The sequence below is a fragment of the Micromonospora sp. CNZ280 genome, assembly GCF_011759515.1.
Map to the genome: position 1 here is coordinate 172,750 of NZ_JAAOYP010000003.1, position 55,600 is coordinate 228,349.

Below are 55,600 nucleotides of genomic sequence, written 5' to 3' on the forward strand. Positions count from 1 at the left end.
ATGTCCATGATCGCCTCCGCCGAGGGTGGCGAGGCCTGCGTCTGCGACCTCACCCCCGCCTTCGACCTCACCGGGCCGACCATCTCCCACCACCTGCGGACGCTGCGCGAGGCGGGCCTGGTGGACGCGGAGCGACGGGGCACCTGGGTCTACTACCGGGCCCGGCCGCACGTCCTGCGCCAACTCGCGGCCCTGCTCACCGTCGAGGCGGTTCCCGCGCCCTAGATCCGGGTGGTGACCTCCCGGGGCGCTGGAAAGACCGTCTGTTACCGGGCGGACCGCGAGGGGGTCCTCACCACGCTGACCGATCTGCGCCCGTACCTGTTGACCTGTTGCTAGCCGCTCGTCGCTAGGCAGGCGGAACGATAGCGTCCGTGCTGGCAGGGCGGGCATCCTCGCAGCTGGATGTGGAGTCAGACGCTGTGGCTCCGTCGGCGCGGGCCTGCCTCCACCGGCTCGCCTGCTCCTCGTCGATGCTGTAGTAGATCTCCTTCGGATCGCCGTCGGGACGCCCGACCACCCTGGTGAACGGCAGGCCGAGAGTCGCAAAGTCGTAGTGGGCCTTGAGCAACCTGGTCAGGCCGGCGAGCGCTCCGATGATCTTGCCGCGGGTGGTGCCGGCAGCTTGTGCCAGCTCGTCGCTGCCGAACAGCGTGCCGGGATGCTGCGCCAGCGTGTCCAGCACGGCGAGGACGGTGCGGTGGGTGGCGCTACGTCCCTTGCTGAGGCGGCGCAGGTCTTCGACGGGCCAGTGGGTGCCCTGATGCTCCGGCTTTGGGGCGGCCCGCAACCGCGGTACGCGGCGGGGCCGCGCCTGGCCGTCGAGCTCGGCGAGCAACCGCGCCACGTGGGGAACGTAGGCGACCGGCACGGCCACGAGCACGACATCCTCACCAGTGCCGAAGGTAGGCAAGGCCCGCTCGGGCATCTCGCCCGGGCTGCGGTTCTCCGTGGAGCTCATGGCATGGTCGAGGGGGCGGGCACCGTGGCGCTCGGAGGGATGAACCGGTATCCCAGGCCGCGGACCGTGACGATGATCGGCGGCTGATCGGGGTGCAGGGTCAGGCGCTTGCGCAACCGCTTGATGTGCACGGTGAGGGTGTTGGAGTTCTCCCCGGAGATGCCTTGCCAGACCGCGGAGAGCAGTTGCTCGCGGGTGACCGTCCGCTCGGCGTGGCTCATGAAGAAGTAGAGCAGCCGGAACTCCTTCATGGGCAGAGTGACTGGTCTGCCGTGCAGGTACACCTCCAGGGTGGCGGGGTTGACCTTGAGCGCGCCCATGTCGATGGGTGGGTCGAGGGTGCCGGCGGTTTCCGGGCGGATCGCCCGGAGGATGGGGACGATTTCCTCTGCCCGGTATGGACGGCGCACGCAGGCGGTGGCTCCTGCCTTGAGCACGGCGGCGGCGAGTGGGCCGTCGTCGTCGCCGACCCCGACAACGGTCGGGATGCCCGCTCGGCCGGCGAGCAGACGCACGAGCTCGATGCTGCTCATGGTGGCCAGGCCCGCCGCGACCAGGGCCGCGTCCGGGTGCAGGGCTCCCGCGCCGAGTAGTGCCTCGGCGGCGTGCGGGAAGTGGTGCCCGCGGACCCGGTGACCTGCGAGCTGGTCGACGAGTTCACCGCCGACGCTGTCGTCGTCCACCACCAGCAGCACGAAACGCCCGTCGGATCGAGGGTCACCCTTGGTGGCCTCGACGAGGTTGTTCATCGGCACCGACTCCGGATCGAGTTAGGGCCCTCGCCAGTGGCTGCGGCTGGTGAGGACGATCTACCGTGCTGCGGCCACCGCAGTCGGCAGGGCGTGCGTTCGTCGTCTCCAATGGTGGAGGTGCTGATCTGAGCCAGTGGGGCTTCGCCGGGACGTTGCGAAGCCCCACGGGTCAACGACGGTGGGATCTGCTCGGGTTTCCTCCGTGGGCAGGGACGCGGTGGGCGCGTACACGATGGCAGTCGGCGGGTCAGCCGAAGCGGCCGGTGATGTAGTCCTCGGTGCGCTTGTCGCCGGGGTTGGTGAACAGCTTGCCGGTCTGGCTGAACTCCACCAGGCGGCCGTGGCGCTCCTGCTTCTGGTCGACCTCGGCGGTGAAGAACGCGGTGTAGTGGCTGACTCGGGCCGCCTGCTGCATGTTGTGCGTGACGATCACGATCGTGTAGTCGTGCGCCAGCTCGAACATCAGGTCCTCGATCTTCGCCGTGGCGATCGGGTCCAGCGCGGAGCAGGGCTCGTCCATCAGGATGATCTCGGGCTTGACCGCGATCGTGCGGGCGATGCACAGCCGCTGCTGTTGGCCACCGGACAGGGCCAGGCCGCTGGTCTTCAGCTTGTCCTTGACCTCGTCCCACAGCGCCGCGTCGCGCAGGGCCTTCTCCACGAGGTCGTCCATGTTGTCGACCTTCATCCCGGTGACGCGCGGGCCGTAGGCGACGTTGTCGTAGATCGACTTCGGGAAGGGGTTCGGCTTCTGGAAGACCATGCCGATGCGCCGTCGCACCTCGATCGGGTCGACGTCCTTGGCGTACAGGTCCTGGCCGTGGTAGGCCACCGATCCGGTCACCCGCGCGCCGGGGATCAGGTCGTTCATCCGGTTCAGCGACCGCAGGATGGTCGACTTGCCGCAGCCGGACGGACCGATCATGGCGGTGATCTGCTTGCGCTGGATCGGCATCGACGTGTCACGCACGGCCTCGTAGGCGCCGTAGTAGACGCTGACGCCGGAGAGCTCCATGACCGGCACCGCCGATGCGGGCTGGTGGCCAGCGCTCTGGTTGCCGACGGCGGCGATGCTGACCGCGGGACGGCTGGTCGTGCTGGACTGGTTCACAGTGGTCACCTCTGACTCGTGCTGGGGGCGGCGGTGTCGCGGCTGAGTTGTCACGGCTTTGGTCACCAGCGCTTCTCGAACCGGTTCCGCACGAAGATCGCGATCGAGTTCATGACGAGCACGATGGCGAGCAGCAGGACGATCGCGCCCGCCGCGAGTTCGGTGTACTCGGCCTGGGATCGCGTGATGAAGGTGTAGATCTGGATCGGCAGCGCCGTGTACGCGCTGTCGAGCCCGTCCGGGTTGAAGGTGATGAAGGTGACCGCGCCGAGGACGATCAGCGGTGCGGCCTCACCGATTGCCCGGGACAGGGCCAGAATCGACCCGGTCGCGATGCCGGGCACCGCCGAGGGCAGCACCTGCCGCGACACCGTCTGCCATTTGGTGGCGCCGAGGGCGTAGGAGGCTTGGCGGATCGACTGCGGCACCGCGCGGATGGCCTCCCTGGTGGCGATGATGACCACGGGCAGTACCAGCAGCGACAGCACGATCGCGGCGGTGATCACCGTGAAGCCCAGACCGAGGGCCCGGGCGATGATGCCCAGGCCGAGAATGCCGAAGATGATCGACGGTACGCCGGCGAGGTTCTGGATGTTCAACTCCAGCAGCCGGTTGTACCAGCGGGTGTTGTCGGCGTACTCCTCAAGATAGATCGCGCTGAGGATGCCGATCGGCAGGCAGATGATCGCGACGAGCGAGATGATCCACAAGGTGCCCACGAGGGCGGACTGAACGCCTGCGCTGTCGAGGCGGCTGACCAGGCCGGTGGGCATCTCGGTCCAGAGCCGGGAGTCCAGGCGGTTCCAGCCCTTGATGAGCACCCAGGCCAGCAGCGCACTCAGCACGCCGAACGCGATGAGCAGGCACGCCTGCATGGCGAGGCGGAAGGCCACCTCGCCGGGACGGCTGCGGCGCTGAGTCAGCGCGTTACCCGGCGCGGAGGGTTCCGGCCGGGTGGTGGTGATGGTGGGCGTGGTCACTCGTAGACCTCCCTGAAACGACGGACCATCCGGATCGACACCGCGTTGAGCACGAAGGTGATGAGGAACAGCAACGCGCCGACGGCGAAGACCGAGTCGTAGTCCAGGGAGCCGACCGGGATGTCACCGGAGGAGATGTTGGCGATGAAGGCGGTCATCGTGGCCGCGCCCTCAAGCGGGTTGAAGGTGACCTTGTCGGAGACCAGCCCGCCCGCGATGGTGACGATCATCGTTTCCCCCACCGCCCGGGAGATGCCCAGCACGATCGCGGCGACGATGCCGGAGATGGCGGCGGGAACAACCACCCGGGTCGACACCTGCATTTTCGTCGAGGCCAGGGCGTAGGCGCCTTCGCGGAGGCTGCGGGGCACGGAGGCCATGGCGTCCTCCGAGATGCTGGCGATCGTCGGCACGATCATGATGCCCATGGCGATGCCGGCGATAAGGAGGTTCTGGAAGCCGGGCTTGGTGTCGCCGGGCCAGATCTGCTGCAGCAGCGGGTTGAGCGCGAACAGCGCGACGAAGCCGTAGACGACGGTCGGTACACCGGCAAGCAGCTCGATCATCGGCTTGAGCAGCTTGCGCGTGGCCGGCTTGGCGTATTCCGACAGGTAGATCGCCGAGCCCAGCCCGATCGGGACCGCGATCAGCAGCGCGATGACGGTCACCACCATGGTCGCGCCGACCAGCGGCAGCACCCCGTACGCCTTCTGGGCGAAGGTGGGGGTCCAGCTGGTGCCGGTGACGAACTCGACGATGCTGACCTGCTGGAAGAACTCGATGGTCGGCCCGACCAGCGCGATGACGATGCCGACCGTGGTGGCGATCGACACGAGGGCGGCGGCAACGAGCAGCACCTTGACGATGCTGTCCACGGGACGGCGGCGGCCCCGCCGCAGGACGTTGCCTGCGGCGGAGCCGACGCTCGGGGTGCTGGTGGTCACGTCAGACCGCGGCCTTCAGGGAGTCGAACTCGCTCTTCAGCGTGCCCTTCTGCTGCTCGGTCAGCGGGACGTACTTCGCCTCCTTGACGATGTCGTCGATCTGCTCGATGTAGAAGGTGACGAAGTCGGCGACCTGCGGCTTCTTGACCGCTGCATCGCTGACGTAGATGAACAGCGGCCGGGACAGCGGCTTGTAGGTGTTCTCCTGGGCGGTCTTGAGGCTCGGCTCGACACAGCCCGCGCCGCCGTCAACCTTCAGCGCCTTGAGCTTGTCGGCGTTCTCCTCGAAGTAGGTGAAGCCGAAGTAGCCCAGGCCGCCCTTGGTGCCGGAGACACCCTGCACGGTCACGTTGTCGTTCTCCGACGCGGTGTAGTCGGTGCGGCTGGCGCCCTCCTCACCGTTGATCTCGTCGGTGAAGTAGTCGAAGGTGCCGGAGTCGGTGCCCGCGCCGAAGAGCTTCAGCGGCTCGTTCGGGAACTTCGGGTCGACCTGGTTCCAGTTGTTGACCTTGGAGCTCGGCTCCCAGATCTTCTTCAGCTGGTCGACGGTGAGGCAGTCAGCCCAGGTGTTGTCCTTGTTGACCACGACGGTGAGAGCGTCGTTGGCGACGATCAGCTCCTTGTACTTGATCCCAGCCGCCTCGCACGCCTTCTTCTCCGCGTCCTTGATGGGGCGGGAGGCGTCGGAGATGTCGGTCTCCCCCTTGCAGAACTTCTCGAAGCCGCCGCCGGTGCCCGAGGTGGCGACCGAGACGTTGACGCCGCTCTGGCCGCCCTCCTTGTAGAAGGTGGCCGCGGCCTCACTCAGCGGAGCGACGGTGCTCGACCCGTCAACCTTCACCTCGCCGGAGAGCTTCTCGCCACCCGCGGCGTTGTTGTTCTCAGCGTTGTTGCTGCAGCCGGCAAGCGCGAGCGCGGCGAGCGCGACGCCGGCGAGGACGCGCCGCGAGAGCACGTTGCGGTTCACCAGGTAAGCCTCTCTATCGGGTTGCATCAGCCCGTCCGGGCCGTACGAAAGTCAAGGTAGGAGGGCCAGGTAGCCGCCCGACCCGACGCAAGTGAACGAAAGGTGAACTCCCCGACGCGGATCATGGCCGGCGGCGGCGAGATTGTGACGTTCCCGCCGTCGACGGGCGCGATGTCCGAAGCGCGGCTTCGGCTAGAGGCGGATCGTCCCCGTCACCAGATAGACGACCTGGCGCGCCACGTTGACGGCGTGGTCGGCGTAGCGCTCGTAATAGCGGCCCACGAGGGCCAGGTCGATGGCCGACTCCACGCCGTAGGGCCAGCCCGATACGAGCATCTCCAGCAGCCGCGCCTGGGCGGCGTCGACCTCGTCGTCGTCGAGTCCCAGCTGCATCGCGTCGAGCTGATCGCGGGTCGCCAGCACGGTGGACGTCTTGTCGGCGATGCGGGCGGCGGCGTCTGCCATGGCGGTCATGACCTCCACCGCCGGCTCGGGTACGACGGTCACCGGGTGCCGCATCAGGACGACCTTGGCGATGTGCACGGCGAGGTCTCCCATGCGTTCCAGGTCCGCGGCGATCCGCAGGGCGCACAGCAGCAGGCGGAGGTCACCGGCCACCGGCTGGAGGCGGACCACGAGCTGCGGGATGGCGGCGTGCACGTCGTCGCGCATCGCGTTGAGCACGGCGTCGCTTCTCACCACGGTCTCGGCGGCGACCCGGTCGACGTTCAGCAGTGCAGCGCTGGCGCCTCGGATGGCGGCCGCCGCGTCCCGGCTCATGACGGCCAGGACGCCGGTGAGCCGGTCAAGCTGCTCATCGTAGCTGTCCCGGCTCATGGCATTCCTCTCTCGCCCGCGCAACCTGGTCCGATGTCGGGGACCGGTCGAACGATCAGACGGGGCTCCCGGGGTTCAGGGCCGCAGTCTCAGGCGCTCCCAGCAACGTACCTGTTCTGGCGCCACGGGGCAGACCGGGCCGGGAGCGGGCGGTGGTACGGGATGCCGCAGATCGAGTAGTTCGGGTAGGCGCCGGCGACGACCAGCAGCGGTGTGACGCCGGGATCGAGGTCGCGGGCGCGCAGCCCGGCGGAGATCCCGGCGTCGCTGCCGCCGATGATCAGCAGCCGGGTCACGCCCGGCCCGGGACGAGTTCGCGGACGAGTTGCTGGACGCGGGCGCGGATGTTGTCGCGGATGGGACGGACGGCCTCGACGCCCTTGCCGGCGGGGTCTTCGAGCGTCCAGTCCTCGTACCGCTTGCCCGGGAATACCGGGCAGACGTCGCCGCAGCCCATGGTGATGATGACGTCGGAGGACTCGGCGGTGGCGTACTCCAGCAGCTTCGGGGTCTGCTGGGTGATGTCGATGCCGACCTCCCGCATAGCCGCGACGGCGGCGGGGTTGATCTGGTCGGCGGGCTCGCTGCCGGCGGAGCGGACCTCGACGTCGTCGCCGGCGAAGTGGCGCAGCCACCCTGCGGCCATCTGGGAGCGGCCGGCGTTGTGGACGCACACGAACAGGACGGTGGGCTTGTCGCTCATTCCTGCACTCCTTGGTGGTGTCAGTGGGTGGCGGCGAGGTAGGCGGCGTTGCAGGTGGTGCAGATCCCGACGACGCCGGCGGCGCCGCAGTCCAGGCAGGTCATCGGATCGCCGACGGCGCGCTGATCTCTGGGAAGAGGCGGCGGCGCAGGCCGAGGCTGACGTAGACCAGCGCCACCAGGACCGGAACCTCGATCAGCGGGCCGACCACGCCGGCGAGGGCCTGACCGCTGGTTACCCCGAACGTGCCGATGGCAACGGCGATGGCGAGCTCGAAGTTGTTGCCGGCGGCGGTGAACGCCAGGGTGGTGGTGCGCTGGTAGTTCAGGCCGATCGCCCGGCCGAGGGCGTAGGAGCCGGCCCACATGATCGCGAAGTAGGCGAGCAGCGGCACGGCGATCAGCGCCACGTCCCAGGGGCGGGAGGTGATGGCCTCGCCCTGCAGGGCGAAGAGGATGACGATGGTGAACAGCAGCCCGTAGAGGGCGACCGGGCCGATTTTCGGCAGGAAGCGTCCCTCGTACCAGCCGCGGCCCTTGGCGCGCTCCCCGAGCCGGCGGGTCAGGAATCCGGCGAGCAGCGGGATGCCGAGGAAGATCAGCACGTTGACGGCGATGTCCCAGCCGGAGACGGTCAACTCGGCGCCGGGCAGGTCGAGCCACTGCGGCAGAAGGGTCAGGTAGAACCAGCCGAGCAGGCCGAAGGCGAGGACCTGGAACACCGAGTTGAGGGCGACCAGGACGGCTGCGGCCTCGCGGTCGCCGCAGGCGAGGTCGTTCCAGATGATGACCATGGCGATGCATCGGGCCAGCCCGACGATGATCAGACCGGTGCGGTACTCGGGCTGGTCGGCGAGGAAGATCCAGGCCAGGGCGAACATCACCGCCGGCCCGACGATCCAGTTCAGCATGAGCGAGGAGAACAGCAGGCGCCGGTCACCGGTGACCGTATCGAGCCGGTCGTAGCGGACCTTGGCCAGCACCGGGTACATCATGATCAGCAGGCCGAGGGCGATCGGCAGGGAGATGCCACCGATCTTGACGGCGTCCAGGGCGCTGTTCAGGCCGGGAATCAGCCGCCCGAGCAGCAGACCGGCCACCATCGCCAGGCCGATCCAGATCGGGAGGAACTGATCGAGGCGGGACAGGCGGGCGACGACCACCTGCGTCCCTTGTGAACGCTGGTCGATGTTGGTCATCAGCACTCCCTGCGGGCGTCGGAACGGGCGCGAGCGTGGCGCGCCATGTCGGTCAGGTGGCCGGCGGCGGCTTCGAGCGCCTCGGGCACCAGGCGGTAGTAGGTGAACCGGCCGCGGGGTTCGGCGACCACCAGGCCGGCCTCCCGCAGCTGTCGGAGGTGGTTGGAGATGTTGGGCTGCTTGGCGCCGGTGTCCTCCACCAGGTGGCAGGTGCAGGCGGGTCCGTCGGCGAGCAGCGCGACGATCTGCGCGCGCAGCGGATCCGCCAGCAACCGGATCACATCAGGCGCCTGTGATATCAGCACGCAATGATGCAATCACGCACGCGACGATCATGTCCATTCGACTCGACCACATCACACCCGGATGTTCACTGGACATGCCGACCAACCTGATGGCGCACCACCTGAAGATGCTCCAGGACTGCGGCCTGGTGGTCCGCAACCGGTCAGAGGGCGACCGACGTCGCACCTACGTGCGGCTGGTGCCCGAGATGCTCAACGACCTGCTGCCCGCTCCGGCCCGAACCGTGCCCCGGTCGTTTCGTCTGCACCCACAACTCGGCGCGTTCCCAACTCGCCGCCGCGCTGTGGGCCCGCCGCAGCAGCGTCCCGGCCACCTCGGCCGGCACCGATCCGGCGCCGCGATCATCGCGTTGGCCTTCGACTTCACCAACGGCTTCCACGACGCCGCGAACGCCATCGCCACCTCCATTCGGCGCATCCCTGATCGTCCGCCGCCTCAACGGGGAGCAGTGGACGCCGAGGACCCACGTCGCGCCGACCCGGCTGATCCCCGCCGGGTCGGGCGAATCGCGGGACCGCACCGGGACAGAGGCGCACCCGCACCGTCAGGCGAGGGTACGGACCGGAGCGGAAAGCGGATCTCCTCGTGCTGGTGAAGACACCCGAGCCTGGACGACCCGCTGTGGTCCGGGGTGACCACGTCCGTGGGGCGCCCCGGCGCTCCTACCGGGTGGCCAGCTCGTCGGTCGCGGCTCGCCCGGCATCGGCGGTGCGCCGCAGAAAATCGGCGATCGCGTCGAGCTCGTCGACCGTGTAATCGGTCAGGAGCTTGTCCATCGACGTGTTCATGCCCGAGTAGAGGCGGAACAGTTCCGGGTTGCGTTCCCGCCGGGCGCGCAGGACGACGGCGCGCCGGTCGACCGGGTCACGTTCGCGGACGATCCAGCCGCCCTTCTCCAGTCGGTCCAGGATCCCGGTCATGGTGGCGGCGTGCAGCCCGGCTCGCCGCGCCAACGCGGTAGGGCTGAGCGGACCGTGGCGCTTGATGAGGTCGAGGCAGTCGAGGTCGGTGTCGCGCAGGTCGACACGCGCGCTCAGCTGGTGGTTGAACAGGGACAGTTGGACGCTCAGTTCGCGGAGCGACTCCTTGATGGCTGAGCTGGACCGCCGCCGGCGTCGCCTGGCGTCCGCGTCCTCAGCGTTCGTGGAGGTCATCTCGACGTCCTTCAACCCCTGACTTGTTTCGGCCTTCGTACTATCTACGCCGCAGAGTACCCGAAACGGCAGGTCGCCGTACGCGCGGACGCCCGGCCGCGCCGTCGCCATGACGCGGACCGGGCGGCGAGCCAGTCACCTCCCGTCGGGTAGGGCTGGTCCGGTCAACACCGTGAAGCCCGACAGCCGAGCACGGTCTCGCAGCCCACCCATTGTGACGCGCTCCATATAATACGAGCCTCGTATGACGTGTTACGGTCTCCGTACTATCCGGGAGACGAACTATCTGGAGGGCTCGTCATGATCTTGATTACCGGAGCCACCGGCACAGTCGGCCGGCCGCTGGTCGATTTGCTGCACACCACGGGCGCGCCGGTCCGCGCCGTGACCCGCGACGCGAGGGCCGCGGTTTTGCCCGCCGGCGTCGACGTGGTCGTGGGGGACCCGTCCCAGCCGGCCGCGATGGCCGGCTTCCTGGACGGTGTCACCGCGCTGTTCCTGCACCCGCGAGCGGCGGCGGACGCCGCCTTCGAGCTGGTGGCGTTGGCCAGGGAACGCGGCGTGCGGCGGGTGGTGGCGCTGTCGGCGATGAACGTGGACGACGATCTGGCGGAGCAGCCGTCCCGCTACCGCGGCGACCGTAACAAGGAAGCCGAGTACGCCGCGGTGGAAAGCGGTCTGGAGTGGACCAGCCTGCGGGTCAGCGCCTTCGCCGCCAACACGATCGGCATGTTCGGCGCACAGGTCCGCGCCGGAGACGTCGTGCGCTACGCGTACGCGGACTTCGAGGAAACGCCGATCCACGAGGAGGACATCGCCGCTGTCGCCGGCCGCGCTCTGCTCACCGACGAACTGGTGGGCCAGCGGCTGGAGTTGACCGGCCCGCAGTCCCTCACCCACAAGGAGATGGTGACCACCATCGGTGAGGTCCTCGGCAGACCGCTGCGGTACGAGGAACTCGCGCCGCAGACCGTCACCCAACGGATGATCGCCCACGGCTTTTCGGAGCCATTCGTGGCGGCGTTGATGGCGCGCTACGCCACGTACGCCACCGCGCCGCAGTTTCCCCCGACCGGTCAGGTGGAGAAGGTCCTCGGGCGACCGGCACGCACGTACGCCGAGTGGGTCGCGGACCACGTCGTCGCGTTCCAGAACGAGGAAGCGCACCGATGAAACTCACCATCTTCGCCGCAACGGGGGGCGTCGGCCGACACGTCCTCGAACAGGCGGTCGCGGCTCCGACGCGGTCCAGTTCATGCTCGGCGCCCTCGACCGGCCCGAAACCGTCGGTCAGTCGATCGCCATCGCCTACTAACCGGAGTCACCTCATGGAAACCACCTACCTCGTCGTCGCCCTCGTGACGGTCGCCGCCAACACGTTCTCCGGCGTCGCCGCCATGACCCGCTTCGAGCCGGTCATGCGGACGCTTCGTCCGGCGCTTGCCACCGCCGGCGTTCCGGAGTCGTGGCTGGTCTTCCCGATCGGCATCCCGAAGGCCGCCGGCGCAATCGGTCTGCTACTCGGAGTACTCGGCGTGCCGCTGATCGGCACCGCCGCCGCGATCGGTCTCGTCCTTTATTTCGTCTGCGCCGTCTACACCCACCTGCGGGTCAGCGACTACAGCCTCCAGTTCGGCCTGGCGAACGGGTTCCTGGCGCTGGCCGTAGCGACGCTGTCCCTCGACCTGGCCGCCTCCTGAGCAGGCCGACTCATGCGTACCCGGCGCCGGCGGGGCTGGCCGGGGCGGTCGCCCCGGCGTCGGTCGAGGTGACCCCGCGGTGGTTGCGGGTCGGTGACGGCTACACCGCCACCCCGTCGTCACCGGCTACCCGGCCGAGGTCGGTCCGGCGTGGCTGGAGCCGCTGCTGTCCTACCCCGGCCGGGTCGACGTGACCCTGCCGCAGGGTGCCATGCGCGAGGCCACCGGCCACAGTTCGAGATCGGCCATCAGGAGATTTCGAGCCAGGTCGGGGCGAATACAGCAGGTGACGAGTACCGCGCACCGCCAGGCCCCCGACCCGACATGCCGGTCCACGGCGTATCACTGCTGCTCGGTGATGACGGCGGCCGAACCGGCGACCAGCCGTGAACGGGCGTCGGAAGATCGACGGCCCGTCCACTCCATCAGGTGGAGACCGCCGGCTCTTGGCCCGGGCGCCGGGAGCACAACGCCCGATTTGCACTGCAACTGCTTCTTCTCGGCTGAGCAGCTTGATCGCGCTGGCGCCGATAAAGACGGCTGCGAGCGGGCAACGTCAACACTCGCCCGCGACGTTTGTGTCTGCGGGTTGTAGGTCAGGTGTGGTCCCGGGCCGGCCCAGGTGGCCCCGCAGCGGGTCGTTGGCGTGTCAGCCGGCGCTGCCGGCGTTCTGCGCAGCGGTGATGATGACGTCGGCCACGACGCCGGACTGGGTCACGTACACGGCGTGGCTGGCCGAGACGTTGGTGATCTGCGCGCCGATGCGCTTGGCCATGTGCTGCAGCATGGCTTGGTCGAACGCCTTGTCCTCGGTCGCGATGACGGCCCAGCTCGGCTTGTCGCGCCAGGCTGCGTTCTTCACCGGCGTCTCGAAGGCCGACATGTTGATCGGCACCTGCGTGTCGCGAAGGAACGCGGCGTCGGCGTCGCTGGCGTCCGCCGCGAAGCCGGCCTTGAACTTGTCGTGGTTGAGGAAGCCGTATCCGTCCTCGACGACGTCGATGACGAAGTCGGGCGTCGCGGCGAATCCCTCGTACTGCTGGGCGGTGGTCTCGCCCGCGTCGGGTGCCAGCGCCGACACGTAGACCAGGCCGGCGACGTTCGGGTGAACTCCCGCGTCTGTGATGACCGTGCCGCCCCAGGAGTGGGCGACGAGAATCGCCGGGCCGTCCTGCAGGTCGAGCACGCGCGTGGTCGCCGCGACGTCGTCTTCCAGCGAGGTGAGCGGGTTCTGCACGATCGTGACCCGGTAGCCGCGGGCGGTCAGCGTGTCATACACGCCGCGCCATCCGGAACCGTCAGCGAACGCGCCGTGCACCAGCACGACATTCTTGATCTCCTGACTGGTGGTGCTCATGAGGCTTGTCCTTTCATTGCCGCACCAGCCTTCCTGCCGGCGGATCTCCGGCGGTCAGCGTCGCGATGTGCAGTACATTGCGTGCGGGAACTGAGGCTTCGCCGGAGGCGGCGACCCTGGACGGGTCCGGTAGCGATCAAAATACGGCTCACCGCGCGATAACCACGACGTTAACCTGCTGCTGCCCATGCTCGTTTGAGTTTCGGCGAGGCGGATCCCGGCCCGTACGTCGGCGTTGACGCCCGAACATCGGTGTCCCGTCGGGACGAACCAATCATGATCAGGGTCGACGGGGAGGAGTTCCGCGGCACAGTGCCTTGGCCCCTCGACGCGGACCCGTCAGGGCAGACCATTGTCGGGATGTACACGGGTTGCGCCAGGCAAGCCCGGCTCGCCGCCCACCGGAGGCGGCCGCGGTCTGGGACCTCGCCCTCTTCGAAGTGTGGTACGACGCCCAGCTCGGCCTGCTACGAGCCCTTGAACGGCACGTGCGGATGGTATCGATGTACCGGAGCTCTCCCGCACGGCGAGTACGCAGCTCGGCCACGTTGGGGCGGCGGTTTCCGCCACCGTCTCGGAGATACAGCAGGCCGTCTATCCCGCAGGCCCCGCAGATCTCGCGGAACATCTGACAGCCGTCCGCCACCTCATCGAACTGCGGGCGAGCCGACGGCTCGGCGATGGCGGACCACCCCCGATTCCTGCCCCGAGGGTGATGTCGGTCGTCATCTGGCGTCTCCCCCTTGATCAGTCGATCAGCCGTGATTTGTACGATCCCGCTCCACACCAACGAAGTGCACGACCCGGGCAAAGAACCGCGAACCGGGCTTATTTGCCTCCACCAACCGCCCTCGGCCCTGGATGCCTACCGGCTGCACTCGCTCCCAACGCAGGAGGAAACAGATCGGTTTCCTCCTGTGGTAGTGTGGGGTCATGCCGCCAGAGGAGACCCGCGAGCGCGTCATCGACACAGCGACCAGGCTCTTCCACCGTGAGGGATTCCATGCCGTCGGGGTGGACCGCCTGACCGGTGAACTCGGCATGTCGAAAAAGACTCTCTACCGACACTTCGGGTCGAAGGACGAACTCTTGATCGAAGTGCTCGACCGGTGTGACGAGATGGCCGTTCGAGACTTTCCTGACGAGAATGATGCAGCGAGTCCGCGCGAGCGCATACTCGGTGTGTTCGAAGCACAACGCGCCTACTGCAGTCAGCCAGATTTTTCCGGGTGCTTCTTCGTCAACATCGCCACCGAGTTCCGTGACCCCGCACATCCGGCGGTCCGGAAAGCAGGGTTTCACAAGAGCCAACTGGGAACGTACATCCGGCGGCAGGCCTCGCTGGCCGGGGCAACGGACCCGGAAGTGCTGGCCGAGCAGCTCACCGTGCTGCACACCGGCGCCGCGGATTACGCACTACTGACCGGCGAGTATCCACCCAGCACCGTCCTGACGGTCGAGACGCTCCTCACCGCTCACGGTATCTCCTGAGCGAAAGCGGTTAACCCGAATCACCCTGGGGAGCCTGTTTTCCGTCCTCTCGCTCCCATAGGTCACACCATCACCGCCGCGGCCCTCTGGTCATGCCCGCAGGCGCATGTATCACCAAATCGTTGGCATTTGCCAACCGGGAGGAATTGTCATGTCCGCACTTCACGAATCCCTCAAGATGCCCGCCTTCGAGACCAGGAACCGGGTCTTCATGGCGCCGATGACCCGCATGCGCGCGGGCCAGCCCGGTGACCTAGTCACCGACCTGACGCGCGAGTACTACGTACAGCGCGCCAGCGCCGGTTTCATTGTCACCGAGGGAACGCAGATCAGTCCCGAGGGAAAGGGGTACCACGCCACTCCCGGCATCTACTCGCCCGCGCAGGTTGACGCCTGGCGCTCGGTCACCGACGCCGTCCATGCGGTCGACGGCAAGATCGCCGCCCAACTCTGGCACGTCGGACGTATCACCCACCCGACACTGCAGGGAGGCGCCCCCGGCGTCTCGGCCAGCGCGATCCCGTTCGACGGCACCACGACCATCGCAGGCCCCGACGGCAACCTGACCAGCGTCGAGTGCCCCACCCCGCGCGCCCTCGACGCCGAAGAGCTGCCGCGCATCATCGACGACTACCGCCGCGCGACCCGCAACGCCCGCCAGGCAGGTTTCGACATGATCGAGATCCACGGTGCGAACGGCTACCTGCTCCAGCAGTTCATGTCGACCAGCAGCAACTTCCGCACCGACAGTTACGGGGGATCCCTGCAGAACCGCGCCAGGTTTCCGCTCGAGGTCGTCGACGCCGTGATCGACGAATGGGATCCCGCGCACGTCGGCATGCGGATCTCGCCGATGATCAAGTTCGGTGGGCTCGACGATGCCGACGGCCGCGAGATGGGCCTGCACATCGCCGCCGAACTCAACCGACGCGAAATCGGCTACCTGCACCTGTGCGAGCCGGACTGGGCCGACGGCCCGGAGTTGGATGACGAATTCCGCATCAAGCTGCGCGCGGCCTTCCACGGCGTGATCATCGTCGCAGGCAAGTACACCACCGAGAAGGCCGAGCGGGTCCTCGGTCACGGATGGGCCGACGCCGTCGCATTCGGAAAGCCGTTCATCGCAAACCCCGACCTCCCGCGTCGCCTCGCCGAGCGGGCCGACCTCAACGCGCTGCGCCCCGAGCTCATCTATGGCGGCACGAACGCCGGGTACACCGACTACCCCTACCTTGAGAACTGAACATGCCAACGTCGAGGGATGCCACGCTCGCCTATCCCCCGACCCCTTCGAGGGCTCAACGGGTTCGCCGGCCGCACATCGAGTGCCTGCCTCTCGGCGGACCCGTCCCCCGTCATGGTCGTCCCGTACGCCACGGCGGCGTTGAGCAGGCGCCCCGCTTCCCCCGCAACCTCCAGACGCTCCGAGAAGCAGGCATCGACCTGACCCCGGTCGAAACCCTCCGGCGACCACCGACGGTGAACCCTTCCGCTGAAAGATCCTGGCGGACAGAATCGGGACTGAAAACAACGGTGCAACTCCGATAACGGTGACGGGCTCGCTACCTGCCAACGTGGGTGTAGCGCGTGCTGGAAGGCTCCTCGTTCTACCAGGGCGCGCCCCCGACGGTTCCCGATCAGCGCGCTTGATCGTTCCGCGCATGGCCGGAGCTTGCGTCCGTGGCACCGTCGCCGTCGGGTTGCCCGTTTCAGTGGCAGTGCTGCTGGTGCTCGGCGCCGACGGGCGTCACCCCCCGGCCGCGTCCACTGGGCCACGGGGCGGCCGTCCTTGCGCCACCCGGTGTACGTCAGGTCCGGCGGCCAGCCCTCGGGAGAGTCCTCCCAGACCTCCTGCCGGCCGTAGACGGTCATGTCGAGCAGCTTGAGCGATCCCATGATTGACTCGACGCCGCGGCCGGTCGTCTCGTACATGAGGAAGATGCGGTCGCCCTGGCGCAGGAAGCAGGCGATGATGCCGCCGCCGGCGTAGGCGGGATCTTCGATGCCATCGGTGGAGTACCACGGATGGGTGTAGCCCATGAATTCCCGGAACGGCGCCATCTCCTCGTACGGCCCTTCGCCGAAGACGGCGAAGGCGATGCCACGCGCCTCGAGGTAGGCCGCGTTCTGGAAGTCCCAGATGGTGGCGGTGCAGCCCTCGCACTGATCTTCGAACGGCTTCCCGAGGTGCCACAATGCTTGAAGACGACGATCTGGTCGCGTCCGGCGAAGACGTCCAGCAGCGGCGTCGGACCGTTCTTTCCGACCAGCGGGATCGGTGCGACCTCGGTCATCGACCAGGTCGAACACCGCCTGCCAGCCCTCCACCGAAGCATCTTCGACACGAACGTCTGGCAACGCACCCATCAGGTTCGGGTCGAAGAAGTTCTTGACGGCGTCCCACACAAGCTCAGGCACCCCGTCATGCTGGCCGACCGGCGGTGATGACGCAGCCTCATCGCGTCGGGCACCGTCGGGCACACCGACAGACCGCGCACAGATCCCATTTCCGATCGCTTCTACGGGTGTCAAGCTGCACCGGCGGCCGCCTCGCCAGCGAAGCTGGTGTTGTTGTGAAGTAACGATCACGGTGTGTCGATGAGCGCTGATGCCGTCATCCCAGGGCAGCTTCGGATCGGTGAGAATGCTCCGATGACCGCGGTATGGCCTGCGCAGCTTCTTGTCCGTCCGCTCACGACCGAGGACGCGGTACAAATCGCCCAATGGAGGTATGACGGCCCGTGGCGGGTCTACGACTCGCGGCCGGAAGACGGGTTGATGAGTGACAACGCGGCCTACCTTGCGGTCGCGGGTGTCGACGGCGGTCCGCTAGTCGGGTTCTGCTGCTCGGGGGCTGAGGCGATGGTGCCCGGCCTGGAACCGGAGGACGGGGTGCTCGACGTCGGCATGGGCATGAATCCGGCCATGGTCGGGCAGGGCAACGGGGTGCGCTTCGCCTCCGCTGTGTTGGACCACTATCGGTCCACGACCGGCATTCACCGGCTGCGCGCGGTGGTGCAGTCGTGGAACGAGCGCAGTCTGCGCCTGACCCGGTCGCTGGGCTTCGTCGAGGTCGGCAAGCACATGTGCGAACAGAGCGGCGCCACGGTCGAATACACCGTCGTCATCGCCGAGTGAGCCGAGCCGCCCGCGCAGCCGATGTCGGGCTCCAGTTGCTGCGCGATGGCATGAAGGAGCGGGGCCTCCCTCCTCGTGGGTTCCCGGGCGGGATGCTGGGAACCGTGCTTGCGCGAGCTGACCAGGCCGCGTCAGGCCACGGTCCGGCACGGGTCCGGCGTCAGCGTGGTCGACGTGGCCGGGTACGGGCGGCTCTGGCCGGCCAGTTTCACGCTGCACCGTCGTCCGTACGCAGTCAGACTCATTCCGTTGGGCAAGGCCCGGAGGCTGCCGAAGGAGAACAGCCTCTCGTACGGCCGCCTGGCCTATCTTCTTATCCTGCTCCTCATGCCCTGCCCTGCCTGGGCTGCGCCGTCGCCCAGGGTGTGTGGGCGCTGCTCGGGTGGTGGGTGGCGTACATCGTCGCCTCGATGGCCGCCACCGGAGCCTGGTTCGGCATCATCCCGCCGCCGTCCACGGCCTGCGCAGGACGTTGACGGCGTAGTGGGCGGCTGTGGTGCCACAGAGCCGCGTTGACCAGGCCGCTCCCCCACGGCGCTTGCTGAGCGGCATGAGCGGACGGTGCGGTTCATCCTGCTCGTTCGACGGCTCTGGCTAATTGCGGGGTGGCAGTGGTGCGACCGGGCGGACCGCGGTGAACTGAGCGTGTTCATACCGGGTGGCGGCGAGCAGCAGCAGCCACTCGTCACAGCCCTGCCACGGGTAGAGGTCCGCTGCACCGCCACGTACCACCCTGGGACCATCACCGGTGCGTGGGCGGGCATCCGCCGGCGCACCCACGAACCCGGGAACCCACACGTCGGCGCAGATTTCGTTCGCCGAGCCCATCGCGGCCAACCCGAACGCGTTCTCCCCGGCTGCTGTTCGCTGCTCATCGCCGAAGTCGTCGAGCAGTTGGTCCTCGCCAGGTTTCCCATCGCCGCGGAAAGTCAAGGTGGTGGTGCCGGCTCGGGCTGCATACTCCCACTCGGCCTCGCTGGGCAGCCGGAACGGCAGCGCCTCGAGCAGATCGTCCAGGTCATCCTCGAGCCGGGCCGTGCCGGAGTCCGCATCGGCGTAGTCGTCCCGATACTCGGGCAACCAGTGCTGGACCTGCGCGACCGTCAACGGGTGCCGGGCGATCAGGAACGGGTCGACTCGCACCTCGCGCACCGGCTGGGCGTCCCCAGCACCGGCGAAGAACGGCTCAAGAGTGTCCTCGGCTCCTCCACTGCGCTCAATCGCGCGTACCGCCGCCAGTTCCGCCTCGGACAGACCCATGCGGAAGGTCCCGCCCGGCACCTTCCGAAAGACCACGCCGGATGCGATGTGCCGCCAGGCCGGCCGCCCCGCCACCATCTCCTCGGTCCACATGGCGCCGAACGTTAGCAGCCCGGGCGCCACCGCCTACACCGTCTGGTACGAGCAAAAGCACCCAGTCGGCACGCGCACTCATCGGCACGAGCGAACGCTGACCGGGCGCGTGATCAGCGGCATGAGCGCGCAGCTGACTTCTACTCCTCGGTTGCCCACAGTCCCGCGTCTAGCGGCGCCAGAACCAAGTCCGCGGGCGGACAAGTCGCCACAGGCGTCCACGCCAGCGCGCACGTCGACGGTGCAGGAACAGCTCGATATCCTCGAGCGCGGCGGGGGCGCAGCGCCTCGGGACTACCCCTGTGTGAACCGCTGGGTGAGGAACAGCGCGGCGAGTTTGGGCAGCCGCCTTCGCCACTCGTCCACATTGCGAAGGTCCCGGCGATCGTCTCCAGGATTCGGGACGCCGGGCGATCGAGCCGTGCTCACCTCGGTAGCGTCGGCAGCGTCCAAGAAGGCGTCGGGGTCACCAGTGCGCTGCTCATACGCCTCCTGCGCCGCGAACAGCAGCGTCTCGTCGCCGACCCAGAGGCCATGACCGTGTGATGCGCTGATTTCTTGCACTGCCGGGTGCCCAGCGAGCGTGTCGGGTCCGGCGATGACGGCCTCGAACACGCTTCGGCCGAGGCCGATGAGTCCTGCCCTGAAGTCCGCGAACCGGTCGTCGGAGAGAAACCCGTGCTCGATGACCCAGCACGCTGCGGCGATGTCCCCTGTGTCGGCCAGACCGCACAGGTAACTGAGCATCTGGTCGAACGCGACGATCTCCGGCAGCGGTAAGCATGTCAGCTCCACCACCAGCGCCTCAGCCACCCCACTCGGCCCAGAGTCCGGCCTTGCCCGGTCCGCCGCCGGACCGGCTGCATCCCGTGCTCCTTCCACGATCTGCCAGAACCGATCTACGTCCACAGCCGATTGTCTCCACGACCGGTGCGACAGCTCGACGCGCAGTGTCACTCAGCTCCTGAGACCGATCTATCATCCAGGTCCTCAGACCCGGTACGGGACCACGGCGGCAGGCAGCACTAGGACCTCTAAGGTGACGGCCATGACTGACCCACTGCGGCCCAGGTCCCACCGAGCCCCGTCGCGGCGATCCCTGCTCAAGGCGAGTGCGGTGGGAGCTGGTGTGATGGTGGCCGGGGCCGGTGCGACCATCCTGGGTACCAGGATCTTCAACAGCGGATCGGCCCGCCCCGTGCTGCTCGGCGCTCCCGCCGCCGTTGCGGCATTGACTCCGGCATCCTGGTCGCAGAACTTCCAGAAGGGTCATGGGTGGACCGCCGCCGGCGGCAACGTCGGAAAGGTCATCGTCGACAACACCGCCGAATTCGTACGCGGCACGCAGTCCGTCTCGCTGATCACCGCCGGGAAGGCCGGCGCGGACGGGGCCAAAGCCGACCAGGCCAACCTGGAGCGGCTGGGCGGCCCGGCGGTGAACCTGAACGGTAAGGCCATCCGCCTGATCTTCAAGGTGTCCGACGTGAACAGGCTGCGCTGGATCAACTTCTACGTCGGTACGTCCGGCCTGGCCAACGCCTTCCGGTGGCGGGTGCACACGCACTCGAACAAGCAGAACTGGGTGCAGTCTGGCGAGTGGGTGGCGGTCACCCTGCAGTGGGGTGACCTCAGCGGTTCCGAGGGGGCGTACAAGCTTGATGCGGCCCGAGTGCCCTCCGTCCGGGCCGGTTTCACCGACATGCGGTTCTCGGTGATCGACACCGGCACGGGTCCCTGCACCGTCTGGCTCCAGGCGGTCGAGATCGTCCCGGACACCAACTCCACCTATTCCAACGGGCTGGTATCGATCACCTTCGACGACTCGTGGCAGGACGTCTTCATCAACGGCCGTCCGGTGATGGACAAATACGACTTTCGCGGAACCACGTACACGATCGCCGACCAGATCAACACGGACGGCAGATTCACGACGGACCAGCTGCGGGCGGCGCAGAACCTGTCCGGGTGGGAGGTGGCCGGGCACTCCTATGAAGGCGCCGTGCATGCCGCCCGCTACAGCGGGGTGAGTGCCGAGGTGGTCGACAGGGACGCCGGCGCGCTGCGCAGCTGGATGAGGGAGAACAGCTTCAACAGCGACTCGTTCGCCTATCCGGGCGGCCAGTTCGGGCAGACGACCGACGGCCACAGCGTCGAGGCGATCGTGCAGCGTTACTTCTCCACCGGCCGGTCGATCCTCGCCGAGGACAATCGGGAGTGCACCCCACCGCCGATGCCGATGCGGCTGCGCTCCCTTACCGGCATCAGCTCCACCCAGAAGGGGATGTCGAATCCGGACACTCTGATCGGCCGGGGTGGCATGCTCGACCGCGCCCAGTACGCTGGCGGCTGGCTCATCCTCTGCTTCCACCGGGTCGTCACGACGACACCGGCGAACAGCTCCGAGTGCCATCGGGACGACTTCGCGAAGATCATGCGAGCGATCAAGGTTCGCGGAATGGAAGTCCGTACGGTCGGCGAGGTCATGAGCTGACCGAAGACATCGTCGCGACCGGGAGTTCGCTGGACTGTCGGATGATGCGGTCCGCGGCCGGCGGCGCGGACCAGAACTGCGGCAAGTCGTGGTGGACCGGGTTGCCGTGGTCGCTGGTACTGGTCGCGACCCAGCGGCTGCTCCTGCGCATATTGGCGTGGCCGCGCGGGACGCGGCAGAACGGTCACGCTATACCGACGGACCAGCACCGGCATGACAGTGCGTCTGCGCCACGACCGTGGGTGTACTGGCGGATCGTCAAACCGACCACCTACGGCGTGAAAGCGCTGATCATTCACCCGGTCGCGCTGACCGAGTGTTCCTCGTCGATCACAGCTACGGCGACCGACCCCTATGGAGCCTGCCTGGAGGCGGATACAAGCCAGCCCGGGAGACCCCAGAGCAAGCGGCCAGGCGTGAGTGCATCGAGGAGATGGGCATTGAGTTGGACTCGCTCGGTTCGGGTCAGGACCTGCGTAACGGATCGGGATCAGGAACCTGGGTGACACGCCGCCACCTGTAGCACCGGCCCGACGCCAGCGCCATGGTCGACGAGCTGATCCGGACCGGCGGTGGCGGGTAGAAGGGAAAGTGGCCGCCTGGACCGAGGCCGCCCGTGCAGCGGGGGCCGCCCGGTTCCAGGCCAGGGCCGCATATCCGATTTCACCGGCGCTGTGGTGTGGTACGAATGCCTCAAGCCTGGGACAAAGCCGGCAGAACGGGCGGGTTGATGACGACGAGCGGTGGCATGCTGCTGCGAAGACCCGAAGCGCCGCGGCGGGCAAGCTTCCTGGAGCTGTACTTCGACCTGGTGTTCGTCGTCGCGCTCGTCCAGCTCTCGCACGGGCTGGTCCAGGATCTCAGGTGGAGCGGCGCTTTCCAGACCCTGGTGCTGCTGTTGGCGATGTGGTGGGTCTGGTCCGTCACGGCGTGGATAACCGACTTCTACGACCCGCATCGGCCGGCGATACAGCTGCTGGTGACCGCGACCATGCTCGGCAGTTTGGTGATGGTGGTCGCGCTGCCCGATGCGTTCGGCGAGGGAGGTCTGGTCTTCGCAGGCATGTACGTCGCCATCCATGTCGGCCGCCAGATCTTCCTCGTCCTCGTTCTGCGTGGCCATGAACTGCAGAGCAGAAGCGTACGGGTGTTGTTCTGGTTTGGCGTGTCGGCGGTGCCGTGGATCGCGGGGGCGCTCGCGCACGGTGCGGCGCGTGCGGCGTTGTGGACGCTGGCGGTGGCCGTGGACTACACAGCACGCGGATTCCGCTTCCCCACGCCGGGGTTGGGTCGCTCGCCCGAATCGGAATTCCCGATCGCGGCCGAGCATCTGGCCGAGCGGTACCGGCAGCTTTTCGTCATCGCGCTCGGCGAGTTGATCCTGGTCACCGCGTTGACCCTCGATGGCAGCGGCTTCGCGGCTGATCGGACCGCGGCGTTCGTGGTGTCGTTCGTCGGCACGACGCTGTTCTTCCGGATCTACATCTACCGCTCGGGAGAGTTGTTGCCGGCTGCGATCGCAGCGGCGCCCCACCCAGACCGCTTAGCCGTGGCGGCGCTAACCGCTCATCTGCTCATGATGGCCGGCATCGTCGCGACCGCGGTGGGCGACGAACTCGTCATCGCCCATCCACTCGGGCACACACGGCCGGCCTGGGTCGCCGTCATCCTTGGCGGGCCCGCGCTGTTCCTGGTCGGGCGTTCCTTCTTCGAGTACGCGGTGTTCAGCCGCGTGTCCCGGGACCGGGTGATCGGGCTGCTCGTGTTGGTCGCCCTGACACCGCCGATGCTCCTCCTGACGCCGCTACTGGCCGCCATCGCTGCCGTCGCGGTCCTCACCGGGATCGCCATCGCCGACACAGCACGCGCCCGCGGACGCCCACCAGAGCCGCCGTCACCACCCGGCTAGGATCACGGCCATCCCCGACCCCGGCTGACCAGCACAGCCACCGCCCCAACAACCCGGAGGACCCCAGGAGACCACGCCCACCGCCGCGACAGACGGCCCACCACCATGCCCGGAATCAGGTCACATCGACCAAGGGCGATCACCCCCACCGGGCCGAGGGAGCAGACGTCAGGCGCGAATCATCGAGGTTAGATCCTTCGGATCCGCCGAAGAGGTCGCGTGGCTCTTATCCAACGACCGCCAAGAACTCCGAGTAGAACAGGCCCAGGCCGACCGCCACGCAGACGCCGGCAACGATCCAGAACCGGACCACAATGTTGACCTCGCTCCATCCGGCCAACTCGAAATGGTGGTGCAACGGCACCATCCGGAAGACACGTCTACCGGTGGTCCGGAACGAGACGATCTGGATCACCCAGGTCGTCGTGATGATGACGAAGAGCCCGCCGATCATGATCAAAAGCAGCGTCGTGCGGGTTGCCACCGCGAGCCCGCCGATCAGGGCGCCGAGCCCGAGCGAGCCCACGTCACCCATGAAGATCCGCGCCGGGGACGTGTTCCACCACAGGAAGCCCACGCAGGCGCCGGCCGCCGCCGCGGCGATCATGGCGATCTCCAGGGGATCCCGGACCTGGTAGCAATAGTCGTTCACGCGAGCGTACGCGTCGTCGGCGCACCAGTGCCGGTACTGCCAGAACCCGATCAGCGCGTACGCGCCGAGCACCAGGATCGACGCGCCGGTGGCCAGGCCGTCGAGGCCGTCGGTAAGGTTCACGCCGTTCGACATCGCCATGATCACGAAGACGATGACCATGACCGCGCCGACCTTGCCGACGTTCAGCCAGCTGATGTCGCGGATGAGCGAGATGTGTTCGCTGGCCACGGTCTGTCCGTCGGTGCTCGGCACGTAGAGCGCGGCGATGCCGAACCCGCCGCCGACGAGCGCCTGGCCGAGGAGCTTGCCTTTGGCGGACAGGCCATCGGAGTTGCGCCAGCGCACCTTGAGGAAGTCGTCGAAGAAGCCGACCGCGCCGCAGAAGACGAACAGCCCGAGCAGCACCAGGGCCGTCATGGTCGGCCCCTCCTGCGCGATCTGCCGCTCGGGCAGGGTGGTCAGGGCGATATGTCCGGCGACGTAGGCGAAGACGGTCGCCACGATGAAGACAACGCCGCCCATCGTGGGCGTGCCCTTCTTGCCCTGGTTGCTGGCGAGCCCGATGGATCGGATCGGCTGGCCGGCCTTGAGCGCGGTGAAGACGCGAATCGCCACCGGCGTGCCGATCAGGGAGATGATGAACGCGACCGCGGCCGCGACGATGACCGCCCTCACGGGCGAACCTCCACGAGATCCGGATTTCTCACGGCGTCCCCACCAAGCTTCCAGATCAGCGCCTGAGGCACCGACCTGAGCTGGCCGTTCAGATAGTCCTTGGCGAAGTCATCGATCATGAGACACGAGCTTGCCATCCGACGGCGCGCGGAGCAGCCCTGGGCCCAGGGCATCGGCAGGGAGCCCTGGCCCAACACGGCCCACAACAGCCTTCGCACCATCGGCGAACGCGGAACTCGCTGCTCAAGACCACATTCAAGGCGCTGCGCAACGTCAGCCTCAACCCCTGGCGGATCGGCAAGACCACGGCAGCCGCACGCGCTCTGCTGCACTTCGAGCATGCCCGAACCGCATGATCACTGATGGTGGTCGAACCCTTGCGCGGAAAAGCTCATTGACAGACGATCTGCTCATCCGCCCATGCTTCGAGCACGTCGCGAGCCCAACGTGCCATCTCCCCGACTCGAACGGAGTCCTCGGGGCCTTCACTCCCGTGCGCTACCAGTCTGGGACCGGGGAGTCGAACCCCGTGTCTCCGGCACCCAAGGCAGGCGGGTTGCCGTCTCCCTCGCCCCAGAGGGGTTGCCCCCGGCCGGCCCGTGCAGGCGCCGGCCGGGTTCTGCCTATGCCACCCACTGTGGGGTTGAGAATCTGCGACGTCGCCGGCCGCGGCCGGGACGAAAGCAGGGGCGACAGGATTCGAACCTGCAACCTTCGGTTTTGGAGACCGGTGCCCTTCCAGTTGAGCTACGCCCCTATGGAGTTGTTTCAGATACGAAAAGCCGCCCTATCCCTGGCGGGGTGGACGGCTTTCGCGTATGCGTATCCTATTCGCGCCGCCACCCCGGCTTCCAGTTCTGCTCGCTCGCGCAGAGGTCGTGGGCTCGCCCGATCGAGGGCAGCACGACACCGCCGCGCGGCATGAACCGCGTAGATTCGGTGGAGACGTACTGCAACACGGGGAACTCCTCGGGCTGGTTGGGATGACCTTGCTCATTCAAGGTCAGCGCTGCGCCGTTCGGATGGCAACGGATATTGCGAGCCACCTTCATGTGATTCGTGGCCAGCTATACCGAGTGGCTGTCCACGGACAGCCGCTTGAGCATCCCGGCGGTCGCGACGATCAGCATCTCGGCGTCCTCCCGGGTGTACTCGAACTCCTTCGCCACCTCGTCCTTGTCGCCCGCGCCGCTCATCGTCGAGAACAAGTCCTCGACCACGAACGCCCACCGCTCGTCAAGGGTCCGCTGACGTGGCTTCTTCTCCACAGCCGCGCCGAACAGCTTCTGCGTTCCGTACGCGACACGGACCTGCTCCACGGCCCTGCGCGCTGAGACAACCGCCGGATCGACCTTGCCCTGCCGGAGCAGGTCGCGCGCCTCGCACAGCGCCACCACCGCGTCGGTGTAGTCGGCGCCTCTGGCCAGCGGCACCAGCAGTTCGACGAAGGCCCCGGCGTCCACCGGCTGAGGATCCCGCAACGCGAGTGGCCGCGATGCTACTTGTGCCCGAGCATCGACAAGCGAGATCATCAAGCATGCTCGACCCCTCGCCGGAGGACGACGGGACTTCACCGACGGTTTCTACGCCGCATTTCGTGGGTCGTGATCGGGAGATGACGGCGCTTCGCGGCGCCTTGGCCCGGCCACCGGCGATCGTGCTGGTAGAGGGCGAGGCGGGGATCGGGAAGAGCCGACTGCTACGAGAGTGGTTGGCCGCACCGGACCAGCGCCATGCCTTGGTCTCTGTGTGCCCACCGCTTCGCGAGTCGCTGACGTTGGGGCCGATCGTCGACGCGTTCCGCGGGATCGACCGCCCGGTGTCGCGACTACGGCTCACCGAGCTTGCGGGTGCGTTACGACCCCTGTTCCCTGAATGGTCCTCGGCCCTGCCGCCCGCACTGCCGCCCTTGGACGATGCGAAGGCGGCACGGCATCGCCTGTTCCGCGCCCTGGACGAGCTGCTGCGGGCTCTGCGTGTCGACGTTCTCGTGCTCGAGGACGCCCACTGGGCCGACGAGGTGACCTTGGAGTTCCTGCTGTTCGTCACCTCCCGACAGCAGTCGGACGGGCCAAGCCTGGTGATCTCCTACCGGCCGGAGGAGGTGGACGACGGATCGCTGTTGCTGCGGCTGACGTCCCGGTTGCCCGCTGGCGTGACCCAGCTGAGGATTGCCCTGGCGCCGATGCGACCCAACGACACGGCAGCGCTGGTGTCCTCGATGCTGGACGGCAACCCGGTATCGCAGGAGTTCACGGCGTTCATGCACGAGCGGACCGGTGGCGTTCCTCTGGCGCTGGAGGAGTCGGTTCGCCTCATGTGCGACCGTGCCGACCTCGTCTTCCGCGACGGACAGTGGGTCCGGCTGAGGTTGCGCGAGCTACAGGTGCCGCCAACGGTGCGCGACTCCACCCGGGAGCGGGTGGGCCGTCTGTCGCCGGCGGCGCAGCAGGCGTTGCGCGCCGCGGCCACGTTGGCTGAACGGTCGTCGCTGGCCACGATCGCGATGACCGCCGGTCTGTCACCGACTGCGTGTCGAGGCGCTGTCGCGGAGGCGGCCGACGCCGGCGTCCTGGACGGAGACGACCGCGGCCAGTGGCGATTCCGGCACGTACTGGCCGCCACGGCTGTCTACGAAGCGATCCCGTTGACCGACCGCAGACACTTCCACCTGCTGGCCGGCCGCGCCTTGGAGGACATCCAGCCGCCGCCTGTCGCACGCCTTGCCCACCACTTCCGGGAGGCGGGCGAGACGCGGTCCTGGGCGCGGTACGCCGAGCAGGGTGCCGAGCTGGCCATGGCCTCGGGTGACCACACCAAGGCAGTCGACCTGCTGGTCGATCTGTTGTCGTGGGCCGTGTTGCCGCCGTCGGATCGGGCACGAGTCGCGCGCATCGCCGGAGTGGCCGCACTGGGCCGTCGCGAACCGGTCGACGAGGTCCACCACCGCGTGATCCGTACCTTGCGCTCGGTGCTGGAGACCCCGGGTCTCTCCGCCCGCCAGCAGGCCGAGATCCGAAACCCCCTGGGTCGGCTCCTGATCACCGGGGGTGAGGCGCAGGCCGCCCTCGGCGAGCTGGAGCAGGCGGTGGCCAACCTCGACCATGACCCGGTCGAGGCGGCTCGGGCAATGACCTACCTCGGATGGGCCTATGCGGGACCGTGGCCGGCGTCGACCCACCGGCGTTGGCTGGATCGCGCCGCCGAGCTCGCCGCCGAATTCGATTCCCCCGCGGAGCGGCTGAACCTGGCCGGCAACCGAGCTGCGGCGTTGCTCATGCTCGGCGCAGAGGAGGCCTGGGACGTCGTCGCCGGCCTGCCCACCGACGGTGCGAGCTCGGCGGAGCGTCTCGACGTGGCCCGCATCCACGCGAATGTCGGGACCGGTGCACTGATCTGGGGTCGGTACGCCGACGCGGACAAGCACCTCGCCGCGGCCATGCGCCTCGCCGAGGCCGAGCAGGCGTCCCGGTTGCAGCACAACGTCCGACTGGAACAGGCCAACCTGGCGTGGCTCACCGGCCGGTGGGAGGGTCTCGCGGAGCGAAGCGCGGCACTCGCCGATGCCGACCGGGACCGGCCGGCGCACTACCTCGGCAGCATTCGCCTCGCGGCCCGGCTGGCAGCCGCAGCCGGACGGCGGCGCGCTGCGGAGGAGCAGTTCCGGCTCGTCCTCGAGGAGTCCGCCCGTCTCGGCGCAGCCGATGACACGATGGAGGCCGCCGCTGCGCTGGCCAGACTGTGGCTGACGGACGGAAACAGCGCCCGGGCGCTGCAGGTCACGAACGAGCCGATGGACACCGTCCGGAGAAAAGGCATCTGGGTCTGGGCGACGGACCTCGTCCCCGCCCGGGTCGAGGCGTACCTTGCCGCAGGCGACCTGACGGCTGCGACACGCCTGGGCGACCAGTTCGCCAGAGGACTACGTGGCCGGACGGCGCCTGCGCCTCGCGCCGCGCTCACCGTGTGCCGCGCCCTGCTGCTTGCCGCAGCCGGAGACCACGCCAGCGCGGCGACGGCATACGATCGTGCGGCGCGCGCCTGGAGCGCGTTGCCACGCCCGTACGACGCCATGCTCGCCCGCGAGCGTCAAGCCGAGGCGATCCTCGCGCACGGCCAGTTCGAACCGGGCCGGGAGCTGTTGGCCGCGCAGTACGAGCAGCTGTTCAGGCTCGGGGCCCGCGGCGACGCGGACCGTGTCGCACAGCGGCTTCGCGAACACGGCGCCGAGGTTCCGCGACTGTGGCGCGGCGGCCGACGAGGGTACGGCGACCAGCTCTCACCTCGCGAGCTCGATGTGGTCCAACTGGTTGTCGCCGGCAAGACGAACCGGGAGATCAGCCGGATCCTGGCCAAGTCTCCGGCCACGGTGGATCAACAGCTACGTGCGGCGATGCGCAAGCTGAAGGTGACCTCCCGGACCGCGCTCGCGGTCAAGGCGGTGGAGGCCGGAGTGTTCGCAGAAGAGGACTCCCTCGACGGCGCGTCGTGAATATTGACGTATCCGCTGGATAGCGAAGGACGCTCGTCGCGCCCGAGCATGACTCCATGATCCATAGCCCTGGGCCGATGCATGGCTGAGCGACCTGTCGCGCGTGACGACTCCGCCATCGAGCACCAGCCACCTCTCGAGCTGTCGCGCGAGCCGCGCGCCAGCGCAGGCGACGTCTCCGACGCCCGCGACGCCGATGGTGTCGACGACCACGAGAGCCACGACCCCTACCAGCCCCTGTAGGCGGAAGGACCTTTCATGAGACTCAAAGCCCTCGCGGCTTCGCTGGCCGCAGCGGTCGGCCTGAGCATCATTCAGCCATTACCGGCGTCCGCCGCTGAGCCGGATCCCGGCGCGGCCGCCAAGAAGATCGAGTCGAGCCTGAAGGACCGCTTCCGCGCGCAGCCGGCTTCCGACTTCTGGATCACGTTCGGCGCCAAAGCCGACCTCGGGCCGGCCAAGAAGATCACCGACTGGACCGCTCGCGGTCAGTTCGTCTACGACGCGCTGACCGCGGCGGCTAAGAACTCCCTGGCATCGGTCTCCACCGAACTCGACCGGGCAGGCGTCAAATACACCTCGTACCCGATCGCCAACACCGTGCTCGTCAAGCAGGGCACCGAGAAGCTCGCCCTCGACGTGGCCTCCAAGGTGCAGGTCGCCGAGATCCACGCGACGCCACAGGTCGCGCTGGTCGATCCCGTGGACGAGAAGATCCCCACCGACCAGGCTGCCCGCCCCGCCGCCCCGAAGGGCGCGGCCGAGGAAGGCACCGCCACGTGGGGTCTGGACGCCATCCACGCCCCCGAGGCGTGGGCCATGGGCGCCACCGGTGCGGGCATCACCGTGTCCAACCTCGACTCGGGTGTGCAGTTCGATCACCCCGTCCTGAGGCACCAGTACCGCGGTGCAAAGCCCGACGGCACCGTCGACCACAACTACAACTGGATGGCCACCCGGGGCACGTGCACGGGCGCGCCGTGCGACGACAACGGACACGGCACCCACACCATGGGCACCATGGTCGGCGACGACGGCACCAACCACGTCGGCGTCGCCCCGGACGCGCAGTGGATCGCGACGAACGGCTGCTGCGACAACACCGGCGTCGAGTCGCTGCTCCGGTCGGGCTGGTGGCTGCTCGCCCCGACCGACGTCCAGGGAAACAACCCTGACCCGTCCAAGCGCCCGCACGTCATCAACAACTCGTGGGGCCAGACCGTCGAGCACAACTTCGACGACTTCTTCCGGGCCATCGACGAGGCGTGGAGCGCCGCGGGCATCTTCAGCGTCTGGTCGTCGGGCAACACCGCGCCGTACGCGGCCTGCGACACCGTCTCCTCGCCGGGCTCCGCCGAGAGTGCCTACTCCGTCGGCGCCTACGCCTCGGACGGCAGGCTGGCGCCGTTCTCCCGCAAGGGTGAGGGTGAAGGTGGCCGGATCAAGCCCGAGATCTCCGCCCCGGGCGCCGGCGTCCTGTCGTCCTACCCGGGCAACAGCTACACCGAGATGTCCGGCACCTCGATGGCGGCACCCCACGTCGCCGGCGCCGTCGCGGCGCTGTGGAGCTACGACCCGACCCTCATCGGGCGGGTCGAGGAGACCCGTCGGCTGCTCGCCGAGTCGGCCGTCGATGTCGACGACACCGAGTGCGGCGGCACCGCCGAGGTCAACAACAAGTACGGCGAGGGCCGGCTCGACCTCGTCCGCCTGCTCGAGCTCGCGCCCAAACAGGGTGGCACCCTCACCGGTGTCGTCACCGCTGACGGCGCCCCGGTACCCGCCGCCGAGGTGACGATCAGCGGTCCGTTCAGCCGGTCGATCGGCACCGACAAGGACGGCCGGTTCACCACGAACCTCCCGGTCGGCGACTACCAGCTCAGCACCAAGGTCTTCGGCTACCTGACCGCGACCGCCAACGTCACGATCACCCTCGGCCAGGACACCTCCGTCAAGCTGCCGCTCACGGCCGCCGCGAGGCACGACATCAGCGGCAGGGTCGTCGACGACAAGAAGCGACCCGTCCCGAACGCCGACGTCTCCGTCAAGGACACGCCGCTGAAGCCGGTACGCACGGATGCCGACGGCGCGTTCACGATCGCCGGTGTCCCCGAGGGCGGGTACACGCTGACCGTCAAGCCCAACGCCTGCTTCTCGCCCACGACGGTCCCGCTGACCGTCGGCGCGCAGAACGAGTCGCCCGAGATCCCGGTCGGGCTCGTCGTCGACAAGGGCGGCTACAGCTGCGCCGTGTCCGACGGCGAGCACCTGCGCGGCACCGACCCGGTCGCGTTCCCCAGCGGCGTGTGGGCGACGGTGAAGCTGCCGTTCCCGATCGCGCTCTACAACGGCAGCCACGACACCCTCGGCGTCAGCCTGCGCGGTGTGATCTCCCCGGACACCAGCACCGGACCCGGCAGCGGCGGTGCGGGCGTCTTCCCGTTCTACGTCCAGACCCCCGTCGAGTTCGCCCCCGGCGGGGGAGTCTTCACGGCGGCCGCCAAGGTCGACGGCGAGGACGCGTTCGTCGTCGAGTTCCGCAACGCCAAGATCTGGGCCTACCCGATCCGGTCGGAGTACACGGAGCCGGTCAACTTCTCGGCCACGCTCACCCGCTCGGGCAAGGTGATCTTCGGGTACGGCGACGGCATCGGCACCGACGACCCGGTGACCGGCGGCGCCCGCACCATCACCGGCATCCAGGGCTGGGCCGGCGTCGACGGCATCCGGTTCTCCGACAACGCCCCGGTGCTGCACGACGGGATGATCGTCACCTACGACCTTCCCGAGTGGGGCTACCTCGACGCGACCGTCGTCGACCAGAACGACGGGCTGCCGGTGTCCGGAGCCAAGGTGTCGTTCACCGACAAGGACGGCCTCGTCGAGAGCGTCACGACCAACGGGATGGGCATCGTGCATCGCCAGCTTCCGGTCGGCGACTACACGATGACCGTCGAGGCGACGCACTACACGACCGCGGCGTACCCCTTCTCCCTCGACGAGCTCTACGCCAAGGCCAAGATCGACGCACGGCTGACCACGGGTGTCGCCGGCCTGAAGGCCGACGGCCTCGACGCGGTGCTGGGCACCGATCAGAAGGGCGTCGGCACGCTCACGCTGACCAACACCGGCTCGGCACCGCTGACGTACAACCTGGGCGAGGCCGCGCGCCACCCCGAGCTCGACGCCGCCAGCGCCACGACGCGTACCGGGAAGGGTGCGGACAGCACGATCGACCTCACCGCGTGGAAGGCCGGTTCCAGCGGCATGAAGCCGTCGAACGCCGACGGCAAGGCTGCGACGACGACCAAGGCGGAGGCGCAGGCGGCCGCCAAGGTCGGCCCGACCTCCGGCGGGGATGTCATCACCCGGATCCCCATCCCGGGCACGATCGCGGAGAAGGAGCCCACCGGCATCGGGTACGACGGCGACGTCTGGGTCCACGACTACAACGCGCGGACCAACACCGCCTACACGGTGGCGGGCAAGCGGACCGGGAAGGTCTTCGACGCCTCGTGGAACCCCGCGTACCGGGCGTTCGACATGGCGCTCGACACCAGGACCGGTGACATGTGCCAGATGGAGGACAGCCCGGCCAGCTACATCCACTGCTTTGACCGGGAGACCGGGAAGGAAACCCGGCAAATCAAGGGTGACTGGTCCACGCTGCAGCTGACCGGACTCGCCTACAACCCGACGGAGGACGTGTTCTACGTCGGCGGCCGGGCGAACGGCATGATCGGAACCGTCGCCGGGACGTCGCACGGCAACGCGGGTGCGCTGCTGTCGTTCTGCGCGCCGCCGCTGCCCGAGGTGATGGGCCTGGCCTACAACCAGGCGTCCGACACCATCTGGTACACCGACCTCACCTCGAACCGGCCCACCCGCCTCCTGCAGGTCGACCCCGTCGACTGCTCGCTGGTCAACGCGTGGTGGTTCCCGGGCCAGAAGGCGACCCAGGGCGGCGGCCTCGAAACCGACTCGACCGGGGCGCTGTGGGCGGCGGACCAGGTCGCCGATGACGTCGTGCTGGTCGACGTCGAGGACGATCTGCTCACCGACCTGCCGTGGCTGTCGCTCTCCTCGACCGGCGGCACCCTCGCCCCGGGTCAGTCGACGACCGTCAAGGTCTCGCTCTCCTCGAAGGACGCCGAGCCAGGAGTCCTCGGCGCGAACATCGTGGTGCGGTCCGACTCCGGACGCCAGTCCAAGACCTACGTCCCGGTGACGCTCACGACCACGAAGTACCAGGTCGGCGTCAACGCCGGCGGAACCTCGTTCACCGACGGCTCCGGCTTCACCTGGTCCGCCGACCAGGCCTCCCGCAACGGAGCGTGGGGCTACGAGGGGAAGACGAAGGCCGCCTCCACGCAGGCCGGGATCGAAGGTACGACGGACGACATGCTGTTCCAGTCGCAGCGCACCACGCCGGACAAGCAGTTGTTCTACCGCTTCCCTGACACGCCCAAGGGCACCTACGCGATCGACTTCGGGTTCGCCGAGATCGAGGAGGTGGCCAAGGGCAAGCGGGTGTTCGACGTCCTCGTGGACGGAACGCTGACGGAGTACGCGTACGACGCGGCCGCGGCCGTGGGGCCGGACGCCGCCGACTGGCGCACCGCCGTCGTGAAGCACGAGGGCGGTCCGCTGACCGTGGAGCTGCGGGGCTCGAAGGGCCTGAAGGCCCCGGCCATTGCCGCGCTGCGTGTGACGCTCGACCCGCGCGCAGACACCGCGGAGCCGGAGCCCCAGCCCGAGCAGCCGGAGCCGGGCCCCGTGCCGGTGGCCCCCGCCGGTCGCTCGTACACAATGAGGGTGACCGACGGGCTCTACCGCCAGGGTACGGAGGAGTCCGGGTGGCACGGCGATGACGTCTGCGGCGTGCTGTGGTTCGACTCCAGCTTCCTGTTCCCGTTCTACGACACGGCCTGGGACGGCGTGTGCGTGACGACGAACGGCACGTTGGTCTTCGACCGCGTCAGCGTGCGGAGGGGCAACACGTCACTGCCGTCGCCCAGTCCGATCGACGCGATCTATCCGCTCTGGGACGATCTCTTCGTCGACGACCAGGCAGGCATCTACTTCGGCACGACCGAGGTGGACGGGCTGGCCGCGCAGGTCATCGAGTGGCGCAACGTCGCCTTCTACAGTGACCGGACGGCTCGCGTGAGCTTTTCGGTCACCCTGATCGCCGACGGACGGATCCAGATCGGGTACGGCGACGGCGTCGGCGGCGACAACCCGCTCACCCGGGGGTCGTCGGCGACGGTCGGCGTGGAGAGCCTGACGCGCAACCCCGCGAGCCAGTACTCCTTCAACCAGCCCGTCCTGAAGGCCGGCCTGGGGCTGGAGTACACCCTCCCGGCTGCGGGCACGATCGAGGGCACGGTCACCGACAAGAACGACGGCAAGCCGATCGAGGGCGCGATCGTCACGCTCAAGGGGCCGAACGGTGAGCGGGTCATCACGGCCGACGCCAAGGGCCGGTGGAAGGCTCAGGCGCTGGTCGGCGAGAACACCGTGCAGGTCGAGGCGCCGAACTACGTCACCGCCAGCCACCCCGTGACCATCGCCAAGAAGGACCAGGCCGAGGTCGTCGACACGGCGTTGACCACGGGCGTCGCCACCCTCACCGGAGGTGACTTCGACTGGCTCCTCGACAAGGACCAGAGGGCGACGGCCGACGTGACCGTGACCAACACCGGCTCCGCCCCGCTCGAGGTGCGGCTCAGCGAGCAGAAACGCACCAGCGACGGCGGGCACGAGGCCGCCGACCTTCCGTGGCTGACCCTCACGGGCGCGGCCGCAACCGGCACGGTCACGCTGGCGGCCGGGGAGTCCACCACGGTCACGGCGACGGCCGACAACGCCGACGTCGAGCCCGGCGTGCTCGTCGGGGACGTGCTCGTGGCATCGAACGCCGGCAAGAGCGAGACCCAGCTCAAGCCGGTCCGCCTGGCGACCTCGGCCTACTGGCAGGGCGTCGACGTGGGCGGATCCGGGCACGTCGGCACCGACGGCTTCGTCTGGTCGCCCGACCAGCAGCTCGGCTCGCGGCCGTGGGGCTACGTCGGCGGCAAGGCGCGTACCACCAAGGCCGACATCGCCGGCACCGAGGACGACGCGCTGTTCCGCACCCAGCGGACCGGCGAGACGTTCAGCTACGTGTTCAAGAACGCGCCCGCCGGAACGTACCGGATCGGCCTCGACTTCGCGGAGATCGAGAAGGTCAAGGCCGGCAAGCGTACCTTCGATGTTCTGGTCGACGGCAAAGCCGTGCTCCACGACCACGACGTGCAGGCGAAGGTGGGTGCGCTGACCTCGGACGTGAACACGGTCACCGTGGAGCACGCCGGTGGCGATCTGAAGATCGAGCTTCGCCGCGAGATCGGCGAGCGCGACCCGATCCTCAACGCCCTGAAGGTCCAGCAGGACCCGCGCCTGTGAGATAGCCGAACCGATCCACCAACAGTGGTCAGAGCCTCCTCGGTAAGGATCGCCGGGGAGGCTCTGACCACGACTACCGAGTTTGCGGCTTCGGACCGTACTCGCACACTTGGTGGCAAAAGAATGCGAGTTCCTCAGCGCGAAGGCCCGTTACCGGTGGTTCCGGCGACGGGCTCGCTACCTGCAGATATCCATATACTGGGATCGAACCAGTGACCTCTTCGGTGTGAAACAGGACGCTGCACCGCCTCTGACCTGCGAAAACGTGGAGCCGCAGGCAGGGGTGGGTGCAGTTGAATACCGTCCGAAGCCGTTGGACGCAGTTCACAGCCGTTCAGTGCACCCAGCTGCTCCCAACCTGCTCCCCCGAACCGGCCCTGCATCGGGCGGCCGACGTCGGGATCGTGAGCTGCCAGCCCAGCAGCTTGGCGGCTGGCACCAGCGCTGACTCCTGCAGCCGCATCGGATTGCAAAGCACGTTCACGAACGCCGCGCCTGTCAGCGGCAGATGTGCGCGCCGAAGCTCCGCCGAAGCTCGGCGAGTAGCCAGGTCGCTGTCACAACGGCTCGGGGCCAGTGGCCCCGGAGCAGTCCGCGAATGTCCAGTTCGCTCTGACTGATCTTACACTGGGGACCATCGAAAACAGCGTGCACTGGATCAGAGACGTCACCTTGGTGAGGACCGCAATCGGCTCGCCGGCTGGGCGAACACCGTCAGCGCCCGCCGCGCCCACACCAACCAAGCCGCAACCCTGGCACTAAATGGCATCTCGTAACCAACCGGACAGTCGCGGACTACTCCGAGGCCCTGGGCTCGGGGCAGCCTCGGTTCAGTTAGTATCTCTGCCCTCTACCGATAGTGAAGGCGGGGCTCGTGAGCTCAGCGGAGCGGCGCAACCGGTATTTGAGCGCGCTGTACGACTACCAAGAGAAGACCCCGGGACTGGCGCCGAACGTCGTCGACCTTTTCGGCGAGGAACCGGACGAACAAGAGGACATGCTTTGGCGTGACACGGTCCGCGGTCTTGATCTCGAGGGCTACGTTACGGCGTATGAAACGGGTGTGACCGCCACGATCACTGATTCCGGCCGCGCCTTGGTCGAGGAACGGCGAGCTATGGTCGCCAACCCAGCATTTCAGCGGCGAGTCGCCGTCAACGGCATTCTCCACCGGCTCTACCACCAGGACCCGGACGGCACCGGATGGCTACAACTCGAATCCCTCTTTGGCATCCAGATCGACGGCGTGCCGATCAGGGAGCAAGTCCTACGACGGGCAACCGTCTACTTGGTCGGGCAGGGGCTGGCGAAAGGCGGCACCACTGCCCCTGACGTCGCCGGATACCTCACACTGCAAATCACTGATGCCGGTCAGAGGTGTGTCGAGTCGGGAAAGGACGTTGACGAGTTCATGAGCGACAGCGCGCCAAAGGCAGGAAACGTGTTCAACATCCAGACTATCAACGGCGGCAGCTTGGCAGTCGATGCCACCAACTTTAGCCAGACGTCGACGACGTATACCGGTTCCCCTGCGGATGACCTCAAGATTCTGCTTGCTGCCTTGGCGGAGAGTCTGCCGGTCTTCGCGCTCACCGAGGAGCAGACCGAAGCTGTGTCTCGCGACATCGAGGTTCTTGAGGGCGAGGCTGAGCGAGCCAACCCAAATCAGCGCTTCATTCGGGACCGGCTCATGGAGACGCTTGACACTGTCGTCGGAGCCGGGAACCAGGCACTTGGGCTAGTCCTGATGGGCATGGCGAAGAAGTGGGCCGTCGACGTCGGGCTGCCGATCGGCGAGGCTTAGGTGGTGCGGCGCCGCATTCGACGAAGGTGACCGACGTGAAACCGGCTCGATTCAGAACGGCACTTGTCTGGGAAGACGGACCTACTCACATCAGCCATGACCGTGGCAGCTTGAGCGGCAACAAGCTGTGACGGTGCGTCGCGCGGATCGCGGCATGAGAGCGTGTGCCGGGCACAGGTGCGGGAGGAACTTCGGCAATGGGTTGCGGTTATTCGTACCGGCCTATCCGCATCAGGATCTCCTCCAGTCGCGCTACATCATGCGGGAATTGCACCTCCAACATTTCGCTAAGCCGTGCCGCGGTCCTGCCGAATCTCGAATCTTCTAGCGCGTTGGCCAAGCGCACCATCCCTCGGACGGCTTCGCTATCCAAGCCACTGGAGGCGGAGAGGACGGCTGTGATCGCCTTGAGCTCCCGAACCGTGTCAGCAGTAACGGTGCCGGTCTGCTCGAGTTGCTTCGTGATTCTCTCCAAGCGGCTCAGGGGTGGTTCGGCAAGCTTTACCAGCGCATTCATCAGTGCTCCGGTGTTGACCACACGCAGGTCCTTGAGCACCGATCCGTGGTCACCTTCGTGCTCGATCTTCCAGCGGCGCAGCACGTCTACTGGGTAGAGGTGTGCGCTGTCCTTGCCGTCGACTTCCTCGTGGTGTGCCTGGCAAAGCAGCAGCAGGTTCTCGAACGAGTCGCGCATGGAGGCCGGCATGTCCGGCCGGTAACGAGGCGCGCCGGGCCGGACCCCGTAGATGTGCGCTACCTGGGCGTTCTTCTGGAAGTGCCCGCGGCGAACCTCGAACACGACCGGGAACGGGCACCCAGGGGCGTAACAGCGGCCGTTGCTCACCGTCCACAGCGCGGCCAGCATCGCCGGCGATATGCTCTTGCGTTGGCCTGCGCCCTCAGCGGGCGCCGGCTCTTCGGTGTTGTTCGCCATGCCCTCAGGTTGACGGCAGGGTATGACAGGGAGTACAGGCTGATGACTGCGATACGGCGGTCCGGCAACTCGGCGGGTTGGGTGGGCCTCGAACGCAGCGTCTCACCACGCAACACCGCTCAGCGCGGCCGAGCACCGTGGCGGCCCGATGTCCGAGGCCCGGACTAGGGTCGGCGCCGTGAGAGCGATGGACTGGCTGCCCGAGGCACTGCACCCTGTAGCGATGCGCTTGGCGCACGCCGATCAACTCGCCTTCGAGTTGGCCGAGATCGCGCTGGCGTGGTCGCGAGGGCCGGACGACGAGGGACCGCTGAGGCTGAGGCAGGTGGAGCGGACGCCCGGCTACCTGGAGGTCGAGGTGGTCACGATCAGGCCGCTGCCGCCCATCGCCGCCATGTTATTCAGCGGGGCTGTCCACCACCTGCGGTCAGCCATCGACAACGTGGTGTTCTACATCGTGGAGAGAAATCGCGATAAGCCGCTGACCGACTCACAGGCTCGGGCCGTGAGCATGCTGATCTACGAGAACCCGAAGAAGTTCGAGGACAAGGTGAAGGGCCTCGTGAAGCAGGGGCTCACTGAATTTGCGACCACCGCCACCCTGGGCAAGCGCATCGCTGCGCTCCAGCCCTTCGCCGACAAGGCATCCGTCCCGGCAATCCCGCCAGCCTTGTCGATGCTGATGGGCGGCCCCGACCCGGCCAGCGAGCATCCGCTGGTTTTGCTTCGCGACTACTCCAACGAGGACAAGCATCGCACCATCCGCCTCGCCGCCGGCCGGTCGCTGGTTGAGCGGCTGGACGATGGGCCACGGACTCGCCAACTCGGCATGCGGCACATCGAGGTCGGCACCGTCCTTGAGGTCGTCCAGAAGGGCGTGCTCACGCCCGTGCACACCTCGCCCGCGCTGCACGTGCAGCGCCCGGACCGCGGCGTCTGGGTCAGCCCCGGCTACGAGCTTGACTGCCTCTCGCGGCACGTCGCCGACGTCGTGCTACCGACGCTGATCACCGGCATGGCACTGCCGGGCGGACTACCCGCGCTGGTGGACCTAAGCGACACCGGAACGCCGCTGGCCGAACGCCTGCGGCAGGGCGGGACCCGGCGCGCACACGACCGTGCCCGTGAGATGGTCGCGAAGGCGTACTGGGATGCGATGGAACGGGACTGGCAGTTCCCGCCGATCGTGGCCGGGACCGATCCGGAGCAGGAGAAGTTTTGAGCAGCGGCCCGTCCGCGTGATCCGGAGCTCTGCCGACCTCCCAGCGGAGTATTGGCGACGCGACCGCTCATCGGCATGTGCGGACGTCGTCGACCTGTGATGCGGAGCCGCCGGTGCTGACGCCTTCGGGCGCGCCGAAGAGGTCACCGAGCAGGAATCCCTGGTCAGCGCACTGGTGATGGGATCGGAGTATCAGCTCCTGGGACAGGCACCCGCGCCTGCGTGGTTGGCAGCAGAGCCAGACGTCGATGCAGCGGCCACGCTCCTGGCCCATCCAGGTGTTCGACACGGCTATCGACTCAGACCGATCGTAGATCCGCAGCGGAGTGACCACTTCGGTCTTCACTGGGAGGTCAAGCACGCCAGACCGCCACATCGTTGCTGCTCACCGCCCTGGCCGGGCCGAGGGCGGTGAGCACTTCGCTAGCGCTGACCACTTCGGTGACGTGCACCCAATCTGCTCCCAGCGCAAGGCCCAGCCCGTCCACCGGCTCGTTACCGCCCCGAGCTGCGCACACTCCCCTACCAGGCGAGATAGAGCACCATTGAAGTCCGTTCAGCGCCGTTGAGCACTGCGTCTGAAACAGGACGCTGCACCGACTCTGACCTGCGGAAACGAGAAGCCGCAGGCAGGGGTGGGCGCAGTTGGCTGCTGTTCCCTGCGGTTGGATGCCGTTCGGAGCCGTTCAGGACACCCGGCTGCTCCCAACCTGCTCCCCCAAACCGGGCGCCACGTCGGGCTTGCGACCGCCGGCCGCGGCCGTGCCCGACCCGCAGGTCGCCGTCCACGATGCGCGGCGCACCTGCGCCACGCTCCTGGCCGACCTCGACGTCCACGCGAGAGTCGCCATGCAGGTGCTCCGGCCTGCCCGCTTCTCCGTGACCATGGAGATCGATGCCCAGGTTTCATCGAAGAGTTGCGCCGCCAGCCGCAGTGCGTCAGCTCGGCCGCTCCAGCCTGGCTCGGTGGTGGCGAGCAGGGCGTCGAGTTCGCGTTCGGCCTCGGCGGTACGCTCGGCGCGGGCGAGGACTTCTGCTGCGGCGTAGCGCAACGACGGGTCATGGAAGTGGTCGGCGGCGTCGCGGGTTCACCGGCAGCGAGGTGGAGCGGCTACGGGACATGGCCGGCAAGGCCCTCGCAGGTCACCGCTTCCGCGCGAAGAGCGCCCCGCTGCGGTCCGACATCGTCGAGATGTGGGAGGCCAAGACGCGCGGCGATTCGTACGAATGACTCGGGTGGAGCGTCGGCAGAACCGGACTCCATCCGGCGATGGCGCGGGCTGCGACAGACGCGGCACGACGGCGATGTTCGGGACCATGAGCGTCAAGCCGATGCTGGTGGTGACCATCGCGGTGAAGATCGGGTTCCGCGCCGCGGCGAACAGCCCGCCGATGACCAGCACGGTGTGCTCGACGCCGAGGCGCCAGGAACTTACCCATCGCGACCTGCGCAACGAGCGTCGCCCCGACACCCATCACAGCGATGGCCAGCCCTGCGGCCGCCGCACCGGAAGGACTCAGCCGGCCGGTGTGTGTGGTGGATTTGGTCACGGTGGTTGCCGGCCGGGCAGTGGGGCGGGGTAAGGTTCGGGCTGCGAAGGGGAGTAGTCCTCCAAGCGCATGATCGACATGCTGACTCGCCTGTGGCGGGTCCGGTCATGCGGCCCCTGCTCGGCGGGGGTGGGCGAGACCTTCGGCTCTGGCTGTACGTGCAGCCGGGCCGAGGTCGCGCCTGTGTGCTTCCCGGCCCGGCTCTGACCGGGAAGGCGCCCCATTCTTATGACCGGGTTCTTCATCGCGCTCGCGGTGAGCTTCGGTGTCATCTTCGTCGCCGAAGTGGGCGACAAGTCCCAGCTCATGGCGCTCACCTTCGCCACGCGCTTCAAGCCCTGGCCGGTGCTGGTCGGCATCACCATCGCCACGGCGATCGTCCACGCCGTGTCCGTCGCCGTCGGCTACGGTCTCGGTGCGGCCCTGCCGACGGGGTGGATCGCCTTGCTCGCTGCGATCGCGTTCTTCGCCTTCGGCGCCTGGACGCTTCGCGGTGACTCCCTCACCGACGAGGAGGAGGCGAAGGCGGAGAAGACCACCAAGAAGGCGATCATCGCCGTCGGAGTCGCGTTCTTCCTCGCCGAACTCGGCGACAAGACCATGCTGGCCACCGTCACCCTCGCCACCCAGTACGGGTGGTTCGGGACCTGGCTGGGCTCCACCGTCGGCATGGTCGCCGCTGACGCCCTCGCCATCATCGTCGGTCGGGCATTGGGCAAACGCCTCCCCGAGAAGACCATCAAGTACGGCGCCGCGGCCCTGTTCGCAGCCTTCGGGATCTGGCTGCTCATCGATGCCATCGGCAAGCTCACCTAACCCCGTCACCTCTTGGCGGGAGCAGGTGAGAAGCGCCTGTCGGCTGTGCCTGCTCCCCTTCCATCCCACGGGAGCCCGCTGTGTTCACCACCCTGGCTAACTACACCCTTCTCATTGCCCCCGGTCTCACCCTGTTCACCGCCTGCCTCCTCCTGGCGCGCCGGTTAGCGTCCCCGGCAGTGTCTATCGCCGTTCTCATCGGCGGTTTCGTCCTCATCCGCGACGCCATGACTCCCACCGGGCTGTGGACGGTAGGCACGGCCGGCGGTGTGGCTCCGTGGATCAGGCTCACCACCAACACGGCCCTCCTGGCCACCCTGGCCGTCGTGACGTTGGGGTTGACCGTCCTCGTCCTGGCCACCCATCCGCAGCTGCGTGTCCTGGTCGATTGGGGTCGTCCCACCCCAGCCGTTCTCGGCTCGGGTGTCGCCGGTGCCGTCGCCGCCGCCGCGCCCGTGCTGGCCATCTCCCAACTGTGGCCGCTATCGGAGCGGGGCGGCCCTGTGCCCACATCAGCATGGGCGGCGCTGCTGTTGTTCTGCCTCACTGGGAACCTCTTCGAAGAAGTCCTCTTCCGCGGATTCCTGCAAGGACACCTCGAACAGCACACCACCTCCACCCACGCCGCATTGCTGTCGGGGCTGCTGTTCGCCGCCTGCCACACCTACCTCGCCGCCACCGTCACCGACGCCGGCTGGCCCCTGCTGGCGTTCACGGCCTGGGAAGGACTCATCTGCGCCTGGCTGCGCATGCGCTACGGACTCATCCCCGCCGTCCTCACCCACGGTCTCGCCATCACCGCCCTCACCAGCGGAATCGTCTAGGAACCGGAGAGCACACATGAACCTGCCCCGTCTGCTGTGGGACGCCCGCCGCGCGAAGCGAGGCGGCCCGGACGCCATCGCACGCCGGCAACGGCACCGGTTGGCAGCGATCGTCGACCACGCCCGCGCCAGCTCGCCGTTCTACCGCCGCCGCTACCGCGACCTGCCTGACCGGGTCACCGACTCGGTCGTGCTGCCGGTGGTCGACAAGAAGACCCTGATGGCGCACTTCGACGACTGGGTCTGCGACCCCGCCATCACCCTCGACACCGTCCACCGGTTCGTCGACGACCCCACCCTGGTCGGCCAACGCCTGCACGACCAGTACACGGTGACCACCACCTCGGGAACCACCGGCACCCACGGCATATTCATCCAGGACCACCACGCCCTGACCGTCGCCGGCGCCATGGCCGCCCGCATGCTCGCCTCGTGGCTCACCGCCCGCGACGCCGCGACGATCCTCACCGCCGGCCGCAGGATGGCCCTGGTGGTCCCGACCGGTGGGCACTTCGCCTCCGCGACCGCCGCCGCCCGACTATCAGCCAACCCCCGGCGGGCGAAAACCACCAGCGTGTTCTCCGTCCACAACCCCATGCCCACGCTCGTCGATGGCCTGAACCGGTTCCGGCCCGCGATCCTCGCCCCCTACGCCACCGTCGGGGCGATGCTCGCCAGCGAAGCCGAAGCCGGTCGGCTGCGCATCGACCCGGCGCTGGTGGTGCTGTCCGCCGAAGGACTCCCACCACCGGAGTACCAGCGGATCGCCGCCGCGTTCAACGCGAAGGTCGGCCACAGCTACGCCGCCAACGAAGTCCCATTCCTTTCCTACAGCTGCCGCCACCACTGGCTTCACGTCAACGCCGACTGGGTCATCGTCGAACCCGTCGACGCCGACCACCAACCTGTTCCACCCGGGCAGCCCTCCCACACCGTGCTGGTCACCAACCTCGCCAACCAGATACAGCCGATCCTGCGCTACGACCTCGGCGACTCCATCCTCACCCGACCCGACCCCTGCGAATGCGGCAACCCGCTACCCGCCATCCGGGTCCAAGGCCGCGCCGCCGACCTGCTCACCCTCACCACACCCGCCGGCACACCCGTCACCATCGCGCCGCTCGCACTGGCAACCCTGGTCGAACGCATCCCCGGCGTCGAGCTGTTCCAAATCGTGCAGACCGCGCCCACCGCCCTACGCGTCCGCCTGCTACCCGCCGCCGGCACCGACCCCGACAACCTGTGGGGCACCGTGCACGCCGACCTCACCAACCTGCTTGCCAGCCACAGCCTCGGCCACGTCGACGTCGAACGCGCCGACGAGCCACCGCAACAAACCACCGGTGGAAAGTACCGCCAGATCATCCCGCTGCCCCAACCCCGCTGACCTGTGTCCGCGAACGATCGTTCGCGGACACACTAGGTCGGCGGCATGTCCACGCAGGTCGCAGGTGTAACGCAACCCGTGTCCGCGGCAATGTCACGCAAACGGTCCGGCACACGCAACCGATACAGTCCCCGGGTATGCGGATCGGCTACGGGCGGGCATCCACCCGCGACCAGAACCCCAACGGCCAACACGACGCCCTCACCGCCGCCGACTGCGACCCGATCTTGTCGACAAGGGCTTTGAGGTCCTTGTCCGCGGATTTGATCTTCTTGTCGATACCTTCGAGTTCACTGATGAGTTCGACGGCGAGGCGGCGTCTGGACTTGCCGACGATGTCTCTGGGCTTGACGGTGGCGACCAGCGCGCGGGCCTGCATCTTGTAGCGGTGGGTCGTTGACGATGTGCCGGTGGTGCGTCGGGGTGAGGCGACCGACGAGGCATGGGCGGTGATCGCGCCGCTGCTCCCGAGCCTGGTGGGTCGCGGGGGCGGTGGCGGGATCACCGGAGGTCATCAATGGGATCTTGTGGAAGCTGCGCACACCGGTGCAGTGGACGGTCAGCATCGACTCCTCGATCGTGCGGGCGCATCAGCATGCACCGAGGGTGGAGCCGAGGATCTTGGGGGACAGGGACCTCGGCTCCGCGCAGTGAGGGGTGCTGGCGACAAGATCGTTCTACGAAGCGCTCCGCCAACCAGGAGCCTTCGTGTCCCACGCTAACGCTGCTCTGACTCCCTGCTGTTGCAGCGAGTTCCCGAGCCGAAGGCGCACAAGAGGAGGATGCATCTGACCCTGCGCGTACCTGACCTGCAGGCGAAGGTGGCTCGGCTGGTGTCTCCCGGGCCCGACTTTGGTCGGCGGGCGTTGGTGCCGCGCCCGTCGCCGAGGCAGGGAAACCGATCCACAGGCCGCGGTCGTCAACTCGTCGCACCATCTGCGAGAGCCGTGGGAGAGTGGCGTTGGTGCACTCGGCCAGCGCGGTCATCCCCAGCGTCGGGCGCCTTGGACAGCATCACGAGTACGCAGTACTACTCGAAATTGGTCAGGTCCGCGTTGTGGGGCAGCTGGAGTTCAGCACGCCCTGTCAACCACTGCGTGCTCAGCCTCTTACTTGAAGCGTCAACCATTCGTGAAAGGAAGAGCCTCATGGCACGCATCTCGATCATCGGCACCGGGAACATGGGCCAGGCCATCTCCGCCGTTGTCACCAAGGGCGACAACACCGTCGAGTTGCTCGGCAAGAACGACACCGACAAGCCGGTCACCGGCGACATCGTCGTGCTCGCCGTGCCCTACCCGGCCGTGGACCAGGTGCTGACCCAGCGCGCCGGCCAGCTCGACCACAAGATCATTGTCGACATCACCAACCCGGTGAACTTCGAGACTTTCGACTCCCTGACCGTTCCCGCCGACTCCTCGGCCGCCGCGGAGATCGCCGCGAAGCTCCCAAGCTCGCGGGTGCTCAAGGCGTTCAACACCACCTTCGCCGGCACCCTCGCCGCAGGAACCGTCGGCCCGCTCACCACCACCGTGCTGGTCGCCGGCGACGACGCCGACGCCAAGGCCAGCCTCGTCGGCGTGGTCACCGCCGGCGGGCTGAAGGCGATCGACGTTGGCTCCCTCAAGCGCGCCAGGGAGATGGAGGCCCTCGGTTTTCTGCAAATCAGCCTGGCCGCGAACGAGAAGGTCACCTGGACCGGGGGCTTCGGCATCGTCAACTGACCCACACCTAGCCGGGGTCAGGGCGTTGACGCGTGCGTGTCACCACGGTCCCCACTCTCCAGGACGCCCTGAGGATGCGCAGCGCGGCTGCTCGTAACCTCGCCGCCCCGGCCCCCGGGCATCCCCCGCACCCGACCTCGCGGTCTTTACTGGTCTTGGTTCCACCGGCCGATTGATGGTGTTGGTGGAACGATGGAAGACGTGGGAACTGCGAAAACTGATATGCCTGCCATCTCGCCGCTGGCTGGCGAGCCGATCAAGCGTGCCGATGCCGAGCGGCTCGCGGGAGTGCTGAAGGCAATCGCCGACCCGGCCCGACTCCGACTGCTCAGTCTGATCCAGGCCGCCCCGGAGGGCGAGGCGTCCGTCAGCGACCTCACCGCGCCGCTCAACCTCTCCCAGCCGACCGTGAGTCATCACCTGCGGATCCTCACCGAGGCCGGCCTGCTCGAGCGTGACAAGCGCGGCGTCTGGGCCTACTACCGTCTGGTGCCGTCCGCGATCACGGCGATAGCCGACCTCTTGACACCGCCCCGTAAGCGAGCGACGAAGAAGGCCCGCTGAGCGGCACCGTCGAGGGCCGGGCCACCGCAGCAGGCTGGCACGATAATCCGGTACGCATCACCCCTGGCCTCGTGGCCTCCGCGCGTGCCGGCGTACGCTCCTCGCGTAACATCCGGTGCTGTCGATCGGATCCCCGAAGTGGCGGTGATCGGCGGTGCCTGGCTGGTGCGGCAAGGGTGGCGGGAAACCGAGGGCTGCTGTGGATCGGGGCCGGAGTCATCGTGCTCGGGTTCTACGGCTTCGTCGCCACCGTTCAACCCGACCCGAACTTCGGCCGTATCCAGGCCGCCTACGGCGGCGTCTTCGTCGCGGCTCGCTGGCCTGGGGAATGGTCGTCGACAAGTTCCGCCCCGACCGCAACGACTGATCGGCGCGGTCATCTGCCTTCTGGGAGTGGCCGTCATCATGTACGCGCCACGCAGCAGCTGACGCTGGCCGTCATGCTCGCTGGCGTGGATCCGACTGGTCATGGGTGCGGACGTTCCTTGTGCCCGGCTTCGAGGAGTTGGATCATCTCGGCGATGCGTTGGGGGCGCTGATCCGGTCGCCGTTTGGTGGCGTCGATCCAGCGCAGGTAGGCCTTGCGGTAGAACTGCGCGAGCGAGTCGAAGAATGCCGCGGCCTGCGGATGTGCATCGAGTGCGGCGGCCACGTCCTCGGCGAGGTCGGAGCGTTGGGGGCCTTCCGGTTCGATGGTCACGGTGACGGTGTCACCGACGGTGAGGCCGCAGCCGCGCAGCCAGGCTGGGCCGAGGGTGAACCCGAAGCCGTGAGCCTCCTTCTCGACGATCCCGCGCACGCCCATGCCGTTGACGGCGCCGCGGATGTGGTGGCGGGGCTTGGTTCCCCAAGCGGTGTCGGGGTCGAAGGGCACCGGGATCAGGACGCGATTCCGGGTGGCCGCGGCGACGATGGCGGTGAACTGTTGTCTCTTTACAGAGCCGTCCATGTGCGGCACCTCTGTCGGTTGGGCGGCGGACTGGCCTACGTGGGGCGTCGTCTCAGGCGAGCAGTGGTTCGAAGATGTCCCGGCCTAGGGTGACGGCCTGATCCTGTTCGAGGATGGTGGCAGCCAACCCGGGGTGGGCCGTGATCCACTCGTGCGCAGCGGCGGGATTGGTGAAGAAGTTGATGGTGGAGCAGCAGGTGTCCACGGAGCGTCCGGCGGCTCCGGTTGCCGCGTACACGACTACCGCCTCCGCCGGCTCGTAGGTCGCGACACCGTCGGTGATGGTCACACACACCGATTGACCGGTGTGCGGATCGGTAGAGGTGATCACCGCGTCGGTGCTGAGCATGAACGGCATACCCAGCGCGTCGATGGCGCACATCGCGAACACCTCGACGCCGCCGAGTGACACCGCGTGCGGCGTTGGTGTCGGTGAGAACGGGTAGGCCGCGACCAGGCGCTCGGCGTTGTCTACGGCGACAAGGTCCTGCTGAGCGAGGTCCCGCAGAGCGTTGACCGTGTCCAGGTCTGCGGCGTTCACGGCGGCGCGGATGTCGCCGACATTGGGGGCGGTGCCGGTGGTGGCGAAATGGCGCAGGATCGCCCGGTGCACCTGCCGCAGCCTGTCGGGCAACTGCTCGGCGCGGCGGGGCCGGTCGGTCCGGATAGCGTTGCCCGGGTCCGTGCAGCACGCCGCCAGGCTCGGCTCCCTCCGAGCGCTAGCGGGTCCGGCGCCGATTGCCTGGCGCAGGGCAGCGCGGATGCGTTCCCCGGTGGGCAGGTCGAGACGGCACGCCGCCGACCCGTCGCCGTTGCCGCCCATCACGTCCACGCCGTTGACCAGGATCGATGGCGACGGGTAGTCCCCCACGACTTCGGTGACCATCGCCGCCGGCAGTCCGAGGTCGGCCAGCGCGGTGTGCAGCGCCTGCCGGGCCGGGGCAAGGTTTGGACATTCGGGAACGGAACGGAGTTCAACCTGCACCCGACGAGGCAGAGCCGATCCGACGGGTGCCTCGATGAAGCGGTCCGCGCCGGCGGCGGCCTGGTCGACGGGGGACACGGGGATGTCGCCGCGTCCTTGGCTTTTGGCCCAATCGCGTGCGGCCTGGCTGCCCTCGGCCCCTTCAGTATCTGCTGCTGTCATCGCAGTCCCCTTACAGCAAGCGGCCCCGATGGCGAATCGCACATCTTCTGGCCGTCCCGGCTCTAGCCGTACCAGACTGGACCTTCCAGTACAGGGGAAGGTCAAGGGCGCAACGACTGGAGGACGCCGGATGCGGATCGGAGAGCTGGCCGCGGCAACCGGCACGACGACCAAGACCCTGCGGTTCTACGAAGCCTGCGGGCTACTCCCACCCGCCCCACGCACCCGCACCGGATACCGGGACTACGGCGACGACGCGGTCGCCCGGCTCGACTTCATCCGCCGCGGCCGCAGCGCCGGGCTTACCCTCGCCCAGATCCGCGACATCCTCACCGTCCGCGACACCGGCGACGCCCCCTGCGGCCACGTCCGCCAGTTGCTCGCACAACAGCTTGACGCCATCGACGCCCAGCTCGCCGACCTGCGCGACCTGCGCGCCACCGTCGCCCAGCTTCACGGCGCCGCCACCAACGCCGACCCGGACACTTGCCCGCCTGAGCAGGTGTGCCGCTACCTGTAGCCGCCCAGCCTGCCGCCCTTCAGTGTGCGCGCGCCGCCGGCAAGGATCGCAGGGTCAAGCCGACGCGAGCCAGGCTGACCGAAACCGCGACGAGCATCGGCCACACCGGGGTCGGGGCGACATGCAGGATGGCTGCCACCATCACGACGTCCAGCGCGATGAGCCCGAGCCCGCCGAAGTCGCCGAGGCGGGCCCGGCGATAGCTGTGCCGGCTGGTTGCCGAAGTGATCAAGGTGGCGACGACGGCCAGCAGCGCGATCCCGAGCAGGGCCGCGGCCGGTGGGGGGACCGGCCAATTCCAGGCGTGGGCGGCGACGAGAGTGGCGCCCCAGCACAGGCCGACGAGGGGGCCGGTGGCGAGCAGCTTCCGGGCGGCCCGGCGGCTCGGGGACTGCGAGACGAACGCGTCGGTGATCTGGTCGACGCTACCGAATTCGGCGATGGCCGCGCGGGCCGCGTCCGTCGGCGGCAGCCCGGCGGCGAGGTGGTGCTGCCAGGTTTCGGTCAGCCCGTCGGCGAGTTCCTCGACCGCGTCGGCGGGCAGGCGACGGGCCAGGACGCTGAGGTGGGCGTCGATCAGCTGGTGGCTGGCCACGGCCTGGTCTCCAGCAGTGTGGTGATCGCGCTGGCGAACTCACGCCAGTTGGTGCGGTCGGCGTGCAGGCGCCGCTGGCCGGCGGCGGTGAGGTGGTAGGTGCGTCGACGCCGGCCGTCCGCGCTGGACCAGGACCCGGTGATCAGTCCGGCGTTTTCCAGGCGGTGCAGGGCCGGGTAGATCGTGCCGGTGGGTAGATCGAAGCGGCCGCCGCTGCCCTCGCGCAGGGCCTCTTTGACCGCGTACCCGTGCCGCGGGCCGTCCTCCAGCGCGGCGAGGAGCAACACGTCGAGGTGTCCCTTGAGCTCTTGCGCACCGACCTTCATGAGCGGAGCCTATCCGCTCCATAGGTAGCTATGCTACTGTCCGGCCGATAGGTAGTAATCCTAGCTATTGGCGGGTGGGTCGGTATGGGTGAGCTGCTGGCGGTCGATGCACGGGGGCTGGTCAAACGGTTCGGTGAGGTGCCCGCCCTGGCCGGTGTGGACCTACAAGTGCCAACGGGCAAGGTGGTTGGGCTGCTCGGCCCGAACGGGGCGGGCAAGACCACTGCGGTGCGGATCCTGACCACGCTGCTGCCCCCGGACGCCGGGCGGGCTGCGGTGATGGGGTTGGACGTGGTGCGTCAGGCGGAAGCGGTGCGACGTCTCATCGGCCTGTCCGGCCAGTACGCCGCCGTGGATCCCTACCTGACCGGGCGGGAGAACCTGCGCATGATGGGTCGGCTGTCCGGCCTGCGGCGGGCCGCCGCGCGGCGGCGGGCCGATCACCTGCTGGAGTTGTTCGACCTCACCGAGGCTGCCGGCCGCACTGCCCGGACGTACTCCGGCGGGATGCGTCGACGCCTCGACGTGGCCGCCAGCTTGGTTGCCGCGCCTGCGGTGCTGTTCTTGGATGAGCCGACTACCGGTCTGGACCCGCGCGGGAGGCTCGGGCTGTGGCGGCTGCTCGGTGAGCTGACCGCGCAGGGCGTCAGCATCGTGTTGACCACCCAATATCTCGAGGAGGCCGACCGCCTCGCCGACACGATCACGGTTCTCGAGCGCGGCCGGGTGATCGCCACTGGCACCGCCGACGAACTGAAGAGCCAGGTCGGCGGCGACCGCCTGGAACTACAGGCACCATCCGGCACCGACCTGCACCTGCTCGCCGCAGCGATGGCGGGCCTCGGCTCGGCGCGACCGACCGTGGACGTCGAGGCCGGTCGAGTCGTCGTTCCGGTCCCGGATGGGCCGGGCGTCCTGCCTGACGTGGCCGCTCGCCTCGCCGCGAGCGGGTTGCGGGTGTCCGATCTCGCGTTGCGCCGTCCCACGCTCGATGACGTGTTCCTCACCCTCACCGGCCAGCCCACGACGGCTCCCGCGGCATCGGACACCACTATGGCGGGGAGAGTCCGATGACCATGAGCATCACGCCGGGCAGCGTCGTGCGAACGAGTGGGCCCGGTTGGCTGGTGGCGAACGTTGCCACGGTCGCCGGTCGTAATCTGCGCCGCCTGGTGCGGGTACCGACGCTGGTCGCGTTCGCGACCGTGCAGCCGGTCTTGTTCGTCCTGCTGTTCACCTACGCCTGGGGCGGCGCCATCCATCCGCCGGGCGTCTCCCGCTACATCGATTACGCCCTGCCCGGAATCTGGGTCCTCGCCATCGCGTTCGGCGCCTCCCAGACCGGCGTCGCCCTCGCTGACGACCTGGCCACCGGAATGATCGACCGGTTCCGGGCGCTGCCGATGGCCCGCTCCGCCGTCCTGGCCGGCCGCGTCGCCGCAGACGCCGTGCGCAACCTGTTCGTCATCGCGCTCATGACCGGCGTCGGCTACGCGATCGGTTTCCGGTTCCACGCCGGTCCAGCCGCGGCGCTGGCCGCGACCGGGCTCGCCCTGGCGGTCGGGGTGGCATTCTCATGGATCTTCGCGCTGCTCGGGCTGCTAGTACGCGACCCCGAATCGGCGGGCATCGGCGGACTCTTGACCGCCATCCCGCTGATCTTCACCAGTTCCACGTTCGTGCCGGTGTCCACCTTTCCTGGATGGCTGCAAGCCTTCGCCCACGTCAACCCGATCACCGTGACCGTCGATGCGCTGCGAGTGCTGTGCTTGGGCGGCCCGACCTCCACGTACGTATGGCACGCCCTGATGTGGATCGGTGGGCTGGTCGCAGTCACTATCCCGGCAGCTGTCATCCGCTACCGGCGCACCACCGCCGCTTGAACACCCCGCCGGCAGCTGCGGCGACCCGATGACCACCCCACCTCTAGGACGCATCCTTTCCCGGCGCTATCATCGCTTCATGGCGATTGGTTGTGCTCCCGGGCTGGCTCCTGCCGTAGCCCTGTTCCGGTCCCTCGGCGACCCGACCCGGCTGGCGATCCTGCGCCGGCTCGCGTCGGGTGAGGCCCGGGTGGTGGATCTGACCGGCGAGTTGGGGCTGGCGCAGTCGACGGTGTCGAAGCACCTGGCATGCCTTCGGGACTGCGGTCTGATCGACTACCGGGTCGAGGGGCGCCAGTCGTTCTACGCCCTGGCCAGACCGGAGTTGTTGGACCTGCTCCGCTCGGCGGAACAGGTTTTGGCCGCCACCGGTGACGCGGTCGCTCTTTGCCCGGTCTACGGCACTGCGTCCGGCTCTCCTGCGGAGGTGACGGCGTGAGCGTGTCGCTGCTGACCCCGGAACGTCGGGCGGTGCTGTCGCGCCGCAGTCTGTGGCTGGCCTACGCCACCGCCGGCTACAACCTGCTGGAGGGCCTGGTCGCGATCGCCGCCGGCACGGCGGCCTCCTCGACCGCCCTGATCGGCTTCGGCCTGGACTCGTTCGTCGAGGTGTCCAGCGCCGCCGTGCTGATCTGGCAGTTCCGCTCCCGGGTGCCGGAGGATCGGGAGCGGCTCGCGCTGCGGCTGATCGGCGTGTCGTTCTTCGCCCTGGCCGCCTGGGTCACGTTCGACGCCGTACGGTCGCTGCTGGCCGGCGGGGACGCCGACGCCAGTCCGGTCGGCATCGGCCTCGCCGTCGCGTCGCTGATCGTGATGCCGCTGCTCGTACGGGCCAAGCGGCGCACCGGCCGGGAACTCGGCTCGGCCACCGTCATGGCGGACTCGACGCAGACCCTGTTGTGCACCTACCTCTCCGCGGTACTGCTCGTCGGCCTGGTCCTCAACGCCGCGTGGAGCTGGTCCTGGGCCGACCCGGTCGCCGCGCTCGTCATCGCCACGGTCGCGGTCAAGGAGGGCGTGGAAGCCTGGCGCGGCGAGCACTGCGACGACTGCGCGCCCCTGCCCGCCGCCGGCGCGCCTGTCAGCCAGCCCTCGAACTGCGCCGACGGCTGCTGCACCGACGGGAAGGCATGACGATGGCACGCCTCGCTCTGCTGCTCTACCCGCTGGGCCTGCTGCTCGCCTTCGGCTGGCGCACCCTGGAGCAGTGGCGCCGCACCGGCGACACCGGCCTACGCCTCGACGCCGGTCCGCCAGGCACCGTGCGCTGGTGGGCCAAGCTGCTGTTCGTGGCCGCGATCGTGCTCGGCTTCGCCGGCCCGGCCGCCGCCCTCGCCGGCCTGCCGCTCCTGCCCGGCCTCGACCACTGGCCCCTGCATATCGTCGGCCTGGTCCTCGCCGTCGCCGGCATCGCCGCCACACTCGGCGCCCAGCTGGCCATGGGAACCTCCTGGCGCGTCGGCGTCGACCCGACCGAACGCACTCAGCTCGTCACCGCCGGCCCGTTCGCCCTCGCCCGCAATCCCATCTTCACCGCGATGGCGGCCACCAGCTTCGGCCTGGCTCTCATGGTGCCCAACGCCGTCGCGCTGGTCGCCTGGCTCGTCCTGGTCGTCGCGCTGCAGCTGCAGGTCCGCGCCGTCGAGGAGCCCTACCTCATCAGCGTGCACGGCCCGGACTATGGACGCTACGCCGCGCGGGTCGGCCGGTTCGTGCCTGGCATGGGTCGCATGAGGCCTCACAACGCCAGTGAGATTTGGGCCAACACCTCATCCTCGTAGCCGAGAACCCGCCACCGATCTTCGTCCTGATGCAGGCGACCCCACTGCACGACTGTCGGATCAGAGGCACGTCAAGACGTTGGGCACGAGCGCCGACGCGCTGAGTAGGAGCACCGGGCGGGTGGATCGCTGGTCGTGACTCGACGGGTTCAGCCCATCGCAGGCGGCGGTGCGAGGGCAGGCCCCTTCTGGTCCCTCCCGGGCGCAATTGCGGGAGGGTAGGAGACATGGAGCAGTCGACGTCCGAGCAGGGTCCTCGGGGACGCGTATCCAACGTGGTCACGCCCACCGGCGCTCGAACGCGGTGTCGACCTGGATGTCCGCGCTGGCCGCGTAAACACAGGGGCGACACCTGCGCCGGGCGCAGCTGCAAGACACCGCATTGGATGAGCCACCGCCTGCTCGGCTGCCATGACGCCGGGGCACGCTCCTGTCGGCCCGCCGGAGCCGCCAGAAGCCATGCATCTACCCGATGAACACGGTAGGCCGGGTGGGTTTGTTCCGCCGTTGCTCGTTTTGTTTTCGCCACCCGTGCCGGGTCACGCCCTGCGGTTTGAACACCGAGAGGATCAACGTGAGGAGCAGTACCACCAGGCCACCGACGGAATGGAGCAGTGTTCCAGGCAACCCGCGCGGGTCGGCGCTGGACGCCGCCGCCTGTGCCAGGTAGCTCACGGTCTGGGTCTCTATCAGCAAGATGGTCGCGGCAAAGACGGTGAGCAGGAGTTTCACCAACACCCAGTAGTGCCGGAACAGGCCCCACGGCGTGCCTAGCGCGTTGACGGTCCCAATGAGCACCGACGCGAGGGCCAGCGGGACGATGGCGTACAGGACGATCACTTCCATCGCGGAGTACACGCCACGAACCGTCTGGGTGTTGTGACTGGTCACTGCGGTGATGTCGAGAGCGAGGTAGGCGAGGACCGCGCCCAGCCAGCCGACCGAGGTGGCGACGTGGATGGTGAGCACGACCTTACGTAGGCGGGGAGGCATGGTCATCGATAGCTGCCGGCCGAGGCTCGGTTCGCGCCGGGACTGTTGACGGGAGTTGCCGGGATATCGACGGCGGCCGTTGACGCACCGCTGGCACTGGCGTGGCGGCCAGGACCATGACCGCTGCCGGTAAGCACCAGGATCACGGCCAGCAGGATCAGGACGCCGACGATGACCGCGGACACCTTCACCCAACGTGGCGCCCGGGGCGGTTCGCTGCGGGGCGACGCACGCTCGGGGTCCACGCCAGTGCCCTCACCAGCTTCGCGGGAACGGGGCGGGTCAGTCATGAGATTCCTCCTGGCGAGCTTTTGCGAGACACTACGCCTCCATCAAATCATAGTGTTCGCATCGTAGCCATCCCGTATGCTTTGGTGGTGCCGAAGCTGTGGAACACGACGATCGAGGCGCACCGTCAGACGGTGCGCGACGCGATCTTGGAAACCACCTGGGCGCTGGTGAGCGAGCATGGGTTGATGTCGGTGACGATGACGCAGATCGCCGAGAAGGCCGGCATCGGTCGCGCCACCCTGTACAAGTACTTCCCGGATGTCGAATCGATCCTGGCCGCCCATCATGAACGTCACGTCGCCAGTCACCTTGCGCATCTCACTGAACTCCGCGACCAGCCCGGCAGCGCGGGCGAGCGGCTCGAAGCGGTTCTCCAGCGCTACGCCCTCATCTGCCACTACCGGCAGCGGCACGGCACGGAAGAACTGGCGGCACTCCTGCACCGAGATGAGCATGTCGCTCACGCTCAGCAGCAGCTCATCGACCTGTTCCGAGACCTGCTGACCGAGGTGGCCGCCACCGGCGATCTGCGCGACGACGTCGCGCCGGACGAGCTTGCCAGCTACTGCCTTCACGCCCTCACCGCGGCCAGCAACCTGCCGACCGAAGCCGCGGTCAGCCGCCTGGTCGCGGTCACGCTGGCCGGGCTGCGTCCTCCACGCTCGTAA

56 protein-coding genes, 2 tRNA genes and 5 pseudogenes (1 of these 63 cut by a window edge) are annotated in these 55,600 nt (G+C 68.1%); 33 read left to right on the plus strand and 30 right to left on the minus strand.

What is annotated here, in order from left to right; translation table 11 throughout:
• A protein-coding gene (locus FHX32_RS22420; RefSeq protein ID WP_167186762.1) for a metalloregulator ArsR/SmtB family transcription factor crosses the window boundary here: on the plus strand, positions 1–225 show its 3' portion. 153 nt of this gene lie to the left of the window's left edge; 225 of the gene's 378 nt are visible here — the last part of the coding sequence; its start codon lies beyond the left edge, outside the window; the stop codon is at positions 223–225.
• Between the two features lie 124 nt (positions 226–349).
• Here FHX32_RS22420 and FHX32_RS22425 read toward each other — a convergent pair whose 3' ends face one another.
• The 11 genes from FHX32_RS22425 to FHX32_RS22475 all read right to left on the minus strand — a co-directional run bounded on the left by FHX32_RS22425 (position 350) and on the right by FHX32_RS22475 (position 8,758).
• The gene (locus FHX32_RS22425) at positions 350–961 is read right to left on the minus strand and encodes a hypothetical protein (protein WP_208419149.1); all 612 of its coding nucleotides are present in this window, start codon (positions 959–961) and stop codon (positions 350–352) included.
• Positions 958–1,710: a response regulator transcription factor gene (locus tag FHX32_RS22430; protein ID WP_167186765.1), complete on the minus strand. Its 753-nt coding sequence runs from the start codon at positions 1,708–1,710 to the stop codon at positions 958–960. The genes FHX32_RS22425 and FHX32_RS22430 overlap by 4 nt, the downstream gene beginning before the upstream one ends.
• Before the next feature lie 250 nt (positions 1,711–1,960).
• Positions 1,961–2,824: a phosphate ABC transporter ATP-binding protein PstB gene (gene pstB / locus FHX32_RS22435; protein WP_167189086.1), complete on the minus strand. Its 864-nt coding sequence runs from the start codon at positions 2,822–2,824 to the stop codon at positions 1,961–1,963.
• Between the two features lie 62 nt (positions 2,825–2,886).
• Positions 2,887–3,804, minus strand: a complete 918-nt coding sequence (gene pstA, locus FHX32_RS22440; RefSeq protein WP_167186768.1) for a phosphate ABC transporter permease PstA — start codon at positions 3,802–3,804, stop codon at positions 2,887–2,889.
• Positions 3,801–4,748 carry a phosphate ABC transporter permease subunit PstC gene (pstC, locus tag FHX32_RS22445; RefSeq protein WP_167186771.1) on the minus strand — a complete coding sequence of 316 codons (948 nt, stop codon included), beginning with the start codon at positions 4,746–4,748 and terminating at the stop codon, positions 3,801–3,803. Before pstC ends, pstA begins: the two co-directional genes overlap by 4 nt.
• Position 4,749: 1 nt before the next feature.
• Complete coding sequence (locus FHX32_RS22450) at positions 4,750–5,715, minus strand: PstS family phosphate ABC transporter substrate-binding protein (protein WP_167189089.1); 966 nt, start codon at positions 5,713–5,715, stop codon at positions 4,750–4,752.
• A gap of 192 nt (positions 5,716–5,907) precedes the next feature.
• On the minus strand, positions 5,908–6,552 hold the full coding sequence (phoU, locus tag FHX32_RS22455; protein WP_167186775.1) for a phosphate signaling complex protein PhoU: 645 nt from the start codon (positions 6,550–6,552) through the stop codon (positions 5,908–5,910).
• A gap of 89 nt (positions 6,553–6,641) precedes the next feature.
• Positions 6,642–6,848, minus strand: a complete 207-nt coding sequence (locus tag FHX32_RS22460) for an NAD(P)/FAD-dependent oxidoreductase (RefSeq protein WP_208419151.1) — start codon at positions 6,846–6,848, stop codon at positions 6,642–6,644.
• Positions 6,845–7,255: an arsenate reductase ArsC gene (locus FHX32_RS22465; RefSeq protein WP_167186778.1), complete on the minus strand. Its 411-nt coding sequence runs from the start codon at positions 7,253–7,255 to the stop codon at positions 6,845–6,847. The genes FHX32_RS22460 and FHX32_RS22465 overlap by 4 nt, the downstream gene beginning before the upstream one ends.
• A 100-nt stretch (positions 7,256–7,355) precedes the next feature.
• A complete protein-coding gene (arsB, locus tag FHX32_RS22470; RefSeq protein WP_167186781.1) occupies positions 7,356–8,453 on the minus strand; it encodes an ACR3 family arsenite efflux transporter in 1,098 nt (365 codons plus the stop codon).
• Positions 8,453–8,758 carry a metalloregulator ArsR/SmtB family transcription factor gene (locus tag FHX32_RS22475; protein WP_167186785.1) on the minus strand — a complete coding sequence of 102 codons (306 nt, stop codon included), beginning with the start codon at positions 8,756–8,758 and terminating at the stop codon, positions 8,453–8,455. Before FHX32_RS22475 ends, arsB begins: the two co-directional genes overlap by 1 nt.
• A 74-nt stretch (positions 8,759–8,832) precedes the next feature.
• On the opposite strand from FHX32_RS22475, the gene FHX32_RS35345 reads away from it, so the two are divergent.
• The gene (locus FHX32_RS35345) at positions 8,833–9,354 is read left to right on the plus strand and encodes a helix-turn-helix domain-containing protein (RefSeq protein WP_486481268.1); all 522 of its coding nucleotides are present in this window, start codon (positions 8,833–8,835) and stop codon (positions 9,352–9,354) included.
• A 67-nt stretch (positions 9,355–9,421) separates the two neighbouring features.
• Here the strand turns inward: FHX32_RS35345 and FHX32_RS22485 are convergent, their stop codons facing one another.
• Positions 9,422–9,913, minus strand: coding sequence for a MarR family transcriptional regulator (locus FHX32_RS22485; protein ID WP_167186788.1), 492 nt, complete (start codon positions 9,911–9,913; stop codon positions 9,422–9,424).
• A 300-nt stretch (positions 9,914–10,213) separates the two neighbouring features.
• On the opposite strand from FHX32_RS22485, the gene FHX32_RS22490 reads away from it, so the two are divergent.
• The 3 genes and pseudogenes from FHX32_RS22490 to FHX32_RS35350 all read left to right on the plus strand — a co-directional run.
• The gene (locus FHX32_RS22490) at positions 10,214–11,086 is read left to right on the plus strand and encodes an NAD(P)H-binding protein (protein ID WP_167186791.1); all 873 of its coding nucleotides are present in this window, start codon (positions 10,214–10,216) and stop codon (positions 11,084–11,086) included.
• A 155-nt stretch (positions 11,087–11,241) separates the two neighbouring features.
• The gene (locus FHX32_RS22495) at positions 11,242–11,613 is read left to right on the plus strand and encodes a DoxX family protein (protein ID WP_167186795.1); all 372 of its coding nucleotides are present in this window, start codon (positions 11,242–11,244) and stop codon (positions 11,611–11,613) included.
• Positions 11,610–11,803: pseudogene (locus FHX32_RS35350) on the plus strand (conjugal transfer protein TraC); the annotation flags it as partial. The gene FHX32_RS22495 and the pseudogene FHX32_RS35350, both read left to right, overlap by 4 nt.
• Positions 11,804–12,262: 459 nt before the next feature.
• On the opposite strand, the gene FHX32_RS22505 reads toward FHX32_RS35350, so the two are convergent.
• Positions 12,263–12,970 (minus strand): alpha/beta hydrolase, encoded by a 708-nt coding sequence (locus FHX32_RS22505; protein ID WP_167186798.1) that lies wholly within the window; start codon positions 12,968–12,970, stop codon positions 12,263–12,265.
• Positions 12,971–13,903: 933 nt separating this feature from the next.
• Between FHX32_RS22505 and FHX32_RS22510 the strand changes: the two genes are divergently transcribed.
• Both FHX32_RS22510 and FHX32_RS22515 read left to right on the plus strand, forming a co-directional pair.
• On the plus strand, positions 13,904–14,461 hold the full coding sequence (locus FHX32_RS22510) for a TetR/AcrR family transcriptional regulator (RefSeq protein WP_167186801.1): 558 nt from the start codon (positions 13,904–13,906) through the stop codon (positions 14,459–14,461).
• Between the two features lie 151 nt (positions 14,462–14,612).
• Positions 14,613–15,704: an alkene reductase gene (locus FHX32_RS22515; protein ID WP_167186804.1), complete on the plus strand. Its 1,092-nt coding sequence runs from the start codon at positions 14,613–14,615 to the stop codon at positions 15,702–15,704.
• On the opposite strand, the gene FHX32_RS22520 is transcribed toward FHX32_RS22515, so the two are convergent.
• Entirely contained in the window at positions 15,689–16,657 is a 969-nt protein-coding gene (locus tag FHX32_RS22520; RefSeq protein WP_486481339.1) for a DUF899 family protein, read from the minus strand. The two genes, FHX32_RS22515 and FHX32_RS22520, sit on opposite strands and share 16 nt — an antisense overlap.
• A 402-nt stretch (positions 16,658–17,059) precedes the next feature.
• Between FHX32_RS22520 and FHX32_RS22525 the strand changes: the two genes are divergently transcribed.
• A complete protein-coding gene (locus FHX32_RS22525; RefSeq protein ID WP_167186810.1) occupies positions 17,060–17,599 on the plus strand; it encodes a GNAT family N-acetyltransferase in 540 nt (179 codons plus the stop codon).
• A 594-nt stretch (positions 17,600–18,193) separates the two neighbouring features.
• Here the strand turns inward: FHX32_RS22525 and FHX32_RS22530 are convergent.
• Positions 18,194–18,952, minus strand: a complete 759-nt coding sequence (locus FHX32_RS22530) for an SUMF1/EgtB/PvdO family nonheme iron enzyme (RefSeq protein WP_167186813.1) — start codon at positions 18,950–18,952, stop codon at positions 18,194–18,196.
• Positions 18,953–19,246: 294 nt separating this feature from the next.
• Positions 19,247–19,909, minus strand: coding sequence for a DUF4240 domain-containing protein (locus FHX32_RS22535; RefSeq protein WP_167186817.1), 663 nt, complete (start codon positions 19,907–19,909; stop codon positions 19,247–19,249).
• 175 nt (positions 19,910–20,084) lie between these two features.
• Between FHX32_RS22535 and FHX32_RS22540 the strand changes: the two genes are divergently transcribed.
• From FHX32_RS22540 to FHX32_RS22550, 3 genes are all read left to right on the plus strand, one after another.
• Complete coding sequence (locus FHX32_RS22540) at positions 20,085–21,443, plus strand: polysaccharide deacetylase family protein (RefSeq protein WP_167186819.1); 1,359 nt, start codon at positions 20,085–20,087, stop codon at positions 21,441–21,443.
• A 316-nt stretch (positions 21,444–21,759) separates the two neighbouring features.
• Positions 21,760–21,966 carry an NUDIX domain-containing protein gene (locus FHX32_RS22545; protein ID WP_208419153.1) on the plus strand — a complete coding sequence of 69 codons (207 nt, stop codon included), beginning with the start codon at positions 21,760–21,762 and terminating at the stop codon, positions 21,964–21,966.
• Between the two features lie 225 nt (positions 21,967–22,191).
• On the plus strand, positions 22,192–23,352 hold the full coding sequence (locus FHX32_RS22550; protein ID WP_486481269.1) for a low temperature requirement protein A: 1,161 nt from the start codon (positions 22,192–22,194) through the stop codon (positions 23,350–23,352).
• A 226-nt stretch (positions 23,353–23,578) separates the two neighbouring features.
• Here FHX32_RS22550 and mraY read toward each other — a convergent pair whose 3' ends face one another.
• Entirely contained in the window at positions 23,579–24,682 is a 1,104-nt protein-coding gene (gene mraY / locus FHX32_RS22555; protein WP_167186827.1) for a phospho-N-acetylmuramoyl-pentapeptide-transferase, read from the minus strand.
• Positions 24,679–24,801 carry a hypothetical protein gene (locus FHX32_RS35355; protein ID WP_486481270.1) on the minus strand — a complete coding sequence of 41 codons (123 nt, stop codon included), beginning with the start codon at positions 24,799–24,801 and terminating at the stop codon, positions 24,679–24,681. The genes mraY and FHX32_RS35355 overlap by 4 nt, the downstream gene beginning before the upstream one ends.
• A 114-nt stretch (positions 24,802–24,915) precedes the next feature.
• Here FHX32_RS35355 and FHX32_RS22560 point away from each other — a divergent pair.
• A pseudogene (locus FHX32_RS22560) lies at positions 24,916–25,038 on the plus strand (IS5/IS1182 family transposase); the annotation flags it as partial.
• 149 nt (positions 25,039–25,187) lie between these two features.
• Here FHX32_RS22560 and FHX32_RS22565 read toward each other — a convergent pair.
• The 4 genes from FHX32_RS22565 to FHX32_RS22580 form a co-directional block, all read right to left on the minus strand.
• A tRNA-Pro gene (locus FHX32_RS22565) sits at positions 25,188–25,259 on the minus strand.
• A 107-nt stretch (positions 25,260–25,366) separates the two neighbouring features.
• Positions 25,367–25,439: transfer RNA gene (locus FHX32_RS22570), tRNA-Trp, on the minus strand.
• Between the two features lie 70 nt (positions 25,440–25,509).
• Positions 25,510–25,734, minus strand: a complete 225-nt coding sequence (locus FHX32_RS22575) for a hypothetical protein (RefSeq protein WP_167186415.1) — start codon at positions 25,732–25,734, stop codon at positions 25,510–25,512.
• Positions 25,735–25,749: 15 nt separating this feature from the next.
• Positions 25,750–26,145 carry a hypothetical protein gene (locus FHX32_RS22580; RefSeq protein WP_167186831.1) on the minus strand — a complete coding sequence of 132 codons (396 nt, stop codon included), beginning with the start codon at positions 26,143–26,145 and terminating at the stop codon, positions 25,750–25,752.
• Between the two features lie 74 nt (positions 26,146–26,219).
• Between FHX32_RS22580 and FHX32_RS22585 the strand changes: the two genes are divergently transcribed.
• The 4 genes from FHX32_RS22585 to FHX32_RS22600 all read left to right on the plus strand — a co-directional run bounded on the left by FHX32_RS22585 (position 26,220) and on the right by FHX32_RS22600 (position 37,425).
• On the plus strand, positions 26,220–29,174 hold the full coding sequence (locus FHX32_RS22585) for a LuxR family transcriptional regulator (RefSeq protein ID WP_167186834.1): 2,955 nt from the start codon (positions 26,220–26,222) through the stop codon (positions 29,172–29,174).
• An 81-nt stretch (positions 29,175–29,255) separates the two neighbouring features.
• The gene (locus FHX32_RS22590; protein WP_167186837.1) at positions 29,256–29,417 is read left to right on the plus strand and encodes a hypothetical protein; all 162 of its coding nucleotides are present in this window, start codon (positions 29,256–29,258) and stop codon (positions 29,415–29,417) included.
• A 15-nt stretch (positions 29,418–29,432) separates the two neighbouring features.
• Entirely contained in the window at positions 29,433–35,621 is a 6,189-nt protein-coding gene (locus tag FHX32_RS22595) for a S8 family serine peptidase (protein WP_167186840.1), read from the plus strand.
• 874 nt (positions 35,622–36,495) lie between these two features.
• Positions 36,496–37,425, plus strand: a complete 930-nt coding sequence (locus FHX32_RS22600; RefSeq protein WP_167186843.1) for a hypothetical protein — start codon at positions 36,496–36,498, stop codon at positions 37,423–37,425.
• 208 nt (positions 37,426–37,633) lie between these two features.
• On the opposite strand, the gene FHX32_RS22605 is transcribed toward FHX32_RS22600, so the two are convergent.
• Positions 37,634–38,359: a hypothetical protein gene (locus FHX32_RS22605; RefSeq protein ID WP_208419154.1), complete on the minus strand. Its 726-nt coding sequence runs from the start codon at positions 38,357–38,359 to the stop codon at positions 37,634–37,636.
• A 178-nt stretch (positions 38,360–38,537) separates the two neighbouring features.
• Between FHX32_RS22605 and FHX32_RS22610 the strand changes: the two genes are divergently transcribed.
• From FHX32_RS22610 to FHX32_RS22635, 6 genes and pseudogenes are all read left to right on the plus strand, one after another.
• Positions 38,538–39,581: a hypothetical protein gene (locus tag FHX32_RS22610; RefSeq protein ID WP_167186845.1), complete on the plus strand. Its 1,044-nt coding sequence runs from the start codon at positions 38,538–38,540 to the stop codon at positions 39,579–39,581.
• A gap of 777 nt (positions 39,582–40,358) precedes the next feature.
• Positions 40,359–40,529: pseudogene (locus tag FHX32_RS35360) on the plus strand (site-specific integrase); the annotation flags it as partial.
• A gap of 369 nt (positions 40,530–40,898) precedes the next feature.
• Complete coding sequence (locus FHX32_RS22620) at positions 40,899–41,165, plus strand: hypothetical protein (protein ID WP_167186848.1); 267 nt, start codon at positions 40,899–40,901, stop codon at positions 41,163–41,165.
• A 195-nt stretch (positions 41,166–41,360) separates the two neighbouring features.
• Positions 41,361–41,948 carry a TMEM165/GDT1 family protein gene (locus FHX32_RS22625; protein WP_167186851.1) on the plus strand — a complete coding sequence of 196 codons (588 nt, stop codon included), beginning with the start codon at positions 41,361–41,363 and terminating at the stop codon, positions 41,946–41,948.
• Positions 41,949–42,028: 80 nt separating this feature from the next.
• A complete protein-coding gene (locus FHX32_RS22630) occupies positions 42,029–42,772 on the plus strand; it encodes a CPBP family intramembrane glutamic endopeptidase (RefSeq protein WP_167186854.1) in 744 nt (247 codons plus the stop codon).
• Between the two features lie 16 nt (positions 42,773–42,788).
• Complete coding sequence (locus tag FHX32_RS22635; protein ID WP_167186856.1) at positions 42,789–44,159, plus strand: phenylacetate--CoA ligase family protein; 1,371 nt, start codon at positions 42,789–42,791, stop codon at positions 44,157–44,159.
• A 148-nt stretch (positions 44,160–44,307) separates the two neighbouring features.
• Here FHX32_RS22635 and FHX32_RS34630 read toward each other — a convergent pair whose 3' ends face one another.
• On the minus strand, positions 44,308–44,538 hold the full coding sequence (locus FHX32_RS34630; RefSeq protein ID WP_208419156.1) for a hypothetical protein: 231 nt from the start codon (positions 44,536–44,538) through the stop codon (positions 44,308–44,310).
• Between the two features lie 34 nt (positions 44,539–44,572).
• On the opposite strand from FHX32_RS34630, the pseudogene FHX32_RS34635 reads away from it, so the two are divergent.
• From FHX32_RS34635 to FHX32_RS22660, 4 genes and pseudogenes are all read left to right on the plus strand, one after another.
• Positions 44,573–44,759: pseudogene (locus FHX32_RS34635) on the plus strand (transposase); the annotation flags it as partial.
• A 548-nt stretch (positions 44,760–45,307) separates the two neighbouring features.
• Positions 45,308–45,883 carry an NADPH-dependent F420 reductase gene (locus FHX32_RS22650; RefSeq protein WP_167186867.1) on the plus strand — a complete coding sequence of 192 codons (576 nt, stop codon included), beginning with the start codon at positions 45,308–45,310 and terminating at the stop codon, positions 45,881–45,883.
• Between the two features lie 192 nt (positions 45,884–46,075).
• Entirely contained in the window at positions 46,076–46,447 is a 372-nt protein-coding gene (locus FHX32_RS22655) for a metalloregulator ArsR/SmtB family transcription factor (protein WP_167186870.1), read from the plus strand.
• A 129-nt stretch (positions 46,448–46,576) separates the two neighbouring features.
• Positions 46,577–46,876: pseudogene (locus FHX32_RS22660) on the plus strand (YnfA family protein).
• 37 nt (positions 46,877–46,913) lie between these two features.
• On the opposite strand, the gene FHX32_RS22665 reads toward FHX32_RS22660, so the two are convergent.
• Together FHX32_RS22665 and FHX32_RS22670 are read right to left on the minus strand one after the other, a co-directional pair.
• On the minus strand, positions 46,914–47,396 hold the full coding sequence (locus FHX32_RS22665; RefSeq protein WP_167186873.1) for a YdeI/OmpD-associated family protein: 483 nt from the start codon (positions 47,394–47,396) through the stop codon (positions 46,914–46,916).
• A gap of 52 nt (positions 47,397–47,448) precedes the next feature.
• A complete protein-coding gene (locus tag FHX32_RS22670; protein WP_167186876.1) occupies positions 47,449–48,543 on the minus strand; it encodes an alkylmercury lyase family protein in 1,095 nt (364 codons plus the stop codon).
• A 130-nt stretch (positions 48,544–48,673) separates the two neighbouring features.
• Between FHX32_RS22670 and FHX32_RS22675 the strand changes: the two genes are divergently transcribed.
• Entirely contained in the window at positions 48,674–49,063 is a 390-nt protein-coding gene (locus tag FHX32_RS22675; protein ID WP_167186879.1) for a heavy metal-responsive transcriptional regulator, read from the plus strand.
• A 19-nt stretch (positions 49,064–49,082) separates the two neighbouring features.
• On the opposite strand, the gene FHX32_RS22680 is transcribed toward FHX32_RS22675, so the two are convergent.
• Positions 49,083–49,658 (minus strand): permease prefix domain 1-containing protein, encoded by a 576-nt coding sequence (locus FHX32_RS22680; protein ID WP_167186882.1) that lies wholly within the window; start codon positions 49,656–49,658, stop codon positions 49,083–49,085.
• Positions 49,640–49,984 (minus strand): helix-turn-helix transcriptional regulator, encoded by a 345-nt coding sequence (locus tag FHX32_RS22685; RefSeq protein ID WP_167186885.1) that lies wholly within the window; start codon positions 49,982–49,984, stop codon positions 49,640–49,642. The genes FHX32_RS22680 and FHX32_RS22685 overlap by 19 nt, the downstream gene beginning before the upstream one ends.
• An 84-nt stretch (positions 49,985–50,068) precedes the next feature.
• Here FHX32_RS22685 and FHX32_RS22690 point away from each other — a divergent pair, with 84 nt between their 5' ends.
• From FHX32_RS22690 to FHX32_RS22710, 5 genes are all read left to right on the plus strand, one after another.
• Positions 50,069–51,058, plus strand: coding sequence for an ATP-binding cassette domain-containing protein (locus FHX32_RS22690; protein WP_208419157.1), 990 nt, complete (start codon positions 50,069–50,071; stop codon positions 51,056–51,058).
• Positions 51,055–51,867: an ABC transporter permease gene (locus tag FHX32_RS22695; RefSeq protein ID WP_486481271.1), complete on the plus strand. Its 813-nt coding sequence runs from the start codon at positions 51,055–51,057 to the stop codon at positions 51,865–51,867. Before FHX32_RS22690 ends, FHX32_RS22695 begins: the two co-directional genes overlap by 4 nt.
• Before the next feature lie 79 nt (positions 51,868–51,946).
• The gene (locus FHX32_RS22700) at positions 51,947–52,306 is read left to right on the plus strand and encodes a metalloregulator ArsR/SmtB family transcription factor (RefSeq protein WP_167186888.1); all 360 of its coding nucleotides are present in this window, start codon (positions 51,947–51,949) and stop codon (positions 52,304–52,306) included.
• Entirely contained in the window at positions 52,303–53,001 is a 699-nt protein-coding gene (locus FHX32_RS22705) for a cation efflux transmembrane domain-containing protein (protein WP_167186891.1), read from the plus strand. Before FHX32_RS22700 ends, FHX32_RS22705 begins: the two co-directional genes overlap by 4 nt.
• Positions 53,002–53,003: 2 nt before the next feature.
• Entirely contained in the window at positions 53,004–53,648 is a 645-nt protein-coding gene (locus FHX32_RS22710) for a methyltransferase family protein (RefSeq protein WP_167186894.1), read from the plus strand.
• Between the two features lie 465 nt (positions 53,649–54,113).
• Here the strand turns inward: FHX32_RS22710 and FHX32_RS22715 are convergent, their stop codons facing one another.
• Together FHX32_RS22715 and FHX32_RS22720 are read right to left on the minus strand one after the other, a co-directional pair.
• A complete protein-coding gene (locus FHX32_RS22715) occupies positions 54,114–54,617 on the minus strand; it encodes a DUF2269 domain-containing protein (RefSeq protein ID WP_486481272.1) in 504 nt (167 codons plus the stop codon).
• Positions 54,618–54,643: 26 nt separating this feature from the next.
• On the minus strand, positions 54,644–54,826 hold the full coding sequence (locus FHX32_RS22720) for a hypothetical protein (RefSeq protein WP_167186418.1): 183 nt from the start codon (positions 54,824–54,826) through the stop codon (positions 54,644–54,646).
• A 192-nt stretch (positions 54,827–55,018) separates the two neighbouring features.
• On the opposite strand from FHX32_RS22720, the gene FHX32_RS22725 reads away from it, so the two are divergent.
• Positions 55,019–55,600: a TetR/AcrR family transcriptional regulator gene (locus tag FHX32_RS22725; RefSeq protein WP_167186900.1), complete on the plus strand. Its 582-nt coding sequence runs from the start codon at positions 55,019–55,021 to the stop codon at positions 55,598–55,600.

Bases quoted from the DNA above. Each gene is read 5' to 3' on its own strand.
- FHX32_RS22425 (WP_208419149.1), bottom strand. From the start codon at position 961: ATGAGCTCCACGGAGAACCGCAGCCCGGGCGAGATGCCCGAGCGGGCC.
- FHX32_RS22430 (WP_167186765.1), bottom strand. From the start codon at position 1,710: ATGAACAACCTCGTCGAGGCCACCAAGGGTGACCCTCGATCCGACGGG.
- phoU (WP_167186775.1), bottom strand. From the start codon at position 6,552: ATGAGCCGGGACAGCTACGATGAGCAGCTTGACCGGCTCACCGGCGTC.
- FHX32_RS22465 (WP_167186778.1), bottom strand. From the start codon at position 7,255: ATGAGCGACAAGCCCACCGTCCTGTTCGTGTGCGTCCACAACGCCGGC.
- arsB (WP_167186781.1), bottom strand. From the start codon at position 8,453: ATGACCAACATCGACCAGCGTTCACAAGGGACGCAGGTGGTCGTCGCC.
- FHX32_RS35345 (WP_486481268.1), top strand. From the start codon at position 8,833: ATGCCGACCAACCTGATGGCGCACCACCTGAAGATGCTCCAGGACTGC.
- FHX32_RS22485 (WP_167186788.1), bottom strand. From the start codon at position 9,913: ATGACCTCCACGAACGCTGAGGACGCGGACGCCAGGCGACGCCGGCGG.
- FHX32_RS22490 (WP_167186791.1), top strand. From the start codon at position 10,214: ATGATCTTGATTACCGGAGCCACCGGCACAGTCGGCCGGCCGCTGGTC.
- FHX32_RS22495 (WP_167186795.1), top strand. From the start codon at position 11,242: ATGGAAACCACCTACCTCGTCGTCGCCCTCGTGACGGTCGCCGCCAAC.
- FHX32_RS22505 (WP_167186798.1), bottom strand. From the start codon at position 12,970: ATGAGCACCACCAGTCAGGAGATCAAGAATGTCGTGCTGGTGCACGGC.
- FHX32_RS22510 (WP_167186801.1), top strand. From the start codon at position 13,904: ATGCCGCCAGAGGAGACCCGCGAGCGCGTCATCGACACAGCGACCAGG.
- FHX32_RS22515 (WP_167186804.1), top strand. From the start codon at position 14,613: ATGTCCGCACTTCACGAATCCCTCAAGATGCCCGCCTTCGAGACCAGG.
- FHX32_RS22525 (WP_167186810.1), top strand. From the start codon at position 17,060: ATGAGCGCTGATGCCGTCATCCCAGGGCAGCTTCGGATCGGTGAGAAT.
- FHX32_RS22530 (WP_167186813.1), bottom strand. From the start codon at position 18,952: ATGTGGACCGAGGAGATGGTGGCGGGGCGGCCGGCCTGGCGGCACATC.
- FHX32_RS22540 (WP_167186819.1), top strand. From the start codon at position 20,085: ATGGTGGCCGGGGCCGGTGCGACCATCCTGGGTACCAGGATCTTCAAC.
- FHX32_RS22550 (WP_486481269.1), top strand. From the start codon at position 22,192: ATGCTGCTGCGAAGACCCGAAGCGCCGCGGCGGGCAAGCTTCCTGGAG.
- FHX32_RS35355 (WP_486481270.1), bottom strand. From the start codon at position 24,801: ATGATCGATGACTTCGCCAAGGACTATCTGAACGGCCAGCTCAGGTCG.
- FHX32_RS22575 (WP_167186415.1), bottom strand. From the start codon at position 25,734: ATGAAGGTGGCTCGCAATATCCGTTGCCATCCGAACGGCGCAGCGCTG.
- FHX32_RS22585 (WP_167186834.1), top strand. From the start codon at position 26,220: ATGCTCGACCCCTCGCCGGAGGACGACGGGACTTCACCGACGGTTTCT.
- FHX32_RS22590 (WP_167186837.1), top strand. From the start codon at position 29,256: ATGGCTGAGCGACCTGTCGCGCGTGACGACTCCGCCATCGAGCACCAG.
- FHX32_RS22595 (WP_167186840.1), top strand. From the start codon at position 29,433: ATGAGACTCAAAGCCCTCGCGGCTTCGCTGGCCGCAGCGGTCGGCCTG.
- FHX32_RS22605 (WP_208419154.1), bottom strand. From the start codon at position 38,359: ATGGCGAACAACACCGAAGAGCCGGCGCCCGCTGAGGGCGCAGGCCAA.
- FHX32_RS22620 (WP_167186848.1), top strand. From the start codon at position 40,899: ATGAGCGTCAAGCCGATGCTGGTGGTGACCATCGCGGTGAAGATCGGG.
- FHX32_RS22625 (WP_167186851.1), top strand. From the start codon at position 41,361: ATGACCGGGTTCTTCATCGCGCTCGCGGTGAGCTTCGGTGTCATCTTC.
- FHX32_RS22635 (WP_167186856.1), top strand. From the start codon at position 42,789: ATGAACCTGCCCCGTCTGCTGTGGGACGCCCGCCGCGCGAAGCGAGGC.
- FHX32_RS34630 (WP_208419156.1), bottom strand. From the start codon at position 44,538: ATGCAGGCCCGCGCGCTGGTCGCCACCGTCAAGCCCAGAGACATCGTC.
- FHX32_RS22650 (WP_167186867.1), top strand. From the start codon at position 45,308: ATGGCACGCATCTCGATCATCGGCACCGGGAACATGGGCCAGGCCATC.
- FHX32_RS22655 (WP_167186870.1), top strand. From the start codon at position 46,076: ATGGAAGACGTGGGAACTGCGAAAACTGATATGCCTGCCATCTCGCCG.
- FHX32_RS22665 (WP_167186873.1), bottom strand. From the start codon at position 47,396: ATGGACGGCTCTGTAAAGAGACAACAGTTCACCGCCATCGTCGCCGCG.
- FHX32_RS22670 (WP_167186876.1), bottom strand. From the start codon at position 48,543: ATGACAGCAGCAGATACTGAAGGGGCCGAGGGCAGCCAGGCCGCACGC.
- FHX32_RS22675 (WP_167186879.1), top strand. From the start codon at position 48,674: ATGCGGATCGGAGAGCTGGCCGCGGCAACCGGCACGACGACCAAGACC.
- FHX32_RS22685 (WP_167186885.1), bottom strand. From the start codon at position 49,984: ATGAAGGTCGGTGCGCAAGAGCTCAAGGGACACCTCGACGTGTTGCTC.
- FHX32_RS22690 (WP_208419157.1), top strand. From the start codon at position 50,069: ATGGGTGAGCTGCTGGCGGTCGATGCACGGGGGCTGGTCAAACGGTTC.
- FHX32_RS22695 (WP_486481271.1), top strand. From the start codon at position 51,055: ATGACCATGAGCATCACGCCGGGCAGCGTCGTGCGAACGAGTGGGCCC.
- FHX32_RS22700 (WP_167186888.1), top strand. From the start codon at position 51,947: ATGGCGATTGGTTGTGCTCCCGGGCTGGCTCCTGCCGTAGCCCTGTTC.
- FHX32_RS22710 (WP_167186894.1), top strand. From the start codon at position 53,004: ATGGCACGCCTCGCTCTGCTGCTCTACCCGCTGGGCCTGCTGCTCGCC.